46 protein-coding genes and 5 tRNA genes (1 of these 51 running past the window's edge) are annotated in these 55,649 nt (G+C 58.6%); 20 read left to right on the forward strand and 31 right to left on the reverse strand.

Annotated features, from left to right (window positions below; genetic code table 11):
- The 4 genes from sixA to JK232_RS15560 form a co-directional block, all read right to left on the reverse strand.
- Positions 1 to 65 carry the beginning of a phosphohistidine phosphatase SixA gene (sixA, locus tag JK232_RS15545; protein WP_072930649.1) on the reverse strand. 418 nt of this gene lie to the left of the window's left edge, so the window shows 65 of its 483 coding nt (coding positions 1–65); its start codon is at positions 63 to 65; its stop codon lies beyond the left edge, outside the window.
- A 445-nt stretch (positions 66 to 510) separates the two neighbouring features.
- Entirely contained in the window at positions 511 to 2,685 is a 2,175-nt protein-coding gene (gene fadJ, locus JK232_RS15550; RefSeq protein ID WP_212589377.1) for a fatty acid oxidation complex subunit alpha FadJ, read from the reverse strand.
- Complete coding sequence (gene fadI, locus JK232_RS15555; protein WP_072930653.1) at positions 2,682 to 3,995, reverse strand: acetyl-CoA C-acyltransferase FadI; 1,314 nt, start codon at positions 3,993 to 3,995, stop codon at positions 2,682 to 2,684. The genes fadJ and fadI overlap by 4 nt, the downstream gene beginning before the upstream one ends.
- 241 nt (positions 3,996 to 4,236) lie before the next feature.
- The gene (locus tag JK232_RS15560) at positions 4,237 to 4,533 is read right to left on the reverse strand and encodes a YfcZ/YiiS family protein (RefSeq protein ID WP_072930655.1); all 297 of its coding nucleotides are present in this window, start codon (positions 4,531 to 4,533) and stop codon (positions 4,237 to 4,239) included.
- Positions 4,534 to 4,902: 369 nt separating this feature from the next.
- Between JK232_RS15560 and fadL the strand changes: the two genes are divergently transcribed.
- On the forward strand, positions 4,903 to 6,180 hold the full coding sequence (gene fadL, locus JK232_RS15565) for a long-chain fatty acid transporter FadL (protein ID WP_072930657.1): 1,278 nt from the start codon (positions 4,903 to 4,905) through the stop codon (positions 6,178 to 6,180).
- A 70-nt stretch (positions 6,181 to 6,250) separates the two neighbouring features.
- On the opposite strand, the gene mlaA is transcribed toward fadL, so the two are convergent.
- From mlaA to ccmA, 10 genes are all read right to left on the reverse strand, one after another.
- A complete protein-coding gene (gene mlaA, locus JK232_RS15570) occupies positions 6,251 to 7,009 on the reverse strand; it encodes a phospholipid-binding lipoprotein MlaA (protein ID WP_072930659.1) in 759 nt (252 codons plus the stop codon).
- Between the two features lie 30 nt (positions 7,010 to 7,039).
- Complete coding sequence (ccmI, locus tag JK232_RS15575; protein ID WP_212589378.1) at positions 7,040 to 8,251, reverse strand: c-type cytochrome biogenesis protein CcmI; 1,212 nt, start codon at positions 8,249 to 8,251, stop codon at positions 7,040 to 7,042.
- A complete protein-coding gene (locus JK232_RS15580) occupies positions 8,251 to 8,709 on the reverse strand; it encodes a cytochrome c-type biogenesis protein (protein WP_072930663.1) in 459 nt (152 codons plus the stop codon). The genes ccmI and JK232_RS15580 overlap by 1 nt, the downstream gene beginning before the upstream one ends.
- Positions 8,706 to 9,260, reverse strand: coding sequence for a DsbE family thiol:disulfide interchange protein (locus tag JK232_RS15585; RefSeq protein ID WP_072930665.1), 555 nt, complete (start codon positions 9,258 to 9,260; stop codon positions 8,706 to 8,708). Before JK232_RS15585 ends, JK232_RS15580 begins: the two co-directional genes overlap by 4 nt.
- Positions 9,257 to 11,224, reverse strand: a complete 1,968-nt coding sequence (locus JK232_RS15590; RefSeq protein ID WP_212589379.1) for a heme lyase CcmF/NrfE family subunit — start codon at positions 11,222 to 11,224, stop codon at positions 9,257 to 9,259. Before JK232_RS15590 ends, JK232_RS15585 begins: the two co-directional genes overlap by 4 nt.
- A complete protein-coding gene (gene ccmE / locus JK232_RS15595) occupies positions 11,221 to 11,709 on the reverse strand; it encodes a cytochrome c maturation protein CcmE (protein WP_072930669.1) in 489 nt (162 codons plus the stop codon). The genes JK232_RS15590 and ccmE overlap by 4 nt, the downstream gene beginning before the upstream one ends.
- A complete protein-coding gene (gene ccmD / locus JK232_RS15600; protein WP_072930671.1) occupies positions 11,706 to 11,945 on the reverse strand; it encodes a heme exporter protein CcmD in 240 nt (79 codons plus the stop codon). The genes ccmE and ccmD overlap by 4 nt, the downstream gene beginning before the upstream one ends.
- Positions 11,942 to 12,679, reverse strand: coding sequence for a heme ABC transporter permease (locus tag JK232_RS15605; RefSeq protein WP_072930673.1), 738 nt, complete (start codon positions 12,677 to 12,679; stop codon positions 11,942 to 11,944). Before JK232_RS15605 ends, ccmD begins: the two co-directional genes overlap by 4 nt.
- Positions 12,680 to 12,827: 148 nt before the next feature.
- Positions 12,828 to 13,487: a heme exporter protein CcmB gene (gene ccmB, locus JK232_RS15610; RefSeq protein ID WP_072930675.1), complete on the reverse strand. Its 660-nt coding sequence runs from the start codon at positions 13,485 to 13,487 to the stop codon at positions 12,828 to 12,830.
- On the reverse strand, positions 13,487 to 14,113 hold the full coding sequence (ccmA, locus tag JK232_RS15615; protein WP_212589391.1) for a cytochrome c biogenesis heme-transporting ATPase CcmA: 627 nt from the start codon (positions 14,111 to 14,113) through the stop codon (positions 13,487 to 13,489). Before ccmA ends, ccmB begins: the two co-directional genes overlap by 1 nt.
- Before the next feature lie 294 nt (positions 14,114 to 14,407).
- Between ccmA and JK232_RS15620 the strand changes: the two genes are divergently transcribed.
- From JK232_RS15620 to JK232_RS15635, 4 genes are all read left to right on the forward strand, one after another.
- Positions 14,408 to 15,358 (forward strand): formate/nitrite transporter family protein, encoded by a 951-nt coding sequence (locus JK232_RS15620; protein ID WP_072930700.1) that lies wholly within the window; start codon positions 14,408 to 14,410, stop codon positions 15,356 to 15,358.
- Positions 15,359 to 15,473: 115 nt separating this feature from the next.
- A tRNA-Arg gene (locus JK232_RS15625) sits at positions 15,474 to 15,548 on the forward strand.
- Positions 15,549 to 15,698: 150 nt separating this feature from the next.
- Positions 15,699 to 16,853 carry a tyrosine-type recombinase/integrase gene (locus JK232_RS15630; RefSeq protein WP_212589380.1) on the forward strand — a complete coding sequence of 385 codons (1,155 nt, stop codon included), beginning with the start codon at positions 15,699 to 15,701 and terminating at the stop codon, positions 16,851 to 16,853.
- Positions 16,854 to 17,199: 346 nt separating this feature from the next.
- Positions 17,200 to 17,802, forward strand: coding sequence for an acyltransferase (locus JK232_RS15635; RefSeq protein WP_072933755.1), 603 nt, complete (start codon positions 17,200 to 17,202; stop codon positions 17,800 to 17,802).
- A gap of 44 nt (positions 17,803 to 17,846) precedes the next feature.
- On the opposite strand, the gene JK232_RS15640 is transcribed toward JK232_RS15635, so the two are convergent.
- Positions 17,847 to 20,300 carry a phage tailspike protein gene (locus JK232_RS15640; RefSeq protein WP_212589381.1) on the reverse strand — a complete coding sequence of 818 codons (2,454 nt, stop codon included), beginning with the start codon at positions 20,298 to 20,300 and terminating at the stop codon, positions 17,847 to 17,849.
- A gap of 300 nt (positions 20,301 to 20,600) precedes the next feature.
- On the opposite strand from JK232_RS15640, the gene JK232_RS15645 reads away from it, so the two are divergent.
- On the forward strand, positions 20,601 to 20,915 hold the full coding sequence (locus JK232_RS15645; RefSeq protein ID WP_212589382.1) for a hypothetical protein: 315 nt from the start codon (positions 20,601 to 20,603) through the stop codon (positions 20,913 to 20,915).
- A gap of 354 nt (positions 20,916 to 21,269) precedes the next feature.
- Positions 21,270 to 22,133 carry a MurR/RpiR family transcriptional regulator gene (locus JK232_RS15650; RefSeq protein WP_072933759.1) on the forward strand — a complete coding sequence of 288 codons (864 nt, stop codon included), beginning with the start codon at positions 21,270 to 21,272 and terminating at the stop codon, positions 22,131 to 22,133.
- Here JK232_RS15650 and JK232_RS15655 read toward each other — a convergent pair.
- The 5 genes from JK232_RS15655 to JK232_RS15675 all read right to left on the reverse strand — a co-directional run bounded on the left by JK232_RS15655 (position 22,130) and on the right by JK232_RS15675 (position 27,063).
- On the reverse strand, positions 22,130 to 22,747 hold the full coding sequence (locus tag JK232_RS15655; RefSeq protein WP_101828546.1) for a 2-dehydro-3-deoxy-6-phosphogalactonate aldolase: 618 nt from the start codon (positions 22,745 to 22,747) through the stop codon (positions 22,130 to 22,132). The two genes, JK232_RS15650 and JK232_RS15655, sit on opposite strands and share 4 nt — an antisense overlap.
- Positions 22,734 to 23,585: a 2-dehydro-3-deoxygalactonokinase gene (locus JK232_RS15660; protein ID WP_101857502.1), complete on the reverse strand. Its 852-nt coding sequence runs from the start codon at positions 23,583 to 23,585 to the stop codon at positions 22,734 to 22,736. Before JK232_RS15660 ends, JK232_RS15655 begins: the two co-directional genes overlap by 14 nt.
- A complete protein-coding gene (locus tag JK232_RS15665) occupies positions 23,578 to 25,071 on the reverse strand; it encodes a sodium:solute symporter family protein (protein WP_212589383.1) in 1,494 nt (497 codons plus the stop codon). Before JK232_RS15665 ends, JK232_RS15660 begins: the two co-directional genes overlap by 8 nt.
- A 149-nt stretch (positions 25,072 to 25,220) precedes the next feature.
- Positions 25,221 to 25,613: a RidA family protein gene (locus JK232_RS15670; protein WP_072933768.1), complete on the reverse strand. Its 393-nt coding sequence runs from the start codon at positions 25,611 to 25,613 to the stop codon at positions 25,221 to 25,223.
- Positions 25,603 to 27,063 carry an N-acyl-D-amino-acid deacylase family protein gene (locus JK232_RS15675; RefSeq protein WP_212589384.1) on the reverse strand — a complete coding sequence of 487 codons (1,461 nt, stop codon included), beginning with the start codon at positions 27,061 to 27,063 and terminating at the stop codon, positions 25,603 to 25,605. The genes JK232_RS15670 and JK232_RS15675 overlap by 11 nt, the downstream gene beginning before the upstream one ends.
- Positions 27,064 to 27,265: 202 nt before the next feature.
- Between JK232_RS15675 and JK232_RS15680 the strand changes: the two genes are divergently transcribed.
- Positions 27,266 to 28,486: an amino acid deaminase gene (locus JK232_RS15680; RefSeq protein ID WP_212589385.1), complete on the forward strand. Its 1,221-nt coding sequence runs from the start codon at positions 27,266 to 27,268 to the stop codon at positions 28,484 to 28,486.
- A 66-nt stretch (positions 28,487 to 28,552) separates the two neighbouring features.
- Here JK232_RS15680 and JK232_RS15685 read toward each other — a convergent pair whose 3' ends face one another.
- Complete coding sequence (locus tag JK232_RS15685; RefSeq protein ID WP_101828542.1) at positions 28,553 to 29,878, reverse strand: PTS sugar transporter subunit IIC; 1,326 nt, start codon at positions 29,876 to 29,878, stop codon at positions 28,553 to 28,555.
- On the reverse strand, positions 29,865 to 31,268 hold the full coding sequence (locus JK232_RS15690; protein WP_101834411.1) for a glycoside hydrolase family 1 protein: 1,404 nt from the start codon (positions 31,266 to 31,268) through the stop codon (positions 29,865 to 29,867). Before JK232_RS15690 ends, JK232_RS15685 begins: the two co-directional genes overlap by 14 nt.
- A gap of 546 nt (positions 31,269 to 31,814) precedes the next feature.
- Between JK232_RS15690 and JK232_RS15695 the strand changes: the two genes are divergently transcribed.
- A complete protein-coding gene (locus JK232_RS15695) occupies positions 31,815 to 33,371 on the forward strand; it encodes a methyl-accepting chemotaxis protein (RefSeq protein ID WP_072933176.1) in 1,557 nt (518 codons plus the stop codon).
- A 1,896-nt stretch (positions 33,372 to 35,267) separates the two neighbouring features.
- Here JK232_RS15695 and alaC read toward each other — a convergent pair.
- Positions 35,268 to 36,521, reverse strand: coding sequence for an alanine transaminase (gene alaC, locus JK232_RS15700; RefSeq protein WP_072933174.1), 1,254 nt, complete (start codon positions 36,519 to 36,521; stop codon positions 35,268 to 35,270).
- 211 nt (positions 36,522 to 36,732) lie between these two features.
- Positions 36,733 to 37,257, reverse strand: a complete 525-nt coding sequence (locus JK232_RS15705) for a GNAT family N-acetyltransferase (protein ID WP_072933172.1) — start codon at positions 37,255 to 37,257, stop codon at positions 36,733 to 36,735.
- A gap of 158 nt (positions 37,258 to 37,415) precedes the next feature.
- On the opposite strand from JK232_RS15705, the gene JK232_RS15710 reads away from it, so the two are divergent.
- The 4 genes from JK232_RS15710 (at position 37,416) to JK232_RS15725 (ending at position 42,661) form a co-directional block, all read left to right on the forward strand.
- On the forward strand, positions 37,416 to 38,663 hold the full coding sequence (locus JK232_RS15710; protein WP_212589386.1) for a DUF1479 domain-containing protein: 1,248 nt from the start codon (positions 37,416 to 37,418) through the stop codon (positions 38,661 to 38,663).
- Between the two features lie 111 nt (positions 38,664 to 38,774).
- On the forward strand, positions 38,775 to 40,466 hold the full coding sequence (locus tag JK232_RS15715) for a sensor histidine kinase (protein WP_101828566.1): 1,692 nt from the start codon (positions 38,775 to 38,777) through the stop codon (positions 40,464 to 40,466).
- 48 nt (positions 40,467 to 40,514) lie between these two features.
- Entirely contained in the window at positions 40,515 to 41,270 is a 756-nt protein-coding gene (locus tag JK232_RS15720) for a LytR/AlgR family response regulator transcription factor (protein WP_101828540.1), read from the forward strand.
- Positions 41,271 to 41,434: 164 nt separating this feature from the next.
- Positions 41,435 to 42,661: an L-lactate MFS transporter gene (locus JK232_RS15725; protein WP_072933162.1), complete on the forward strand. Its 1,227-nt coding sequence runs from the start codon at positions 41,435 to 41,437 to the stop codon at positions 42,659 to 42,661.
- A gap of 92 nt (positions 42,662 to 42,753) precedes the next feature.
- Here the strand turns inward: JK232_RS15725 and glk are convergent, their stop codons facing one another.
- From glk to JK232_RS15740, 3 genes are all read right to left on the reverse strand, one after another.
- The gene (gene glk, locus JK232_RS15730; protein ID WP_072933160.1) at positions 42,754 to 43,722 is read right to left on the reverse strand and encodes a glucokinase; all 969 of its coding nucleotides are present in this window, start codon (positions 43,720 to 43,722) and stop codon (positions 42,754 to 42,756) included.
- A gap of 345 nt (positions 43,723 to 44,067) precedes the next feature.
- Positions 44,068 to 44,760 (reverse strand): aspartate/glutamate racemase family protein, encoded by a 693-nt coding sequence (locus JK232_RS15735; RefSeq protein ID WP_212589387.1) that lies wholly within the window; start codon positions 44,758 to 44,760, stop codon positions 44,068 to 44,070.
- Between the two features lie 285 nt (positions 44,761 to 45,045).
- Positions 45,046 to 46,725 (reverse strand): alpha-keto acid decarboxylase family protein, encoded by a 1,680-nt coding sequence (locus JK232_RS15740; RefSeq protein WP_212589388.1) that lies wholly within the window; start codon positions 46,723 to 46,725, stop codon positions 45,046 to 45,048.
- Between the two features lie 273 nt (positions 46,726 to 46,998).
- Between JK232_RS15740 and mgrA the strand changes: the two genes are divergently transcribed.
- Together mgrA and JK232_RS15750 are read left to right on the forward strand one after the other, a co-directional pair.
- A complete protein-coding gene (gene mgrA, locus JK232_RS15745; protein WP_072933153.1) occupies positions 46,999 to 47,988 on the forward strand; it encodes an L-glyceraldehyde 3-phosphate reductase in 990 nt (329 codons plus the stop codon).
- A 219-nt stretch (positions 47,989 to 48,207) separates the two neighbouring features.
- Positions 48,208 to 48,567, forward strand: a complete 360-nt coding sequence (locus JK232_RS15750; protein WP_072933150.1) for a DUF2502 domain-containing protein — start codon at positions 48,208 to 48,210, stop codon at positions 48,565 to 48,567.
- A gap of 85 nt (positions 48,568 to 48,652) precedes the next feature.
- On the opposite strand, the gene JK232_RS15755 is transcribed toward JK232_RS15750, so the two are convergent.
- Complete coding sequence (locus tag JK232_RS15755) at positions 48,653 to 49,882, reverse strand: Nramp family divalent metal transporter (RefSeq protein WP_072933148.1); 1,230 nt, start codon at positions 49,880 to 49,882, stop codon at positions 48,653 to 48,655.
- A gap of 411 nt (positions 49,883 to 50,293) precedes the next feature.
- On the opposite strand from JK232_RS15755, the gene JK232_RS15760 reads away from it, so the two are divergent.
- Positions 50,294 to 51,481, forward strand: coding sequence for a NupC/NupG family nucleoside CNT transporter (locus tag JK232_RS15760; RefSeq protein ID WP_072933146.1), 1,188 nt, complete (start codon positions 50,294 to 50,296; stop codon positions 51,479 to 51,481).
- Positions 51,482 to 51,737: 256 nt separating this feature from the next.
- On the opposite strand, the gene JK232_RS15765 is transcribed toward JK232_RS15760, so the two are convergent.
- Together JK232_RS15765 and JK232_RS15770 are read right to left on the reverse strand one after the other, a co-directional pair.
- Positions 51,738 to 51,813: transfer RNA gene (locus tag JK232_RS15765), tRNA-Ala, on the reverse strand.
- Between the two features lie 66 nt (positions 51,814 to 51,879).
- Positions 51,880 to 51,955, reverse strand: a tRNA-Ala gene (locus JK232_RS15770).
- A gap of 378 nt (positions 51,956 to 52,333) precedes the next feature.
- On the opposite strand from JK232_RS15770, the gene JK232_RS15775 reads away from it, so the two are divergent.
- Together JK232_RS15775 and JK232_RS15780 are read left to right on the forward strand one after the other, a co-directional pair.
- Positions 52,334 to 53,122 carry a formate/nitrite transporter family protein gene (locus JK232_RS15775; protein WP_101828538.1) on the forward strand — a complete coding sequence of 263 codons (789 nt, stop codon included), beginning with the start codon at positions 52,334 to 52,336 and terminating at the stop codon, positions 53,120 to 53,122.
- A 158-nt stretch (positions 53,123 to 53,280) separates the two neighbouring features.
- Complete coding sequence (locus JK232_RS15780; protein ID WP_165698451.1) at positions 53,281 to 53,655, forward strand: YfeC-like transcriptional regulator; 375 nt, start codon at positions 53,281 to 53,283, stop codon at positions 53,653 to 53,655.
- Positions 53,656 to 53,742: 87 nt separating this feature from the next.
- Here JK232_RS15780 and gltX read toward each other — a convergent pair whose 3' ends face one another.
- Positions 53,743 to 55,158, reverse strand: coding sequence for a glutamate--tRNA ligase (gltX, locus tag JK232_RS15785; RefSeq protein WP_072933138.1), 1,416 nt, complete (start codon positions 55,156 to 55,158; stop codon positions 53,743 to 53,745).
- A 273-nt stretch (positions 55,159 to 55,431) separates the two neighbouring features.
- Here gltX and JK232_RS15790 point away from each other — a divergent pair.
- Both JK232_RS15790 and JK232_RS15795 read left to right on the forward strand, forming a co-directional pair.
- Positions 55,432 to 55,507 (forward strand) — tRNA-Val (locus tag JK232_RS15790).
- Positions 55,508 to 55,574: 67 nt separating this feature from the next.
- A tRNA-Val gene (locus JK232_RS15795) sits at positions 55,575 to 55,647 on the forward strand.
- The last annotated feature ends 2 nt before the right edge of the window (positions 55,648 to 55,649 follow it).

Consider the following 55,649-nt stretch of genomic DNA (forward strand, 5'->3'; position numbering starts at 1 on the left):
GGCCTTACCGAATCGCTGGCGGCCTCAAGGGCGGCCTCACCGTGACGCATAATCAAAACTTGCATATTGCACCGTTTTTGTTGACAAAATAACGCCATACAGAAACGCGTCGCGTGCTGTATCGCTGACTTCCCCCAGCCTCCCTGGGGCAACCTGATAACGATAACGCGCCGTCTCTCTCTTATGGCGGCCGGGCATTTTGCCTGAAAGTTCTCACAAAGAAAATGCTGTTTTTTAGAGCAAACCGGGCCAGCGCCCCGCAATACTGGTTACTTAACCAGCAATTCAATATCTTATTGAATGCCGTAACCTCTCGAAAAGTTTTGTAAAATTCCGCGCTGTTTTTCATCGCGCCTCTTTTTACGGTAGTCGGCTGCTCATAACGTGTACAGCCTGAGGCCAGCCGTCGCACCCAGTCAGTGATCTGCATCACGGAATGCGGTGAAATACCCGGTAAAACGCTGAATTTCCGTCACGGCGACCGCGCCGCCGTGACGTTTCCGGCCTCGTTTATCCCTCAACGGGATAGAAGCGCTGCTGCGCCTCTGCCATCGATACCAGCCGTTCACAGGGGGCGAAACGCTCACCGAAGCGCGCCTCCAGCGTCCGCAGGCGGCTCACGGCCTCCGCAGCCCCCAGCCGGTCAAGGTAGCGGAACGGGCCGCCGAGGAACGGCGGGAAACCGATGCCGAACACCGCGCCGACGTCGCCGTCACGCGCGCTGTGGATCACCTGCTCATCCAGGCAGCGCACCGCTTCGTTCAGCATCATCATCACGCAGCGCTCGGCCAGTTGCGGCTCGGTCAGCCCCGGCTTCGGCGTAATGCCCAACAGGGTATAGAGCGACGGATCGGGCTTTTTGCTTTTGCCCCGCCCGGCATAGAGGTAGAACCCGCGGCCGTTTTTGCGCCCTTTGCGGCCATCTTTCAGCACGGCATCAAACGCCTCCGGCGCGGCAAAGCGCGGCCCCAGTTCACGCACCAGCACCGGGATAATTTTGGTGCCGACATCGATCCCGACTTCGTCCAGCAGCATGATCGGCCCGACCGGGAAGCCATACTTCACCAGCGCCCGGTCAATGCGCTCCATCGGCTCGCCTTCCAGCAGGCAGCGCGCCGCTTCATTAATATAGGGCGCGAGGATGCGGTTAACGTAAAACCCGGCGCGGTCAGCCACCACAATTGCGGTTTTGCCCTGCTGTTGCGCCAGCCGCACCGTGGTGGCGAGCGTGCGCGCATCGGTGCCGGCGTGGGGGATCACCTCCACCAGCGGCATTTTCTCGACCGGGCTGAAGTAATGCAGCCCGATCACCTGATGCGGGCGCTGCGCCTGCGCGGCAATCTGCGCAATCGGCAGCGACGAAGTGTTGGAGGCGAAAATGGTGTGCGGCGCAGCGTGCTGCTCCACCTCGGCCACCATCTGCTGTTTCAGCGCCAGATCCTCAAACACCGCCTCGACAACCAGATCAACCTGGCCGAAGCCCTGATAGTCCGTGGTGCCGGTGATCAGCTGCATCTGCCGGTTACGTTGCGCGGCGGTGATCCGTTTGCGTTTCACCTGTTTGCCCAGCGTCTCCCAGGTGGTTCTCAGCGCGTGGCCGATCCCCTCCTGGCTGATGTCTTTTATCCGCACCGGCAGCCCGGCACGGGTGGCCGTGACGCAGGCGATGCCGCCGCCCATCAGCCCGCCGCCCAGCACCCCGACACGCGCCACCGGGGCCGGCTCCGCCTCGCTGCCGCGCGCTTTTTTCAGGGCAGTGGAGGCGAAAAACAGGCTGCGCAGCGCGGCGGACTCCGGCGTCATCGCCAGTTCACCAAACGCCCGCGCCTCGGCCGGATAACCGCTGCTGCTGCCCTCGTCCAGCCCTTTGCGCACCACCGCCAGCACCCGCTCCGGGGCCGGGTAGTTGCCGTGGGTTTTCGCCAGGGTTTTCTTGCGCACCAATGGGAACAGCACCGCCTTGCCGAGCGGGCCGCCCATCAGCCGCTCCTGCCACGGCAGCGGGCGCGAGGGCCGCCAGCCGCGTTTCACCAGCGCCGCTGCGCTCTCCAGCAGAATCGACACCGGCACTGCCTCATCCACCAGCCCCATTTTCAACGCCTGACGCGCCCGCAGGTGGCGACCGGTGAGGATCATATCCAAGGCCTTGCTGACGCCCACCAGCCGCGGCAGCCGCTGGGTGCCGCCTGAGCCGGGCAGCAGGCCGAGCTGCACTTCCGGCAGGCCGAGCCGGGTGTTGTCTTCCAGCGAACAGACGCGGTAATGGCACGCCAGCGCCAGCTCCAGCCCGCCGCCCAGACAGGCCCCGTTGATCGCGGCGGCCACCGGCACCGGGAACCCGGCCACCTGCGCCATGGCCATCTGCCCTTTTTTCGCCAGCCGGGTCGCTTCCCCGGCGGTGTGGCAGGCGGCGATCATGCTGATGTCCGCCCCGGCAATAAAGGAGTCAGGTTTGCCGGAGATGATCACCAGCCCCTGCAACCCCGGCTGGGCCTGCGCCTGTTTCAGCACCAGCGCCAGTTGTTCGGCAAACTCCGCCTTCAGGGTATTCATTTTTTCACCCGGCACATCCAGGGTGATCACCCCCACCCCATCGGGCCGTAATTCAAAGCGGAACGCCGCATCCGGCGGCAGGGCGGCAACCTGCTCTTCCGGCGGCCGGGCCGCTGCGTTGTCAAAACTCATGATGCCACCTCCAGGATCATCGCCGCGCCGAGGCCACCGGCGGCACAGGCGGTGGTCAGGCCAAACCGGCCGCCGCGGCGGCGCAGCTCATGCAATGTCTGGGTGATCATCCGCGCGCCGGTGGCGGCAAACGGGTGGCCGTAGGCAATTGAGCCGCCCAGCACGTTGAATTTTTGCGGGTCCACCTCGCCGATCGGCTGCGGCCGGTTCAGTTTGTCACGGGCAAAATCGGGGCTGGCGAACATCTTCAGGTTCGCCAGCGTCTGGGCGGCGAACGCCTCATGCATATCCACCAGATCCAGCTCGCCGAGCGTTAACCCGGCGCGTTCCAGCGCCAGCGGCGTGGCGTAGGCCGGGCCGAGCAGCATATCTTCCCAGACGTCGGTGGCGGTAAACGCATAGCTGCGCAGGTAGCCCAGCGGCACCATGCCCAGTTCCGCCGCGCGGGATTCCGTCATCATCAGCACGGCGGCGGCCCCGTCAGTGAGCGGCGTGCTGTTGGCGGCAGTGACGCTGCCGTGCCGCCGGTCAAACGCCGGGCGCAGTTTGGCGTAGTGCGCCAGCTGGGAATCCTGGCGGATGTTGTTGTCCTGCTCCAGCCGGGTGCGGTAGGGCGGCAGGTGCGCGGCCATCACCTGCTGTTGCAGGTGGCCCGCTTTCCAGGCTTGTGCCGCCAGCTGGTGCGACCGGTGCGCCAGCGCGTCCTGATCCTCACGGCTGATGTGGTGGCTTTTCGCCATCTGTTCGGCGGTGTCGCCCATACGCAGGCCGGTAGAATACTCCGCCACGGCAGGCGGCACCGGCAGCAGGTCACGCGGGCGCAGGCGGCTGAAGAGTTTCAGGCGCTGTGACAGGGTGCGCGCTTTGTTGGCATCCACCAGCGTGCGCGCCAGCGTTTTACTGACGCCAATCGGCAGCACCGAGGAGGAGTCTGCCCCACCGGCGATGCCGACGCGCACCGTGCCGGCCATGATGCTTTCCGCCACATTCGCCACGGCCTGGAAGCTGGTGGCGCAGGCGCGTGACACGCTGTAGGCATCGGTCTGCACATCCATCCCGGTGCCGAGCACGATTTCGCGGGCAATGTTGGGCGCTTCCGGCATCTGCACCACCTGGCCGAACACCAATTGGTCAATCACCTGCGGGTCCAGGCCGCTGCGCGCCAGCAGTTCGCTGACCACCATTTTGCCGAGATCCACCGCCGGGATGCCGTGGTACGCCGTGGCCTGTTTGGCAAATGGCGTGCGCAACCCATCCACAATCGCAATGCGATCGCCGCTGCGGGTGATAAGCGGTAACACCTTGTCCATAGCTGCTCCTGAAAGCGGGATAATACGCGTCTGCCGTTAACAGGTCAGACCTCACAGGGGTTATTTTTAACCAAATGTTTACACGCCGCAAACCGCAACCGGCTGAAAGTGGGAGCCTGAACACCTTTTGCCCTGAGAAAAGCGCCGTTTACCCGGCCGCAATCCCCGGCTGCGGGGCCTGGGCAACAGGCAAAAAAATCCCCCGCCGGGGCGAGGGAGAGGATGCAGCAAAACAGTGGGATCAGCGCAGGCCGAGCTGGAAGATCAGGGTTTCCGCCTGGCAGGCGAAGGTGAACTCCGCGTCGAGGCGCACGCCCTCACCTTCCGGCGTGATCTGGCTGCTGATTTGGCAGGGGTCAGACTCCACGTTGCGCGCCTTTTCAGTCAGCGTCGCCAGCATTGCCTCAGCGGCGGCGCGGTCAGCAAACGCCTGGCTGTAAGAGGCGGTGCAGTCGCTGTTATCCATGATGGTACCGACATCAACACAGCAGCAGGCAGCGGTTTCCTGGGCATTACACGTCTTAATAGCATCGGACATAGTGTGCTCCTTGGCAGGATATAAAAGGGAAAGTGACAAGATAGGTAAGATTTTACGCCTGCGGCGGTGGATGCACTAGCACTTACTTTTCGTAAGCCTTTTATGGCGCACATATCCCACAAGAACCGTAAAAAATCGCTGAAAAACGACAACAACGGGCAATGTCCAGGGCGATTTTGTTAAGGCAGTCTAATTTTTGTTATCAATGCAGCAATATTTGGAAAACATTATTGCAACAAAAAGCAAGGTCAGCTCTATAATTCGCTCACTGGTCTGATTTGTCGGCCGCTCCCCGGACCCTACAATCCGCGCTCCTTGTTACGTCATGTAACAATGCTAAAAATAAACAAATAACATGAGGTTTTGGTCATGAACCAGAAAAACCTGTTCAAAAGAACTGCACTGGCAGCAGCACTCACCGTCATTACCTCGCAGGCATCCGCCGCGGGCTTCCTGCTCAATGAATATTCGACGTCCGGGCTGGGCCGCTCCTTTTCAGGTGAAGGCGCGATAGCAGACAACGCTGCGTCCGGCAGCCGTAACCCGGCCACCATGACCATGTTTGACCGCCCGGCGTTCTCCGCAGGTGCCATTTATATCGACCCGGATGTCGACATCACCGGCAATTCACCGCTGACCGGTGCCAGCACCAGCGCCAGCAATATCGCGCCGTCCGAGTGGGTACCCAATCTGCACTTCATTCTGCCGCTGAATGACCAGTGGGCAGTGGGCGCGTCCGCCACCTCCAACTATGGCCTGGCCACCGACTTCAACAGCGGCTATGCGGCCGGCCCGATGGGCGGCAAAACCGAACTCAAAACCGGTAACTTTAACCTCAGCGCCGCCTACCGCGTGAACCAGCACTTCAGCGTGGGTGTGGGGTTTGACGCTGTCTACGCACGCGCCAAAATTGAACGCAATGCCGGTGAGGCGGGCGTGCTGTCAAGCCGCGGCCTGATCTCCGCCGATACCCAGATCGCCCACCTGAAAGGTGACGAATGGGGCTACGGCTGGAACGCCGGGCTGTTATATGAAGTCGATGACAACAACCGCTACAGCCTGACCTACCGCTCGAAAGTCGACATCGATTTTGACGGCGACTACCGCAACGAACTGCCGGCACAGCTCGGCGGCACCGGCGGCAGCACCATTCCGGGTGCGCTGACGCTGAACCTGCCGGAGATGTGGGAAGTGTCGGGTTATAACAAAGTGGCCCCGAAATGGGCGATCCACTACAGCCTGACGTACACCAGCTGGAGCCAGTTCCAGGAGCTGAAAGCCACCGGCACCAGCGGCCAGACGCTGTTTGAAAAACATGAAGGCTTCAAAGACGCTTACCGCCTGGCGCTCGGCACCACCTATTACTACGACGACAACTGGACGTTCCGCACCGGTATCGCGTTTGATGACAGCCCGGTGCCGGCGCAAAACCGCACCATCTCGATCCCGGATCAGGACCGCTTCTGGCTCAGCGCCGGGACGACCTACGCCTTCAACGAAGATGCCTCCGTGGATGTGGGTGTGTCGTACATGCATGGCCAGAAAGTGCACATCAGTGAAGCGATTTCGGCCAGCCTGCCGAACTACGAGTTTGACTCCGAAGGCAAGGCCTGGCTCTACGGCGTTAACTTCAACTACCTGTTCTGACAAAGACTTCCCCATAAAAAAAGCGCCCGTGGGCGCTTTTTTTTCGTCAGATATCGGGTGGCACCGGCGGTTACTGGGCGTCGATGTCGTCCAGGTCGCCTTCAATCGCGGCCGCGTTCGGGTTGGTGGCCGGGGTGAGTTTACCGCCGCGCGCCAGGAAATCGTGGCGCTGGAAGTAGGCCTCACGCACCATCACATACGGGTCGGAAGAGTTACGCAGCAGGCCGTCAGAGTCGAGCAGCTGGGCGCGGGTTTCAATCCCTTCCACCACCCATTTCCCGGCGGACATCCAGAAGGTCAGGTAGCTCAGCGGCGGGTAGAGTTTGTCCACCCACTCACCGCCATCCTCACGGAGAGTGAAGCTGCCGTAGCCCGGCAACTCCACATACGGGCCGTAACCCACGCCATAATAGCCCAGCGTGCTGCCGAAACGGTGCGACTCTTCGCGCGCCAGTTGCGGGTTCGCCATGCCGGCCACGTCAATCAGGCCGCCCATCCCCAGCAGGGTATTGAGGAAGAAGCGGGTAAAGTGCTTCATCGCATCGTAGGGTTTGCCTTCCAGGAAGTAGTTGACCATGGTGGCCGGTTCATCCAGGTTGCCGGTGAAGTTGCTCAGGCCGTTACGCGCCGGCATCGGCACGTAATCCCGCCAGGCGACCGCCGCAGGCCGCACGATGTACGGGTCCAGCACATCGTAGTTAAAACTGAACATCGCCCGGTTGAAGCCCTCGAGCGGATCAGACCGCCCCTGCTGCTGCTCATCCGGTGAACTGGCGCAACCGGCAAGCAGTACGCCGGCAAAGGCCAATCCCATCAGGCGGTAGTTCATTCTTTTCTCCCTATTTTTACGGCAGGCGCACTACGGCACCTGCTGATTAATCTCAATATTGACCTGTTGTCGCCCGGAAAATGGCTGGAGACTGCTCTCACCTGTCCACTCCCCGTGATGGGGGGTGGCCGATCCTTCCGGCGAAATGCGTACCTTGACTTTGACCTGATGTATTGAAGAAAGCAACCTTTCAGGCATCATTGCATTCGTGTCATCAATAGTCAGTGACAGCGGGAAGCGGCTGAGCGGCAGGCGTTTTACGGCGACCGGCACCGGGCTAACGCCGTCAGTGACAGAGATCAGCACCATGCCCTGCCCCGGCAGCCGGCGTGCCGCCTCGGGTGAGAGCGTGACCGCCACGCCGAGCCGCACATTATCCATACCCGCTTTGCTGCGCGCTTGTTGAATGCTGCGCCGCAGCATCTCCGCCCGCGGGTCACCCGCCGGCAGCACCCGCAGCATCAGGCTCCAGCCCTCAATCGCTTTCGGGTAGTTCCCCTGCTGGAAGGCGTTAAACGCCAGCAGGTTCAGCACCCGCAAATCTGTCGGGTCCGCATTGCCCAGCGCTTTCAGCATCGTTTCCGCCTGGCGCTGATCGGCCGGGTCAGCTGAGCGGGTCAGCACATCGGCATAGGCCAGTTGTACGTCGCGGTTGTCCGGTTGCAGCGCATAGGCGCGGCCAAACGCCTGGGTGGCGGTGGCGGCATTGTTCAGCGCCACGCCGACCCGCCCGAGCAGCAGCCAGTTCTCCACATTCTGCGGATCGTGCTGCAACGCGGTGCGCAGCCCCAGCCCGAGGCGCGCCACGTCGTCATCCGTCAGCGGAGAGGCGTGGGCGTCCGCCACCTGTGCGCGCAAGGCGGGCAGGTCACGCACCGCCTGTTGCCAGGCAGCCACCTGCACCAGCCCGCCGGTTTTCAGGTAGAACCCGACTGCAACCAGCACCAGCACCAGCACGCCGGGGATAAGCACCCAGCGGCCCAGCGGGCGCACCGGCGCAGCCGCCCGGCCGGGAATGTCGCTCAGCAGGTTTTCCTGCAACTCCTGCACCAGCAGCGGCCGCTCAGCGATGATCCCCTGCTGTTCGTCATGGGCCAGCTCAGCCAGCCGCTCATGGTAGAACGCCTTGTTCAGGCTGTCCCGGCTGGCCTCCGGCGCACGCGCAGTGCGGCGGAAGGTGGGCGCAACCAGCAGGGTCGCGGCGATCACCAGCAATAAAAACGCAATCAGCCAAAAAGCCATCAGTCATGTGTCCTGTCAGAATCATTCAGCAGTTGCGCCAGCCGCGCCTGCTCCTGCGGCGACAGCGTGGCCGCCCGCCCCTGTCGGCGCGCGCGCAGCACCACCACCAGCCCGCCGGCCAGCACAAACAGCGCCGGGCCGGCCCACAGAATCAGGGTCGAGGCGGTCACCGGCGGCTCATAGGTCACAAAATGGCCGTAACGCGCCACCATATAGTCGATGATCTGCTGGCGGGACTGCCCCTGCTCCATCAATTGATAGACTTTGGTGCGCATGTCCGCCGCGATCATGGAATTGGAATCCGCGATGCTGTTGTTCTGGCATTTCGGGCAGCGCAACTGTTCGGTGAGCTCGCGGTACTGCTGCTCCTGTTCAGTGCTCTTGAACTGATAGGTGTCAATCGCCGCCCAGAGGTTGGTGCTCAGCAGCAACCCGGCCAGCAAACAGAGCAGCCTCATGATGCGCCCCCGCCATATTTGCGGTAGAGCGGCGCCACCTCGCGCTGCCAGACTTCCGCGTTCAGGTCACCGGCATGGCGGTAGCGGATGATGCCCTGGCCGTCGATCAGGAAGGTTTCCGGCGCGCCATACACGCCGAGATCCAGCCCCAGCATCCCGTCGCCGTCATACAGGCTCAGCGCGTAGGGGTTGCCGAGGGTGTTCAGCCAGTTCACCGCTTTGGCGCGGTCATCTTTGTAGTTCAGCCCTACCACGCGCACGCCCTGCGCCGCCAGGCTGTTCAGGTACTGGTGTTCGGCGCGGCAGGTCGGGCACCAGGTGGCCCAGACATTCAGCAGCAGCGGTTTGCCGTCACGCAGCACGGCCTGGCTGTAGGTTTTGCCCGGCTCCGCCAGCGACGCGAGGGTAAACACCGGCACCGGTTTGCCAATCAGCGCCGACTCCAGCCGGGTCGGGTCATCGCCGTGGGCGTTGCGCTGCAACTGCACCACAAAAGCAGTGGCCAGCAGCAGGAACAGGATCAGGGGAATAAATAACAGCTTACGGTTCATACTTTCTCCACCGCAGGCCCGCGCGCCTGCTTTTTGCTCATCCGGTAGCGCGGGTCAAGGATGCAGAGCACCCCGCCCGCCGCCATCAGCAGGCCACCGAGCCAGATCCAGCGCACGAACGGTTTATAGTAGAGCCGCACCGCCCAGCTGCCGTCGTCCAGCTCCTCGCCAAGCGCAGCGTAGAGGTCACGCACCAGCCCGCCGTCAATCGCCGCTTCGGTCATCATGCTGCGCGCCACGCTGTAGTAACGCTTTTCGGCGCGCAGTTCGGCCACCGGTTTGCCCCCTTCGCTGACGTCAATAATGCCTGCGCCGCCGCTGTAGTTGGGGCCGGTGATGCTGTGCACCTCGCGGAACACAAAGTGGTAGCCGCGGATATCCACGCTGTCACCCGCCTTCATCCGCACGTCACGCTCGACGCTGTAGTTCTGGCTGAAGGCGATGCCGATCACCGTGACCGCCACGCCGAGGTGGCCCAGCACCATGCCCCAGTGGCTGCGCGTCAGGGTGGTCAGCCCGCGCCAGAAACTGTGGCGGTGGGTGGCGCGCTCATGCAGCTCCAGCAGGGTCAGGATCGTCACCCACAGCGCCATCATCAGCCCGAGCACCGTCATCCCGGCGATGCGGTCCTGCATCAGCCACGGCAGCAAGACGGACAGCAGCAGCGTCACTGCCAGCGAGGCCGCCAGCCGTTTCCGGAATTTCCCGGCGTCATCCCGCCGCCAGCGCACCAGTGGCCCGATGCCGAGCAGCAGCGCCAGCGGGGCCATCAGGAAAGTGAACATGGTGTTGAAGAAGGGTTCGCCAATCGAGATGCTGCCGAGGCCAAGCTGTTTGTGCACCAGCGGCAGCAGGGTGCCGAGCAGCACCACCAGCATTGCCGCAATCAGCAGCACGTTGTTGCCGAGCAAAAAACTCTCCCGTGAGAACAGCTCATGGCGGCCCGGGCTGCGCACCTGCGCGCCGCGCACCGCATACAGCAGCAGCGACCCGCCGATGACAATCACCAGATAAGCCAGGATGTAGAGGCCGCGCTCCGGGTCAGACGCGAATGAATGCACCGACACCAGCACGCCGGAGCGCACCAGGAAGGTGCCGAGCAGGCAGAGCGAGAACGCGGTGATCGCCAGCAGCACCGTCCAGGCTTTGAAGGTGCCGCGTTTTTCCGTCACCGCCAGGGAGTGGATAAGCGCCGTGCCCGCCAGCCACGGCATAAAGGAGGCGTTTTCCACCGGGTCCCAGAACCACCAGCCGCCCCAGCCCAGTTCGTAATAGGCCCAGGCGGAGCCGAGCACAATGCCGATGGTGAGGAACACCCAGGCCGCCGTGGTCCAGGGGCGTGACCAGCGCGCCCAGGCGGTGTCGAGCCGCCCGGCCATCAGCGAGGCGATGGCAAAGGCGAACGCCACCGAGAAGCCGACATAGCCCATGTAGAGCAGCGGCGGGTGGAAGATCAGGCCAATATCCTGCAACAGCGGGTTGAGGTCGCTGCCGTCAATCGGGAAGTCCGGCAGGGTACGGCTGAACGGGTTGGAGGTCAGGATAATAAACAGCAGGAAGCCGCCGGTGATCATGCCCAGCACCGACAGCACCCGCGCCACCGCGTCCTGCGGCATCCGGCGGCTCAGCAGTGCTACCGCCAACGTCCAGGTGCTCAGCAGCAGCACCCACAGCAGCAGTGACCCTTCATGCGCGCCCCAGGTCGCCGCCACCCGGTAGTAGACCGGCAGGTGGCTGTTGGAGTTGGTCGCCACATAGGCCACGGTAAAATCGTTGACCACAAAGGCGTGCACCAGAATCGCGAACGCCCCGGCGATGCAGGCGAACATGCCGTAGGTCAGCGGCCGCGCCACCGCCATCATCCGGGCGTCCTGGCGCGCTGCGCCCCACTGCGGGTAAATGCTCAGCAGCAGGGCGACGCCCAGCCCGAGGCAGAGCAGAAAACTGCCGATTTCCGGGATCATGATTTACCGCCCTCATTGGCGACATACGCCGCCGCCGGGCCGCGGTGGTTCTCTTTCATCGCGTCTGCCACCTCCGGCGGCACATATTTTTCATCATGCTTGGCCAGCACCTGTTTGGCATCGACCACGTTATCCGGCCCCAGCACGCCCTGCGCCACCACCCCCTGCCCTTCGCGGAACAGATCAGGCAGGATGCCGGTGTACGTTACCGCGATGGCCCCGCGCGCATCATAAATCTTAAAGCTGACCTGCAAACTCTTGCCGTCGCGCTTCACTGAGCCGGGCATCACCATGCCGCCGATACGCAGGTGGTCGCCCACTTCCGGCTTCTCATGGTTTTCGCCTTTGCCCTGTAAAATTTCACTGGGGGTATAGAACAGATCGATGTTGGAACGCAGGGCATAAAGCACCAGCGCAGCGGTCAGGCCCAGGCCGACCAGCACGGCCACCGCCAGATACAGGCGGCTTTTACGACGTGGATTCACTGTGAACTCTCCTGCGCTGACGCAGCGGCGGCAGGCGTAACGGTTTTGGATGCCCGGATGCGTGTTTCCCGCGCCTCACGGCGGCGGACGGCGGCAATCACCTGGCGGCGTTGCAGCACCGTGTGCAGCAGCAGCCCGGCCAGCGTCAGCAGCGTGACCCCTACCGACAGCCAGACATAAAAGGCGTAGCCGCCCATGGCAAAAAAGGCGGCCCAGGATGAAAAAGCAGGACTCATGGGCGGGGTCTCCGGCTGAACAGGGCCAGCACCCACGGGCGGTGGCTCTCCTGGATCAGGATCAGGTTGCGCAGGCGCATCAACGTCAGGGTCAGGAAGAAGAACAGGTAGCCCACAATCGCCCAGCGCAGCGGGTAGCGCATACTTGGGTCGATGGTTTGCTGCATATTGGTGGAACCCTGGTGCAGGGTGTTCCACCACTGCACCGAGTAGTGGATGATCGGGATGTTGACGATGCCGACCAGCACCAGGATGCCGGCCGCGCGGCCCGCCAGCCGCCGGTCTTCAAAGGCGTTATAGAGCGCGATGACGCCCAGGTAGAGGAACAGCAGCACCAGCTCGGAGGTGAGGCGCGCATCCCAGATCCACCAGGTGCCCCACATCGGTTTGCCCCAGGCCGCGCCGGTCACCAGCGCGATAAAGGTAAAGGCCGCGCCGACCGGGGCCATCGCGGCCACCACCAGGTTTGCCATCTTCATCTGCCAGACCAGCGCCGTAAACGCGGCGACCGCCATCGCGCTGTAGATGCCCATCGACCACATGGCAGCCGGCACATGGATGTACATAATCCGGTAGCTGTTGCCCTGCTGGTAGTCGGCCGGGGCGAAGCCAAAGCCCCAGACCCAGCCGAGTACCAGCGTCAGCGCACCCGCCAGCCCCAGCCAGGGCACAAACCGGCCGCACAGGTGGTAAAGCCGGTCCGGCTTACCGAGTTGGTGTAACCATTTCCACATTGTTCAGTGCTCGTTGTAAAAATTCACGGTGTGAACGCCTGCCCGTGGTGCGGGGCGGCAGCCTCCCGCAGGGGCCGCTCTTGTCAGGCGCAATGAGAACAGCGCGCCCGCCAAGGCGGCGCACGTCCCGGTCCATCAGTACAGTAAGTCAGTGCACACTTATGCGCAGCGCCGCGGCGGCCGCGAAGGGTGCCAGGGTAATGCTGCCTGCCAGCATCGCCCCGAGGATCGCCAGATAGCCGTCAATCGCCATGCCGTTGGCCGCGGCCTGAATCGCGCCGCTGGCGAAAATCAGCACCGGGATCGACAGCGGCAGCACCAGCAGGCTGAGCAGCACCCCACCCTTGCGCAGCCCAACCGTCAGCGCCGCGCCAATCGCGCCGATAAAGCTCAGGGTCGGCGTGCCCAGCAGCAGCGTGAACGCCACCGCCCGCCAGGTGGGGAAATCGAGTGACAGCAGCAGCGCCAGCAGCGGTGAGAGCAGCAACAACGGCAGCCCGGTCACCAGCCAGTGAGCACATACTTTGCCTGCCACCGTGATGGCCAGCGGGGTCGGCAACAGCAGCAGCTGTTCCAGCGAGCCGTCCAGCAGGTCATCGCGGAACAGCCGCTCCAGCGACAGCAGCGATGCCAGCAGCGCCGCCACCCAGACCACACCGGGCGCAATGCGCGCCAGCAGTTGCGGTTCCGGGCCAATGCCCAGCGGGAACAGCGTAATCACGATCAGGAAAAACCAGAGCGGATTGACGATCTCCGCCCGGTTGCGGAACGCGGTTTTCAGCTCTCGCCGGATCAGGGTCATAAACATCAGGACGGCTCCGGGTCGGTCAGGCGCAGGCGGCGAACCGCCCGGCCGGTGGCGGGCAACGGCTGGTGGGTGGTCAGCAACACCATGCCGCCGCGCGCGGCCTGCTGCTCAAACTGCGCCATCAGCAGGGCAATGCCCTCATGGTCAATCGCCGTCAGGGGTTCATCCAGCACCCAGAGCGGGGCGCGGCTCAGCCACAGGCGCGCCAGTGCCACGCGCCGCTGCTGCCCGGCGGAGAGTTGTCCTGCCGGCACCTCTTCATAGCCCAGCAGGCCCACCTGTGCCAGCGCCTGCCAGATGGCCTCATAATCCGGTTTACCGGCTGCCGATTGATAGAACGTCAGGTTTTCAAACGGCGTCAGCAGGGCTTTTACCCCTGGCTGGTGGCCAAGAAACAGCAACTGCGCGTGAAAGGTTTCCCGTACCCGCCCGACAGGCTGCCCCTGCCAGCGCACTTCACCGCTTTCCGGCTGCGCCAGCCCGGCCAGGATACGCAGCAAGGAGGTTTTGCCCGCCCCATTCTGCCCTTCCACCTGGACAATTTCGCCTGGCGTAATGTTAAAATTTAAGTCACTGAACAACACCCGCTCATCGCGGACGCAGCTCAGCCGCAAGGCTTCCAGCATCGGGAAACTCATCTCTTTTGTTGGGAGCGCGAATCATAACATAAGCCGCAAGCCGCACGCAGCCCGCCCTGGAAGGGTTTGCCTATCGTTAATACCGCTTCACCGGCATTCCCCCACACAATGCTGCATTTTTCCTCAAGGTTAAGATTCTGTTACTTTTTTCTTTATTTGGCGTAACAGTTTGTGCCACCCCTTCCGTGAATTGTGAAATCTTCTATGCTTAGCAGGGGGCCTGACGGCCCGCCATTTTCATTAGCCAAGATGGCTGATGGTTCACCACACTGGGAAATGACCATGAATCAACACACCGATAAAAAACGCCCACAGGGCAAGCAGGATCAGGATGAGCACGACGTTGACAGCCAGGAGAGCGATCGCGGTACTGACATTGAAGTGGATGAGGAGAAGTTGCCGTCCCGCGCGGCCGCGGTGCATGAACAAATCCGCATGGAGGGCGAGAAGGAGCTGGAGCGTGACGGCATGGCGCTGCTGTGGTCCGCGATTGCGGCCGGGCTGTCGATTGGCGCGTCATTGATGGCAAAGGGGATTCTGCACGCCCACCTGCCGGACACCCCGGCGCGCTTCTTTATTGAGAACCTCGGTTACACCTTTGGTTTTATCATCGTCATTATGGCGCGCCAGCAGTTGTTCACCGAGAACACCGTGACCGCCGTGCTGCCTATCATGCATAAACCCACGCTGAAAAATTTTGGCCTGCTGTTCCGGCTGTGGGGCTGGGTGCTGCTCGGCAACGTGATTGGCGCGGCCTGTGCCGCCCTCGCCTTCCTTTATATGCCGATTTTCGATGAATCCGTCCGTCACGCTTTTGTCAGCATCAGCGAGAAGATCATGGAAAACACGCCGACGGAGATGTTCGCCAACGGCATTATCTCCGGCTGGCTTATCGCGACGATGGTCTGGATGTTCCCGTCCGCCGGCGCCGCCAAACTCTGGGTGATTGTGCTGATGACTTACCTGGTGGGCATCGGAGACCTGACGCACATCGTGGTGGGGTCGGTTGAGATCCTCTACCTGGTGTTTGCCGGGGTTATCCCGTGGCAGGAGTTTATTTACCCGTTCGCCCTGCCGACGCTGGCCGGCAATATCATTGGCGGCACCTTTATCTTCGCGCTGATAAGCCACGCGCAGATCCGCAATGACATGAGCAACGAAGCCAAAGCGCGGCTGGAAGCCGAACAGAAAAAGGCGCGCAAAGCAGAGGAAAAGGAGCAGGAGAGCCGTTAAGGCGCGGCCGTCACGCCACGGATTGGCGAGGGAATAGGCAAACGGTCAGCCGGGCGCTTATTCTCAGAGCAAAAATGGGTATAATGCCCGGCGGACGGCACCACGCCGTCCGGTTGTCCCCTTAGTTAAATGGATATAACGAGCCCCTCCTAAGGGCTAGTTGCAGGTTCGATTCCTGCAGGGGACACCATGTAACAGTTCGCCACCCTCCGTAGCAGTTCGCAAATCCTCAGTAAAACCCATATCTAGCACTAATAGTCGTTCGCTGTGGTTCGTGACAGCCGCTATCTTGTCTGGGTAAATACTGGGTAATTATTTTTACCCAAAGAAATTTTACCCAATGCTCACGATAAAACAGATTGAGGCCGCAAAGCCTAAGGAAAAGCCCTACCGCCTGCTGGATAGCAACGGCCTCTATTTATATGTGCCGGCATCAGGTAAGAAGGTGTGGCAGCTTCGCTATCAGTTCGATGGCAAAGAGAAAGTGCTCACCGTGGGTAAGTACCCCATCACCTCCCTGGCGGAAGCGCGTGACAAAGCATTCGAAGCAAAGAAGCAGATAGCTGCAGGTGATGATCCGTCTCAGTCAAAGAAGAGAGAAGTAAAGGAAGATAACTTCGAGTCGATATTCCGGGAATGGTACGACCATAAGCGGCAGGTGTGGTCGGAAGGATATGCTGATGAGTTGCTCAGGATGTTCGAGACCGACATTTTACCCGACCTGGGTAAATTCGCGATGGATGAGATTGAGCCGATGACCCTGCTCAAGGTGCTGCGGAAGTTTGAAGAGCGCGGTGCCATGGAAAGAGCCAACAAGGCGCGACGTCGCTGTGGGGAGGTATTCAGGTATGCGGTTGTGACTGGCCGGGCAAAGTACAACCCTGCCCCAGACCTGGCTGATGCGATGAAGGGTTACCGGAAGAAGAACTACCCTTTCCTGCCGGCCGACCAGATACCTGCCTTCAACAAAGCTTTATCCGGCTTCTCTGGCAGTGTCGTTTCCAAGGTTGCGACTCAGGTTCTGCAGTACACAGCCATGCGAACGAAAGAACTCCGAAGTACGCAATGGGCGAACGTCGATTTCGAGAACAGGATGATCACGATTGACGCTGAAGTGATGAAAAGCCGCAAGACTCACCTGGTGCCGATGTCCCAACAGGTGTATGACCTGCTCCAGTTCCTTAAGCCGATCACATCCATATCATCTTTCGTGTTTATGGGAAGAAATGATAAGAAGAAGTCGCTCAGTGAGAATGCTGTGCTCCTGGTGATCCGGCAGATTGGCTATGAAGGGTTAGCCAGTGGTCATGGCTTCAGACACCAGTTCAGCACTATCCTGAACGAGCATGGATGGCCGCATGATGCTATTGAGCGCCAACTAGCACATGTGGACAGGAACAACATTCGTGGCATCTACAACCACGCCCAGTACATGGAGAAACGCCGGGAGCTGATGCAGTGGTGGGCTGACTATATAGATGGGCAGACTACCTAACCGCGCTCTCACGTCCCACGATGCCAAAACATGCAAAGGCTTGGGAAAGGTCACAAACCTTTGCATGTCCCAAATCCGTCCCATCCCCATTATCATGCTGGGGCGAACTACTGCTCCATCTTCTTATCGCCTGATTACGCAGGTGATTTATCCTCAATTCGTATGAATGAAGCTAGCGCGAATAATAAGTTACTGATAATTAATAAATAATTTATGATCATCAGTAGCGTTATTCCTAATGCCAACCATTAACAATTTGTGTGCTGTGTACCTTTAAGATAGGCTTTCACAAATATTTACTTTTACGTTTCTTGAAACGGACACGAAGACTTTAGGAGTTCAAATTTTGGACAAAGATGCTTTCCAGATTTTTGGTGATAACAACGATATTGAAGTTTACTCCGCAGATAGCATTGGCGAGAACGTAAAAATAAATATCAAAGGTCATGGACACACAATAAAAATTGAAGAAGGTGTTATTCTTCGCAATTTAATAATTAATATTTCCGGCCAGCAAAGCGTTCTCCACATTGGAAGGAATGCCAATATTCGTGGTTCAATTCATATTAGGCACTTTGGTTCCAAAGTATTAATAGAAAAAGACTTCACGGCAGTTGGTGTTCAGCTCTTTGCACTGGAAGGAAAAACAATTAGCATTGGTGAAGACTCTATGTTCTCTAGTGGCATCATTGTCAGGACTTCTGATGAGCATCCTATTCTGGATTTGAATACTGGAGAACGCATAAACCACGCTAAAGATGTAGTGGTAGGGAAGCACGTATGGGTGGGGGAAGGTGTCACCTTAAACAAGGGCGCTGACATTCCTGATGGTTGCATCATTGGAGCGAAGTCTTTTGTTTCTAAGAAACTAAGCACTCCATCTTCTGCTTATGTGGGCGCTCCAGCAAAACTTTCTCGCGAAAATGTTTTATGGAAAAGAAAACTCTAAATAAAGGTATACCAGCTAAGAATCTTAACTGATATACCCCTTTTTTATCTAACGAGGCAAAGGGCTACAGCGTAACCTTTGCTTTCGTTATACGGCGTTCGAATTTCCATACACCGCATTCGAGTTTCATTTTCTGACGCTGTCCCAAGCCCTGGGGTTTTGGATGGGCTCACATAGCCATCAACAATCACGGAAGCATCAACGCGGACGTGCACCTCGCCAAGCAGAGCAACAGGCGTCCATTCATCTCGCCTTTCTGAGCGTTTGACCTGCTCTTTGCTGATATCGAATTTAGGGTTCTCCATTGGAGAATCGATGTATGCGCCTTTATAACCTCCGGCACCCTCATTCAGGGAATCATCCCACCCGCCCGCTTCTTCATCCCAAACTTGACCGGTAATGATTTCACCAAATTCATCTCGCTGATAACGATCAGCCCAGGTAAATGACGTATCTCCGAGTAGCATTGCAAAAGTCCTGGAGTGCGCGCTAAATTCCTTATCTCCTTCCTTTGCCAGGCGGACTTTCCTCCCCTCCCAAGCGACCATTGAACCAACCGGAATCGCTGTATATTCGATATTTTCAAACATCTTGGCAATGTCGGTAAATGTCACGTTCTGTGATAAGGTGCCGGCAATATTTACATTGCCGTTAGAAAGCACTTGGAATTTAGTATTTGCTGTGCTGGCTGAACCAGAACCGCTATCACCAAAAGCAATGCTCCTGAGAGTCGCATTAATAGTTCTCCGGCCAAGTGTTACTGCACCAGATGCGGTTGCTTGACTATTATTACCAGCTAATACAGCGGAAAGGTCTCCGCTCGCAATATTAGCCCCGCCACCTAATACAATAGCCTGTGCCCCGCTAGCTGTACTGCTTGTTGCTCCAATATTTCCTGCGTTACTCCCTGTAGCATTGCATGTGGCAGCGCCAATATTAAAGGAGTAAGTAGCAGAGGCAGCGCAACTTGTGGAACCGATATTTACAGAATATTGACCGGATGCGCTGCAAGCGTTTACTGCAATATTCCCTGAGCGACTGGCCTTAGCGCTTGAGTTGTTTGCTCCAAGGTTAAAGCTGAGTTCACCATAAGTTGCACAGTTATTTGCAGTAGCGATATTGGCCGAGTAATTACCCGCTTCCAAAATAGTAGCCTGCACTACCTCAAACAAAGATTCAGTTTTGGTGCTGTATCCAGCGCCGGCGTTTGTCAGGGTAACGCTGGTGATCGCGCCATTGGCATCAACTGTGTATGTTGCTGCAGCCGTAGTGGTTGGCGCAGACAGGCGATCATAAAATGCTACAGAGCCATTGGCGCTGTAGCCGGTTCCCGCTGACACCACAGCAATTGACGCAATGGTGCCATTGCTGTTCACATTAACCTTGAGCACAGCTCCACGCCCGCCGCCCGCGTAGGCATCCACAGAGGCAATGTTTACGGCATGTAACCCCGTCGCCCAGCCCCGGCGGGATCCAATGTTTACACCGGTTTCACCAGTCACGTGAGACGTGATAGAGCTGATATTAGAGCCTCGGAAGCCGCCATCAACCCGGCAGTCTTCTGAACCGATATTGACTGACTGTGGCACCGTGGCGCGACATTGACGGGCAGAGTAGTTTCCGGAGACGTTCCCCATCGAGTAGCTATAGATTGACCCTACGTTTACTGCGCGAGACGGGCCACCTGAGCGGCTGTTCTGCGATGCAATCAGCGCGTACAGGTCACGCGTACTACGACCTGAGGGCTGGTAGTCGCCTGTGAGAGGGTTTTGATACTTGGCTTCATATTCTCCCGTATCAGTAGTGCTGGAGATCAGGGCACCACCTGAGGGCATTTGCAGCGTTACGTTGTTGCCCGTGTCCACTGATGGAGAGATGAAGTTACCGTTGATATACGTGTTGGCAGCTGGTGGTGCATCAACCAGATAAGACTGGCCGGCAAGATTTACAACCCTACCAGTAAGCACCGCCTCAAGCGCAGCGAACCGTGCCGTATCATTGGTCGTACCATCACCGGCAATGTCAGCAATATCCATAGCAGAGATAGTGTCTGCATTCTTACTATGCTGAGTTCTTGAACCTGCGAAAGAATAAGGCTGCTTGACCGCAATCAGGGCATCACCATACCCATCACCAGTATCATTTAACTGCTGTCGAAGCTGATCGGGGTCGTAACGCAACACGTTCGGGAAGTAAAACTGCTGTACGCCGAATAAGTCGTATACGGCCATTGAGTGGCCTTCAACCGTGACGATTTTCGCTACCTGGCCGTTATATACCGGGAAGCCGCCAAGGTTGATTAAAATAGGCTGAGGAATGGGGATGTGACTGCCATCCTCATTCTCCACATAAGCCTGGATTCGGTTAGCGGCAATAGTCGGGTCGGTATCAATCTTGCCAAGGTAAATGCGACCGCCGGCAAGCGCCTTAAATGCTCGCGCCGCGGTGAACAGCTGTGACGGCATGGATACAACAACATTTGGCGTGATATCGGCCATTGGTTCTCTCCTGAGGCCAACCCCAGAGGCAGAAGGAATTACACTACCGCTCACAGCTGTGAGGGCTATGTTTTTGAAGAATGTCCTTCTTTGCATGTCTGTACTCCATCGTATTGAAAGGATGAATGAGACACGGTTTATCTGAGGATTGGAAGAATTATGATGTGCGATGATTGTAAGGAGGCTAGCAACATACCGGGAGACAGTTAGCGCTATAAAAGTACCGGTATGCATAGAGACCGTTAAAGGCCATATCTTTTCTAAATTTAATTAAGAATTACTTAACAAATGGAGTTTGAAATGAAATATTTCGTTGGCGTCCTTCTTTCTATATTTGTTATCCCAGCATACGCGATTGATGCAAGCGACTTTAGCGAGCTTGAGGGTTACTCGGTCGCTGCCGTTACTCGTATCGAAGGTGATTTCGAGGGTTGTGAATACGATAAGGTGTTGAAGTTACAGAATGGTTGGTTCCTAACCTGTCAAACTTATCGATATCATTACGCATATTCACCACAGGTCGCAATATTGGTTAACGATATTGGTCGTGGGTATGCAGTAAAAGCTGTCATAGGTAATGATATTTATGACATGCAAGCTATTACAAAAAATTGATAGGCCAAGTCATTCTGGTGGCTTATCTCCTTGAGAAATGGCCATTATAGTTTTGTTCAAAGCATTTATATTTTGTTCAAACTTACTAGTGCCTTTGAGTGTGTTCGCCAAGCGTAGCGTGGCATTCTTCACTGGCTTGCTCTCATAAATGCGAGCCAGTGCACCATAACTCAAGAAAGCCGCTGTCCCTGCCCCACCCGCACCTCCCACATATCTTCTGCCATGCTCCGGCACGCCCGATATTCAATAGCTCGTCTCCCTGCACCTATGGTACAAAATACCCTTCTTTTTGTGTGCCGGGCGCCGGACACGCTGGCTGCGCTTTTCCCGGTTGCTCACTTTCAGGGACACGCTATGGGCTACTCCATCGACATCATCTCTTGTATCACTGACCGCTTCGTGGAACTTACCGCCACCGAAAAACGTATCGCGCAATTTATCCTCGATGACGTGCAGACTGCCGCGGCACTGCCGATTGCGGAAATGGCGCGCCTGACAGAGACCAGCCAGGCGTCGATTACCCGCTTTGCCCGCGCCATCGGCTGCAAAGATGTGCGCGAGCTGAAGGTCAAGCTGGCGCAGTCGCTCGCCGTGGGGCAGCGTTTTATCATTGATGTGCCGGATCTGGAGGGCGTGCAGGGGATTTACGGCGCGATCATCAACGTGCTGGACATCAACCGCCGGGCGCTGAACCCGGACGCGCTGAAAAAAGCAGTGGGCTGGCTGAGCGGGGCGCGGCAAATTCTGGCCTTCGGCATGGGCGGCGGCTCCACGGTCTGCGCGCAGGAGTTGCAGTTCCGGCTGTTCCGCCTCGGCCTGCCGGTGGTGAGCCAGAGCGATGGGCTGCTGGTGCGGATGATGGCGGCATCGGTCGCGCCCAATGATGTGGCGATCGCGCTGTCGCTGGGCGGTTTTACGCCGGACGTGGTGGAGAGCGCCGCCATCGCCAGACAGTACGGCGCAAAAGTGATCGCCATTACCCCGGACGGGACGCCGCTGGCGCAGCAGGCGGATCTGGTGCTGCCGCTGATGGTGCGCGAAAACGACTACATCTTTAAGCCGAGCACGTCGCGCTACGCCATGCTGGCGATGGTGGATGTGCTGGCCACCGAGCTGGCGATGGCCAACAAAAGCCAGGCGAAAGACCGGTTACGGCGGATTAAGCTGGCGCTGGACAGCCACCGCGGCGGCGCAGACCGCCAGCCGCTGGGGGACTAATCCGGCACCACGGGGTGGCCCAGCGCCGCCATAAACCGTCGCGCCTGCCGCCGGGTGACCTCAACGCCCTGCCCGGCGCGGTACAGCTCACTGCCCAACCCGGCCCCCCGGCAGCCTGCGTTCAGGTAATCCCGTAGGTTCTCCGGCGTCACGCCGCCCACCGCCAGCACCGGGACAGCCGGCGGCAGCACGGCTCTCAGGGCGGAAATATAGGCCGGCCCAAACGCCGAGGCAGGGAAAATTTTCAGCCACTGCGCGCCCGCCTCCAGCGCGGCAAAGGCTTCCGTCACTGTGGCGCACCCGGCGCACACCCGCATCCCCTGCGCGGCGGCGCGGCGGATCACCGGCGGATGGGTATTGGGCGTGACGACCAGCGTCGCCCCGGCCTGTGCCAGCACCTCCACCTGATCCACGTTCAGCACCGTCCCGCCGCCGATCACAGCCCGGTCGCCAAAGCGGCGGACCATCTGCGGGATGCTGCGCTGCCAGTCTGGTGAGTTGAGCGGGATCTCCAGGTAGCGGAAGCCCTCGTCTATCAGCGCGCCGAGGTGGCCTTCGGCCTCAGCGGGTGTAATGCCGCGTAAAATGGCGACTAACGGGTTAGCATCGTGCATCAAGAAGACTCCTTATCCCTTGCAGAAAGGCGCGGTCGCCGCAGAGGCTGCGGGTATCCACCCCGGCGCAGGCGAACGCCTGCTGATAGCGGCAGCACAGCGCCGCGCTGCCCACCAGCGTGATAGTGTGTAGCGGGCGTGCGGTGAGCATGGCGCGGACTTCCGCGCCAATCAGCACCCCGGAGAGCGCCTCGCCTACTGAGGCCGCAGGCAACCCGCCCAGCACGCGCGCCGCCCGGTGCCGGAACAGTTCACTGACCAGCGACGGGGCAGCCAGGCCGCGTTCCAGCCCCTGGCAAAACCGGGCGTTGTCCTCCGCCTGCGCCGGCAGCCCGTTGCCGATCAGCGAGTGCGTCATCAGCAGGTGGTGAAGCTCACCGGTCATGGCGGTGGAGAAGCCGGTGACGCCGCCGTCCTCCACCTGCACCCATTTGCTGTGGGTGCCCGGCATCACGTAACAGCCCGCCGGGGCCAGTTGCGTCGCGCCCAGCAGTTGCGTCTCCTCACCGCGCATCACTTCTTCGCGCCCGGCCCTCAGCCCCGGCACAATCCAGACGTTGTCCGCCACCTCGCACAGCCGGGCGGCCAATGCCCGTAGCGGCACCGGGCACGGCAGGTAAGGCACCGGCTGCCAGCCCGCGTCACTGCCGATCATCCCGGCCATCAGCACCGGCGTGGCCGCGCTTTCACGCCACGGCGCGATGTGTTGCTCAAAGACCTCGCGGGGGGAGAGGCCGTTCAGGCGGCTGATGCCCAGCGGGAGGGCCAGCGTTTTATCGCCCTGCCACGCCCGCAACTGGCTGGAGCCCCAGTCAACCGCTATCACGTTGTCACTCATTGGCGGCCCCCTGTGGCGCACTGGCCGGCTGAACCGGCACGGCCTGCGGCCGGCTTTCCCGTTCGCGGGTGATCATCGCCAGCGCCTCCTCGCGGCTCATGGTGTTCGCCGGGGTCACCAGTGTGACCACCACGGCGCACGCCAGGCTCGCCAGCACCGACGGGATGCACGGGTTGCCCCAGGTCGCCATCCAGCCGCTGTTGGCCAGCATCAGCAGGGCGGTACCTGCCCCACCCGCCAGCGCGGCCAGCGCGCCCTGCCAGTTAAAGCGCGTCCAAAAACGGCCGAGCAGGGAGCAGATGAACATGCCGGACATAATCATGGAGATCATTTTGGTGATGTAGCCGATGATGTCGTCAGAGGTCAGCGCGAACAGCAGCGCCAGGCCAATCACCAGCACCAGGAACAGGCGTGACAGGCGGATGGCCCGCTCCGGCGCGGGCATATGGCCGGTAATCAGGGTATAGAGGTCGCGCAGCATAATAGAAACCGCCGCGATGGCGTCTGAGCTGCCGGAGGACATGTTGGCCGACATCCCCGCGATCAGCACCGCCATCGCCAGCACCGGCGGCAAGACCTGGGTCGCGAACAGGAAGGCGAAGCCGCTGTTCTCCAACGCAGGGTTCATGGTGTAGGCGGCCATGCCGATGATCGCCGGCAGGAACGAGAAGCCGAGGTACAGCATGCCGGTGATGATAAAGGATTTACGCAGGGTGGAGACGGACTTCGCCGAATAGATGCGCTGGCGGTATGAGGGGGTCGCCAGCACGCCGACGCCGATCACCACCGCCAGGGAGAGCGCAGGCAGGACGCCGAGTTTGTCGACGGCAAACAGGCTTTGTGCCGCCGGGTCCACCGCCTGCCGGATGGGCTGCCAGCCGCCGACGTGATCCACCGCCAGCCACGCCATGAGAATAAACCCGATAAACAGCACCAGTGACTGCACGGTATCAATCCAGACTACCGCGGAATACCCGCCAATACCGACATAAACAATAAAGGCCGCGGCAATGATTATTTTTGCCGTCGTAATATCGATGCCGCTCGCCCAGGCCAGATATAATCCGCCCCCTAAAATATGCGCACCGAGCCAGCCAATTGACGCGATAAAAATTAATATCGCCACGCTGTTTTTCACGATTTTACTGCCGCCGGTATAATACGATATTTCTTCGCTCATGGTCATAAAACGCAAATTACGCACCGGGGCAAATAACCAGGCCACCAGCAGAATACCCACCGCGCCGCCCAGGCCGTACAGCATCCCGGCCCAGCCGTTGAGGTAGCCAAACCCCACGGCACCAACGCTTGAGCCGGTGCCGACCATCGTGCCGACGGTGGAGCCGAGCGTCAGGAATAACGGCAGGGAACGCCCGCCCAATAAAAAGTCATCACCGTTTTTTTGCTGCCGTGATACATACCAGCCGAGAAAACTCATCGCGCAGGCATAAAGGCCAAACCAAATAAGGAAAGAGAGATTATTCATGGCTCACATCCAGACTTTACGTTAAGGCTCACATTAATGGCTCGCCCTGAAAAAAAGCACAGGAAACCCGTTGGCCTGTAAAAACAGGCCGGCATCATCTTTAATTATTTTCGCCCTCTCCCGGCGGGAGAGGGTGCCTTACAGAAACGTCAGCCCCGGTCAGCCCGGTAGCAGGTCACATCCACTTCCACTTTGCAATCCACCACCAGATCCGCCACGCAGCAGACGCGGGCCGGTGGGTGCTCGCCGAAAAATTCACGGAAGACTTTATTAAACGAGGCGAAATAGCGGGCATCCGTCAGGTACACCTTCACGTGCACCACGTCCGCCAGGGTGTAACCGGCGTCAGCCATGATGTCCACGCAGTTCTGAATCGCCAGGCGGGACTGCTCAATAATGCCGCCCTCCACCACTTCGCCCTCTTTCATCGGCGTTTGCCCGGAGACGTAAAGCCACCCCGCCGCCTCAACGGCTTTAGCGAACGGCAGCGCCTGCCCGCCGGTGCCGGTGCTGCCACCGACGCCATAACGTTTAATGCTCATGTATGCTCCTTATTGCCTTTTCCCGGCGCAGAAAACGCCCTGCGCGCCCTGTTACCTGTTGGCTCTGACCATAACTCATTACCCCGTTCACCATCACGGCCTCAATGCCCGCCGCAGGCTGTTTCGGATCACTGAAACTGGCCGCATCGCGTACCGTGGCCGGGTCAAACAGCACCAGATCGGCATAATAACCGCGCTTCACCAGCCCGCGTTCAGGCAGGCGGAAACGGGCCGCCGACAGCCCGGTCATTTTGTGGACGGCAACCGTGAGCGGGAACAGCTTTTCGTCCCGGCTGTAGTGGCCCAGCACACGCGGGAACGCCCCCCACAGGCGCGGGTGCGGCATCGGGTCGTTCGGCAGGCCGTCAGAGCCTATCATCGTCACCGGGTAGCGCAGCACACGCCGCACGTCCTGCTCGTCCATGTTGTAGTAAATGGCCCCGGCGGGCATCAGCGCCGCGGCGGCCTCATGCAGTGACACTGACCAGCGCGCCGCGATCTGCTTAAGCGTCTGCCCTGCCACTTCCGGGTGCGGCTCCGACCAGGTGATAACGATGTCGAAGTCGTCGGTGACTTGTTTCATGTCCAGCGTGGAGGAGCTGGCAGAATAGGGATAGCAGTCACAGGCGACGTCCTGCTGCGCCCGCACGCGGTCGAACAGCGCTAGGGTCTCCACGGTACGGCCCCAGTTTTTCGCCCCGGCGCATTTATGGTGCGAGACCACCACCGGCACCCGGCTGTGGCGGCCGATGCGGAACGCCTCGTCCAGCGCCTCCAGGATAGGCTCAAATTCTGAACGCAGATGGGTGGTATACAGGCCCTCTTCCGCGGTCAGTGCCTCAGCCAGCGCCATCACTTCCTCGGTGGTGGACTGGAACGCGCTGGCGTAGGCCAGGCCGGTGCTCAGCCCCAGCGCGCCCTGGCGCAGCGCCTGTTCCAGTTCGGCGCGCATTGCCGCAATCTCCTCCACGGTCGCTGCGCGGAACAGCGACGCCATCTGGTTGTTGCGCAGCGTGGTGTGGCCGACCAGCGTGCCCACGTTTATTGCCGGGCGCGCCTGCGCCACCGCCTGCGCGTAGGCCTCCACCGTGGGGTAGGCAAACTGGGGCGCGTCGCCGAGCAGGTTCATCGGGTCCGGCACCTCGCCTTTTATCGTCGCGCACGCCGCGCTGATGCCGCAGTTGCCGACGATCACCGTGGTCACGCCCTGGCTGATCTTGGGTAAATAGTCGGGCATCCGGATAATGTTGATGTCGTCATGGGTGTGGACGTCGATAAATCCCGGTGCCAGCACGCGCCCGCGGCCCTCGATCTCGTGCACGGCCCCGCCCGCGACAGAGGGCGCAATCTCAGCGATGCGATCGCCCTGCACTGCCACATCCGCCCGGTATTCCGCGCCGCCGGAGCCATCAATGACCGTGACATTCCTGAACAGATAGTCGAACTTCATGTGTTCCTTACCCCCTTTATAGCCTGCGCTGAAGTTAACCATTTACAATGGGTGAAAACAGTGGAAAATTACGCAAAACGCTGACGAATTACTGATACTTTTATTCATTAAACGCCACGCCATAACTATTTATTTAATAATTACAAAAACTTAAAAAAGATACCCACCCTGAAAGAAAGTACCCACCCGGAGGAAGTGTGTTATGAAATATCAGGAAGAGCCTCTCGTTTCCCACAAGTCTGCCCTTATCACCACCCCGGCCAATGTGCTGCGGGAAGAGGTGTGCCTGCCTGCGGCACTGATTAAGAAAACCGCGCTGGAAAACAATATTCAGTGGATGCAACGTTACGCTGACGCGCGCGGCGTCTCCCTGGCACCGCACGGCAAAACCACCATGACACCGTGGATTTTTCAGCAACAGCAACGCGCCGGCGCCTGGGCGATCGGCGTCGGCACGGCGTGGCAGGCCAGCGTGGCGATGCAGAGCGGCATTTCGCGCGTGCTGATGGTGAACCAGCTGCTGGGCAAGGCGAACATGACGCTGATCTCGCAACTGAAAGCCCGTTACCCGGCGATGGATTTCCTCTGCTGTGTCGACAGCGCGGCCAACGCACGCACCCTCTCCGCGTTTTTCGCCGCACAACACCAGACGCTGGACGTGCTGATTGAGCTGGGCGTGCCGGGCGGCCGCTGCGGTTGCCGTTCCGCCGATGAGGCGCTGGCGCTGGCAGAGACGCTGGCTGCCCTGCCGGGCCTGCGGCTGCGCGGGCTGGAGCTCTACGAAGGCGTGGTGCACGGCGAACAGGCGCAGCCGAAGGTGGAAGCGCTGTTGCGTGACGCCGCCGCGCTGGCCTGCCGGCTCGCGCCCCATGCCGACGGGGAGTTCCTGCTCACCGGCGCGGGGTCGGTGTGGTATGACGTGGTGTGCAATGTCTGGCTGGAGGCGGAGAAACCGGCCAATTGCCGCATCGCCATCCGCCCCGGCTGCTACATCACCCATGACGGCGGCATTTACCAGGACGCACAGGACGCGCTGATGGCGCGGGACAACGTCGCCTGCGATCTGGGCGGCAGTTTAACCTCGGCCATGGAGCTGGCAGCGCTGGTGCAATCCGTGCCGGAAGCGGGCCGGGCCATCGCTAATTTCGGCAAGCGTGACAGCGCATTTGATGCCGGGCTGCCGCAGCCGATCGCGCATTACCGCCGGGGCGTCGCGCTGCCGCACCCGGCACTGACGATGGAAACCACCGGCATGATGGACCAGCACGCCATGCTGACCCTGAAGCCGGGCGCGGAGGTGCAGGTGGGCGATATCCTGCTGTTTTGCACCTCGCACCCGTGCCTGACGTTCGATAAATGGAAAACGCTGCTGCTGGTGGATGACGAGTACAACGTGCTGGAAGAGCTGGACACTGCATTCTGATCTGCCCTCCCCGCGCCCGGCCGGGCGCGGGCTTTGCAGGCGGCGGGGTTGACAGGCGAGAGAGCGTCAGCGCGTCGCCTGCGCCACCTCCCTGGCTTTTTCTTCCTGCTGGCGGCGTTCGGTTTCCAGCATCTTTTTCTCGTAGACCTTAAAGAACGGGTAGTAGATGGCGAGCGAGATAAAGAAGCAGATAAACACCAGCCCGCAGGCGATCAGGTTCCAGTTGGTGGTGATCAGCGCCCCGAGCGGGGCCGGGACGGTAAACGGCGGCTTCACCATCATGCGCGGGATTAACCCGCTGACGGTAAACAGGTACACCACCAGCGTGTTGGCCATCGGCGCCAGGACAAACGGGATCGCCAGCAGCGGGTTCATCACAATCGGCGCACCGAAAATCATCGGCTCATTGATGTTAAACAGCCCAGGGATAAACGACAGTTTCCCCAGTTGTTTCAGGTACACCACCCTGGAACGGATGAACAGCACCACCAGCGCCAGCGTCGAGCCGGTGCCCCCCATCTGCGCGTACCACTGGAAAAATTGCTCGGTGAAAATGTTGGGCAGCTCATAGGCGCTGACGCCGGACTGGAACAGCTCCATGTTCTGCATAATCGCCTGATCCCAGAGCGGGCGGATCAGCGGCCCCATCACCGCATGGCCATGAATGCCCAGTACCCAGAACAGGTCGATCATGAACTGCGTCACCATGCCGCCAAACAGGTTGGTGCCGGTCATAAAGCCTTTCAGCGGCATGATGAGGGTGCTTATCAGCGCATTGATATCGATATTCAGGAAGTGCCGCGGGATCCAGAACACCAGCACCACCGCCAGTGTCGGGAACAGCGCGGAAAACGAGCTTGCCACCACCGGCGGCACCCCGGCCGGCATGGTGATGTCGATATTGCGCGTCTTGATAAAGCGGAAAATCTCAATCGCCACCAGCGAGGAGATGATGGCCCCGAACAGCCCCTGCGAGCTGAGCGACGTCAACGGGATATAACGCCCGGCCACCGCCTCCCCCGTCACCGTCACGCCCTGGGTAATATTTACCGGCACCACCATCAGGAGGGTTGCCAGCATCGCCAGCAGGCCGCTGGTCATCTCATTGAGCTTATAACTTTTGCCGAGGAAAGAGCCGATGGTAAACGCGGCATAGAGCGACATCAGCCCGACGGTGAAACGAAACGGGACGTCGAGGATATCGCGCCAGGGCGCAATAAAGGCCATATAGCCTTTAATCGGGATATTCAGCAAAATCACAAAAAATGACCCGACAATCGTGAGCGGTAAAATAGAGATAAGCCCATTGCGGACCGCCTGCATATGGCGCTGGTTGCCGATGGCATTGGCCACCGGCAATAATTTTTCCACCAGTGTTTCAAAGCCCGGCATGGTCGTTCTCCTCAAAGCCATTATTTTCAATCACGCGGCGGAACCAGCGGCCGGATTTTTTCAGTGAACGTTGTTGGGTGGCGAGGTCAAGACGATAAAAGCCGTACCGGTTTTTATAGGCGTTCTGCCACGACCAGCAATCAATAAATGTCCACATGTGGTAACCCAGACACCGGCTGCCGTCGGCTATGGCGTGATGCAGCCAGGCTAAATGCTCCTGTAAAAACACAATCCGGTAGTCATCCTGCACTTCGCCCTCGACCATAAACTGCTCTTCGTCCATGATGCCGATGCCATTTTCCGACACGAACCAGGGGATATTGCCGTAACGGTTTTTAATCAGCATGGCGATGTCATAAATCGCGGGCGGATATATTTCGATACCGCGTGAGGTATTCATCCGGCGGCCCGGCATCACATACTCTTCAAAGAAATACTCCGGCAAAAAACCCTCGGATGCGTCAAAGGGCGTTTCACGCGCTTTGACCCGCCGCGGGCGGTAATAATTAATGCCGAGCAGGTCAATCTGCGTCGCCGCCAGTAATTCGGTGTCGCCCGGTAACACGTCAGGCAGTTGGTGATGTTCTTTCAGTAAGGCGATGAGTTCCGCCGGGTAGCGGCCGCACAATATCGGCTCATTGATGCTGCGGGTGTAAAACAGGTCGGCCATCGCCGCCGCCTGGGTGTCTTCCGGGCTGTCACTGCGGGGATACACCGGGATCACATCCATAATGATGCCGATTTTCCCCGGCAGCGCCCGTTTGCGCCAGGCGGCAACTGCTTTGCAGTGCGCCATCACGATATGGTGCAGCACCTGGGCGGCGCGGCGGAAATCGCTGACGTAAGGGTAATGGCGCGGGTGCAGGTAGCCCGCCTCTGCCGGAATAAGGGGTTCATTAAAGGTAAACCAGTAGCGCACGCGGTCGCCGAACAATTGATAGCATCTATCGGCATACCGCGCGAAGGCGTCCACCACGTCGCGATGTTCAAAGCCGCCTTTTTCCTGGAGCGCCATCGGCATATCGAAATGGTAGAGATTAATAAAAGGCTCAATGCCCTGGGCAAGCAATTCATCAATGACATTATTATAAAATTCGACTGCCTTCGGGTTAATCTCGCCGTCGCCGTCCGGAATTAAACGTGACCAGGAGATCGAGGTGCGAAAAGAGTTCAGGCCAAGGGCTTTGGCACGCTGAATATCCTCCCGCCAGTGGCGGTAAAACGTGGAGGTATTCTCCGTGGTGACGCCCTGATAAAAGCGTTCATTAAAATGGTGCGAGGCGTAATCCCAAATATTGTCGCCTTTGCCGTCGCCGGGGAGCCGGCCTTCGGATTGCGTGGCGCTGGTCGCCGTGCCCCACCAGAATGTCTCAGGAAAGCAGTATTTCATCGGCTGCCCTTATTGTGTGGTGTTTCATTTCCCCTGGCCGGCTGATAACCGCGCAGCCCAACATAAAGTGATCTTTTTCGTTACGTTTCTCTTAATACAAAGAGACCGGCGTCAGGGATCACGCCGGAATAAGGCCGTGATGCCGGGATCGGCAACGCGCGGAATACGCTATTCTGGGTAGCGGCTAATAAAACAACAAGAGAGGGGGAACACAGAATGGCGGTGAATACCTGATACTTTTAGGGGATTTCCGGCGTAAATAATCCGGCGTGATTTAAAAACAGCGTGATAGGGGTGTTACTCCCCTGCCGCCACTCACCGGAAAGCCTGCGGCGGGTGTGGCCTGGATCCATAATTCCCTGAACCTTAACCCTGCGTTTTACGTGCGTAATTATCACCCTGCTTTAGCATTTAGGGCGGTTCTGCCCTGCCTGCCCATTAAATATGTTTGCCGCGCTAAAGAATTGCCGACGCCGGCCGATTTGTTGTCTGCCCTTTTCCCTGATAACCGACTCAATACACGTTTAACGCGTGGGTAAATGAATCATGCTAAAGAATTTCAGTATTCGTCAAAAATTTATCGCTGCCTTTGGTGCCGTGGTAGCGGTTCTTATCATTATCTGCGCATCGTTTTATATGAACTTCTCCCGGATTGTCAGTGCCAATGACTGGAACGTCCACACTTACCAGGTGATCGACGAAAGCCGTGCGCTGGTGGAAAGCCTGGTCAATATGGAAACCGGCTTGCGGGGCTTTGCACTCAGCGGCGATGACGCCATGTTGCAGCCTTACACCACGGGCCAGGCGGCGTTTATCGAACACCTCAATAAAGCGAAAGCGTTAACCCCAGACAACCCGGCCCAGCAGGATCGCCTGGATCAGTTGCTGAAACAGCAACAGCAGTGGACCACCTCTTTCGCCCAGGTATTGCTGGATAACCGCCGTGCGCAGACGACCGGCGCGATGACGCCGGAGGCCTTCCTCGCGGCCTTCCGCGCCAACACCGGCAAAGCGCAGATGGACAGCATGCGCGCGGTGATTATGGAGGTTTCAGGTGAGGAGCAGTCGCTGCTTGGCGCACGCCAGATTGCCGTGCAATCCACCCGCACACACACCACCCTGACCCTGGCGTTTGGCGCACTGTTTGGGCTGGGCATCGCGATCACGCTGGGTTACCTGCTGGCCCGCTCCATCACCGCCCCGCTGCACCGGGCCGTGGCTGCGGCGCAAGCCATCGCCAAAGGGGATCTGACCTCGGTACTGGTGGCGGACTCCCGCGATGAAACCGGGATGTTGCTGGATGCCCTGGCCACAATGCAGTCGCAACTGATCCGCGTGGTGTCTGATATCCAGACGGCCGCCTCCATGATTGATAATGCCGCCAAAGAGGTCTCCAGCGGCAATACTGACCTCTCCAGCCGTACCGAACAGCAGGCGGCCTCGCTTGAGGAGACATCAGCCAGCATGGAACAGCTCACTGCCACGGTGCGCCAGAACACTGCCAACGCCCAACATGCCAGCTCACTGGCCACCGATGCCTCGCAGGTGGCGGTGCGCGGCGGTGATGTGGTGGAACAGGTGGTCACCACCATGTCTGCCATCGCGGAAAGCTCCAGACATGTGGTGGATATTATCGGCACCATCGAAAGCATCGCCTTCCAGACCAATATCCTGGCGCTGAACGCCGCGGTGGAAGCCGCCCGTGCCGGTGAGCAAGGCCGCGGGTTCGCCGTGGTGGCCAGTGAAGTGCGCGCCCTGGCGCAGCGCAGCGCCAACGCCGCCAAAGAGATCAAGCAACTGATCGGTGCCTCGAACACCCGCGTCACCCAGGGTTCCGAGCTGGTGGCGGATGCCGGCGCCACCATGGGCGAAATTGTCAGCGCCATCCGCCGTGTGTCAGACATCATGGCCGAAATCTTTACGGCGTCTGATGAGCAGGCCAACGGCATCGAACATGTCAGCATTGCGGTAGCGCAGATGGATGAAGTCACGCAACAGAACGCCGCTCTGGTTGAGCAGGCGGCTGCGGCGGCGGTGTCACTGGAAGAACAGGCCGACCATCTGGCCAGGACAGTGTCGGTGTTCAAAACCTCCGCTGTCTGATCATGTCACGAAGCCGGCCCGGCACCCATGACCTGGCCGGTTTCCTGATTGATAAAAATCGTTTACGGAAAGGGTTTACAGAACCTGTTGGCGGATGCCGGTGTTCTTTAACGGATAAGTGACGTCAGCAGGTTCTGGCCTTCTGCAAAGCCAACTGGCCGGATAGCGGTTTTCATCACATTTCGCGACGTATTTACTCACTCCGCCCCTTAGGAACCGGTTCCATTACGACTTCACGGCCATCGGTAAATGGCAGGATTATTCTCACTCTGCGCCATTTTTGTTTTTTTGCCGGTTTTATTTATTGATAGATTTATTTGCAGCGATCAATCCGGTAATAAAGCCCTTAATCCGGCGTTTATTTGCGGCTTTAAAAAAATAAGCCTTATGCACTGCACTAAGCGACCTTAAAATAACTGGGGGTAAAGCGTTACCGGACATCCCTGTCACGGTGATGTTTGAAAACAGGAAGGGCCAGAGGGCTATACAAGGCAGGCAGAGCCTTTTGATAACCCTCACGGAGATAAAGGAAATTTCAGAGAAGTGAAAAGAGCAGAAGATATAACCGGAGAAAAGAAAAGGGATTACTGAATACAGGCGATGCGCTATAAACACCCACTTTTTTTACCGATCAGTGCGGCTATTCGACCAGCCAGCTAATACTTTCATCTTTGATAAGATAATGAAACCTATGGATATCCTCTTGATTTACTTGGTGACCGCAGTCACAACACAGATAAACAGGAGATGTACCGGAAACTTCAGATTGGTCCAAAGACTCAAAATCTTCACCTCCACAATGCTGACAGATGAAGTAAAAATTATTCATGTACCTCACTCATAAAAAAGTGTCACGCGGTAATAACTGCAACTGACGTTGCCGCCGGTGACCATAGTGTTGACATTGCTACCCTAATCAGCGACCACACGTTATCAATTTTTTCAGGGTGGTGACCCGGCTATTGATTTTATCGGTGTTGCTGCCTTCATTCGGTACTGCCTCACTGAATTGCTGCCTTTCCATGGTGAAGTGTCGACACTTATTCAAAGCACACCGCAAAATGATAACCGCGGCGGTAATGTTATAAGCGTAAACAGAAACTGGGAATTTTGCCTGCCGGCCATGCCAATGCCGCTTTTTCTTGCAGCGCAAGGATTAAAAAATTTCATCAAGATTTCAGCAAATGCGGTTAAATCTGCCGTAAATCGTCAGGAAATTCTGTTCCTGGGCAGTGCTCCACCACTAAGCCCCCTATTTTATACACAGACATCGCGTTAGTTTTAATTAAAATTCATAATACTTTTAACACCGCGTTACTGCACTTTCAGGGTGAACAGGTTGCATTACAACAAGTAGACGCTTAATCCAAATGTTAAAAGCATTAAACCATCTTATAAATCACTTCTACAATTATATTTTTTCTATATATAAAACTGGGCTTAAGCGGCACTTTAACCACAAAAGAGGGAATGGCACCACAATTTGCTGCCGGGCAGCTAAAGTTTTCCCGGCCGGGGCCGATATCCGGGATATCTGCTCTCAGCGAGGCAACCACTATGATGAGCCGCCGCATAACCTGGCTTGGCATTTTTACCTTTTGTGTTCTGTTCTGGGCATTGGTGTTTTCCCTGTTCTAACCGGGTTATCGGGCAGCCGGGTAAACGCCTGGGGCTGCCCCCACCATTTTTCGCCGCGGCCATCGCAAGGGTTGCTGACGGCATCTGTATTCTGGGGAAAGAGACGTGAAATATTTCGTGATGGGTGTGTCGTTTATGATGGCCGTCTGGCTGGGTGCCTTCACCATGCTGATGCGGTAAGGCCACAGAGACGTTACCCAACAAAAAGGGCGCATTTGCGCCCTTTTTTCTTTGTCCGGTAAGGTTAGCCCGGCAGGTTTAGCCCGCCGCCTCATTGCTGCCGGCGGGCTCGTTGCTTTTGGCAGGGGCCGCCAGCAGGCCATCGGCCCGGAACATCGCTTTGATGCCGCGTACCGCCTGGCGGATGCGGTCCTGGTTTTCAATCAGGGCAAAGCGCACATGGGTATCCCCGTAGTCACCAAAGCCGATGCCGGGCGACACACAGACTTTCGCCTCGGCCAGCAGCTTTTTGGCAAACTCCAGCGAGCCAAGGTGGGCGTAAGCCGCCGGGATTTTCGCCCAGACATACATCGAGGCTTTCGGGTTCTCAACCATCCAGCCCGCCTCATGCAGCCCTTTCACCAGCACATTGCGCCGCTGGCGGTACTGCTCGGCGATATCACGCACGCACTGCTGATCCCCTTCCAGTGCGGCAATCGCCGCCACCTGCAATGGGGTGAAGGTGCCGTAGTCATGGTAGCTTTTAATCCGCGCCAGCGCGCTGACCAGCTCCGGGTTGCCGACCATGAAGCCGATGCGCCAGCCCGCCATGTTGTAGCTTTTGGAGAGCGTGAAGAACTCCACCGCAATCTCTTTCGCGCCCGGCACCTGCATGATGGACGGCGCTTTCCAGCCGTCATAGACGATGTCGGCATAAGCCAGGTCATGCACCACCAGCACGTCATACTGCTTCGCCAGCGCCACCACCCGCTCAAAGAAATCCAGTTCCACGCACTGCGCGGTCGGGTTGGAAGGGAAACCCAGGATCATCATTTTCGGCCGCGGAATCGACTCACGGATCGCTTTCTCCAGCTCACCGAAGAAATCGACGCCCTCGGCCAGCGGCACGGAGCGCACCTGCGCCCCGGCGATCACTGCGCCGTAGATATGGATCGGGTAGCTGGGGTTCGGCACCAGCACGGTGTCGCCGTGGTCCAGCGTTGCCAGCATCAGGTGCGCCAACCCCTCTTTCGAGCCGATGGTCACGATCGCCTCGCTTTCCGGGTCAATCTCCACCTGGTAGCGGTCCGCGTACCAGCGGGAAATGGCCCGGCGCAGGCGCGGGATGCCGCGGGACGTGGAGTAGCCGTGGGTATCCTCACGCTGTGCCACGGTGCAGAGTTTTTCCACAATATGCGGCGGCGTCGGGCCGTCCGGGTTGCCCATGCTGAAGTCGATGATGTCTTCACCACGGCGGCGGGCCGCCATTTTCAGCTCGGCGGTAATGTTGAACACATAGGGAGGGAGACGTTCAATGCGGGTAAAGCGGCGTAATGCACGGGGTTCAGCCATGATGTCCTCAATGTCACGTTAGCGCCCGGACCGTCCGAGCGACGTTGACCGCGTTGCGGTCGAAAGATGACCTTATCGCAGCGGAAAAAGGCTGTCGAGCCGACTGCAACTTATTTTTTACATTTACATCACTTATCTATAAAAATTTTTTATCGATGTTTTTCCGTCTGCGCCGCGGTAACCCCTTTTACCTGCCGGTAAAAAGCGTCCGTTATCCACGGTTTATCCGCGCCATCAGCCAGTCGCTTTCCCATTCGCCGTCCAGCTGGTAGTTATCCCGTAAGGTGCCTTCCCACTCAAAGCCGCACTTTTCCAGCACCCGGCGTGAGGCGCGGTTGCCTTCGACCACCAGCGCTTTCAACCGGTGGAAGCCGCAACTGTCGAACGCAAAGTCGCACACGGCGGCCAGTGCCTCGCTGGCGTATCCGCGCCCCTGCGCGTCCGGCAGCATCATGAACCCTATTTCAGCCTGGCGGAACGGCTCCCACTCCGGCAGAAAACCGGTCACGCCCAGCGCCGCCCCACTCTCTTTTTCCCGGATCACCAGGCAGAGCCAGTGGTGGCTGGTTTTCTCCCACGCCGGCAGCCGGGCCTCAAACTGGGCGCGGATTGCCGCCTCACTGCGCGGGTCTGCCACAAATGCCATGACACGCGGGTCCTGTTGCAGTTGCAGAAACAGCGGCCAGTCCGCTTCCGTCATGGTCTGTAAGGTAAGCCTTGCGGTGCTCAGGTGCATATCCGACGCCTCCGGGGTGTTATCTTCATACGTAAAAGAGGATGTTTCATTTGAAAGTTAATCCCTTTTCTTTCGCATTAATACAGCCCATAATGATTAACAGTTGTACAACACAAACAAAACAACTTTGCCTGTTACCCCTACCCTGGAGATGCATTATGGCCGCTCTGACCCTTGATAACATTCCCGATGCCATCCGAAAAGTCAAACAGCAGCTCCGCCGCGATCTGCCTGATTATAAAAACGTTTTTCAGGACGTTGAACAGGCGATCCGCCAGCAGGTGACGACGATCCGCAGTGAGCTGGCACGCGGTGAAAACCCGGTGCCGCAACTGGACGCCGAAGATATTTTGCAGGGCCGCGTGAGCGAGCAGCAGAAAGCGCTGATCCGCCAGCGCGGTGCCTGTGCCATCCGCGGGGTGTTCCCACGGGAAAAGGCGCAGCGCTGGAACCAGATGATTGGCGACTATCTGGAAGGCAATAACTTTGTCGAGCGGCTGAAAAACGCGGCAGAAGACAACTATTTCGGCACGCTGGCCGCCAGTAAGCCGCAGATTTACGGCATTTACTGGTCACAGCCGCAGGTTGAGGCGCGCCAGGATGCGCGGATGAAAGCGGTGCAGGTGTTCCTCAACCGTTTGTGGGACGCTGACAGCAACGGCAAACAGCATTTCGACCCGGAGCGGGTGGTGAGTTACGCCGACCGTACCCGCCGCCGCCCGCCGCGCTCCTCGTCGCTGGGGCTGTCGCCGCACGTGGACGGCGGCTCACTGGAGCGCTGGCTGGATGAGAATTTCCGCCACGTTTACCGCCATGTGTTCGCCGGGAACTGGCGCGACTATAACCCGTTCGCCGCAGAGGGGCGGCCGGAGGCGCGTGAGTTCCCTTCCCCGGCGGTCTGCTCGATGTTCCGCACGTTCCAGGGCTGGACGGCGCTGACGCCGCAACGCACCCACGCCGGGACGCTGAACCTGATCCCGATTGCCAATGCGATGGCCTATGTGCTGTTGCGGGCGTTGCAGGACGATGTGCCGGAGGATGACCTGTGTGACGCCGCGCCGGGCCGCGCGCTGTCGATTTCCGAAAAGTGGCACCCGCTGCTGCTGGAGGCGGTGTCGCCCATCCCTGATCTGGAGCCGGGCGACACCGTGTTCTGGCACTGCGATGTGATCCACGCCGTGGAGAATGAGCATAACGGCGAATTTGACAGTAACGTGATGTACATCGCCGCCGCGCCGTGGTGCGAGAAAAATGCCGCCTACCTGCCGAAGCAGGCCGCGAGTTTCCTGGACGGCCGCTCGCCGCCCGATTTCGCCGCGGATGATTTCGAGGTGGATTTCACCGGCCGTGCCACGCTTGACGACCTCACCCCGGCCGGGCGGCAACAGATGGGCATCGATGCCTGACCCTGTGGTTACGCCCCTGTAAAACCCAAAGCCACCGGCGCTGGTGCCCCCGGTGGCTTTTCTTTATAGTGAAAGCCCGTGATATGGCACAGGATGCCTGTTGTGCATGTGATGTTCGAAAATTCGGTCTTTGAGATGTTGCTGGCGGTGTTTGACCGCGCCGCGCTGATGCTTATCTGCCTGTTCTTCCTGACCCGTACCCGCCCCTTCCGCCAGCTGTTGCAAAAAGAGCAGCACACGCCGCGTGAACTGGCCGCGGTGACCGCCATCTTCTCCCTGTTTGCGCTGTTCAGCACCTATTCCGGCATTAATGTGGAAGGCTCGCTGGTCAATGTGCGGGTGATCGCCGTGATGTCCGGCGGTATCCTGTTCGGGCCGTGGGTCGGCATCGTGACCGGGGTGATTGCCGGGGTGCACCGCTATGCGATCGACATGCACGGCATTACCGCCATTCCCTGCCTTATCACCAGCGTGATCGCCGGGGTGCTGTCCGGCGTTATCCACCAGCGGGTGCTGAAGGAGAAACGCTGGTCGGTGGGCATCGCGGCCGGGATGGCCTGTGAATCGCTCACCATGCTGCTGGTGGTGGTGTGGGCACAGCCGCTGTCGCTGGGGCTGGAGATTGTCTCGAAAATCGCGGTGCCGATGATCCTCGGCGCGACCTGCATCGGCCTGATTGTGCTGCTGGTGCAGAGCGTGGAGGATGAAAAAGAGGTGATCGCCGCCCGCCAGGCCCGGCTGGCGCTGGACATCGCCAACAAGACCCTGCCCTATTTCCGCAATATCAACCACGCCTCGCTGACCACCATCTGCGACATTATCCGCCGTGATATCAAGGCCGACGCGGTCGCCATCACTGACACCAAAACCATTCTGGCCTACGTCGGCACCGGTGCGGAGCAGTACAACATCGGCCATGAGATCATCAGCGAGATGACCAAAGAGACGCTGCGGCGCGGCAAAATCACCATCAAGAACAACGATGAGATGCACCGTACGCCGCAGATCCACTCGCTTATCATCATTCCCTTGTGGGAAAAAGGGGAAGTGACCGGCTCGCTGAAGATCTACTACTGCCGCGCGCACAAGATTACCTATTCGCTGAAGGTGATGGCGGTCGGGCTGTCGCAGATGATTTCCACCCAGATGGAAGTCTCGCGTACCGAGCAACTGCGGGAGATGGCCAATAAAGCGGAGATGCGCGCGCTGCAAAGCAAAATTAACCCGCACTTCCTGTTTAATGCGCTGAACGCCATCTCCTCCTCTATCCGCATTAATCCGGACACCGCCCGCCAGCTGATCATCAACCTGTCGCGCTACCTGCGTTACAACCTGGAGCTGAATGACGAGCTGATCGACCTGCGCAAAGAGCTGCATCAGGTGCAGGATTACATCGCCATTGAACAGGCGCGCTTCGGCAGCAAGCTCACGGTGCTGTATGACGTTGACGAAGAGATCGCGGTGCCGATCCCCAGCCTGTTGATCCAACCGCTGGTGGAGAATGCGATTGTGCACGGCATCCAGCCCTGCCGCGGCAAAGGGGTGGTGTCAATAAGCGTGAAACACGTGGGTGACCGCATCCGCGTCGCGGTGCAGGACACCGGCCACGGCATCAACCAGGAGACCATCGACCGGGTGGCGCGCAATGAGATGCCGGGCAATAAAATCGGCCTGCTGAACGTCCATCACCGCGTGTCGCTGCTGTATGGCGAAGGGTTGCAGATCCGCCGGTTGTCGCCGGGCACCGAGATTGCGTTCTTTATTACCAAAGAAGGCGGCAAGCACCACGCCGCGCTGGCCTGATGCCGGGCGTTATGGCCGGTGAGCGGGCGTTATGACCGGGGAGAGTATGTGAAAGCCATTATTGTTGAGGACGAATTCCTGGCTCAGGAGGAGCTGAAATACCTGATCAATGCCCACAGCAGCATCCAACTGGAGGGCAGCTTCGACGACGGGCTGGATGTGCTGAAATACCTGCAACACCACCAGGTAGACGCCATTTTCCTCGACATCAATATCCCGTCGCTGGACGGGGTGCTGCTGGCGCAGAACATCAGCAAATTTGCCCACCGGCCCTATATTATTTTCATCACCGCCTATAAGGAACACGCCGCCGAGGCGTTTGAGATTGAGGCGTTTGACTACATCCTCAAGCCTTACCATGAGGCGCGCATCGTCACTATGCTGCAAAAGCTGGAGGCGCATTTCCGCCGCGACCGGCAGGCCGCCAGTGAGCTGCCGGTGGCAGGCGGTGAGCAGCCGGTGGCGGCGCGCCACAGCCACAGCATCAACCTTATCAAGGATGAGCGCATCATCGTCACTGACATCAACGACATCTACTACGCCGCCGCGCAGGAGAAGGTGACGCTGGTCTACACCCGGCGCGAGGCGTTCACCATGCCGATGAACATCACCGAGTTTTGCAGCCGCCTGCCGGACGAATTCTTTTTCCGCTGCCACCGCTCCTACTGTGTAAACCTGTCAAAAATCCGCGAAATTGTGCCGTGGTTCAATAACACCTACATCCTGCGGCTGAGCGATTTACCCTTTGAAGTGCCGGTGAGCCGCAGCAAGGTCAAAGAATTCCGGCAACTGATGCGCATCTGAATGCATTTCATTCCGCGCTGACGGCATCTCATTCCCGATCCGATCGCGGGCTTGAAACCCGCCCGTATACTGGCTCCAGTGGGCGGGCCGGATCCCCGTTGTTGCACATCTCCGGCCTGTAAAGTTTGGCCCAACGGGCCATGTTTGCGTATCAGGAGGCCGGCATGAACAGCAGTAAACCGGTAAGTCGCGGGTTGATCGTTATGGGTACCATCATCGTGCAGATGGGGCTGGGCACTATTTACACCTGGAGCCTGTTTAACCAGCCGCTGGTGGAGAAATTCCACTGGGCGCTGGGCGATGTGGCCACCACCTTTTCCATCACCAGTTTCTCACTCGCCATCGCCACGCTGTTCGCCGGGCGGCTCCAGGAGCGCCTCGGCATCCGCCGCCTGACGCTGCTGGCCGGGCTGCTGCTGGGCTGCGGGCTTATCGCCAGCGCCTACGCCACCTCGCTGACCCAGTTCTACCTGCTGGCCGGGTTCGTGGTCGGTTTCGCCGACGGCACCGCCTACATCACCACCCTCTCTAACCTGATTAAGTGGTTCCCGGAACGCAAAGGGCTGATTTCCGGCGTGTCGGTCGGGGCCTTCGGCACCGGCAGCCTGTTGTTTAAGTATGTGAATGCGGAACTGATTGCGCAGGCAGGGGTATCGCAGGCGTTCCTCTATTGGGGCGTGATTGTGATGGCGCTGATCGCTGCCGGTTCCCTGCTGCTGAAAGAGAAAAAAGTGCCGGCGCAGCCTGCTGCCCAGCACACCCAGGCCGGGAAACCCGATTTCAGCGTGGCAGAGATGCTGAAAACCAAAGAAGCCTATCTGTTGTTCCTGATCTTCTTTACCGCCTGTATGAGCGGCCTGTACCTGATTGGGATTGTGAAAGATATCGGAGTGCAACTGGCGGGGATGGATCTGGCCACGGCCGCCAACACCGTGTCAGCGATTGCCATCTTCAACACCGCAGGAAGGATCATCCTCGGGGCGCTGTCAGATAAAGTCGGCCGGATGCGGGTGATCAGTTTCACCCTGCTGGTGACCACGCTGGCGGTGGCGACGCTGAGCTTTATCCCGCTGACCTCGTCACTGTTCTTCCTCTGCGTCGGTGCCATCGCGTTCTGCTTCGGCGGCAATATCACCGTGTTCCCGGCGATTGTCGGTGACTTCTTCGGCTTGCGTAACCACAGCAAAAACTACGGGCTGGTGTATCAGGGCTTTGGCCTCGGCGCGCTGGCCGGCTCCTTTGTGGCGGCGCACTTCGGCGGTTTCCATACCACCTTCCTGGTGATTGGGGTGATGTCGGTGCTGTCTCTGCTGATTACCCTGATGATCAAACCACCGGTGGGCGACACCTCCCATGCCACCGCCCCCCTGCGCAACCGGCAACATGCCTGAGCGCAGCCCCGGCGAACCACGCCCTGAACCCAACCCCCAGGCGTAAAAAAAGCAGAGCCACCCGGCTCTGCTTTTTTATGCGCGGTGTCCGCTTACAGGATGACGCCCAGCGACTGGCGCAGGTGCGCGCCGGCACCCAACAGGCCCGGTTGCTCGTGGGTGATCATGTAAACCGGGATGTCCACCAGGTAATCTTTGAAACGCCCTTTGTCTTCAAACGCGGCACGGAAGCCGGACGCCTTAAAGAACTCCAGGAAACGCGGCACGATGCCGCCGGCGATATACACGCCGCCAAAGGTGCCGAGGTTCAGCGCCAGGTTGCCGCCAAAGCGGCCCATGATCACGCAGAACAGCGACAGGGCGCGGCGGCAGTCGATGCAGCTGTCTTCCAGGGCGCGCTCGGTGACGTCTTTCGGTTGCAGGTTTTCCGGCAGGCGCTCGTCCGCTTTCACAATCGCCCGGTAGAGGTTTACCAGCCCCGGCCCGGAGAGCACCCGCTCAGCAGAGACGTGGCCCAGCTCGGTGCGCAGCTGCTCAAGGATAATGTCTTCTTCCACGCTGTTCGGCGCGAAATCCACATGGCCGCCTTCGCCCGGCAGGCTCAGCCAGCGGTTGCCGGCATGAACCAGGTGCGCCACGCCCAGGCCGGTGCCGGCGCCGTAGATGGCGATCGGTTTACCGGGCTGTGCTTTTTTACCGCCGAATTGCAGGACATCCTGCTCGCCGAGCATCGGGATGGCCATTGATACTGCGGTAAAATCATTGATGATTTCGAGGTGGCTGAACCCCAGGTTCTGTTTCATCTCAGCAATGGAGAATGCCCAGGTGTGGTTGGTCATCGCGACCCAGTCACCGGTAATCGGACAGGCGATGGCGATGCAGCCATCCACGACCACCGCTTCCGGATGCTCTGCCAGATAATGGCGGACCACGGCCTCCAGGCTCTCGAACTCCAGGCCGGAGAAGGTCTTGGCCTGTGAGATCTCACCCGTTTCCAGTGCGCATAGCGCCAGACGGGCATTGGTGCCTCCCACATCGCCCACCAGGGAATATTTGTTCATTGAGGATGCTTCTCCACGAAAAGGAATGTTATTAGCTGCGCACACTGTAAATTTACCCCTGCAAAACAACAATGCCGGGCGGTTAAGCCCTGGCTTTTTAGTGATCTTGATCACAAAAATAAGTTTCTACTTTCGTTTGGTGGTGAAAGTGTCATCACTCTGTTGGCACGCTGCCCGCCCTTTTTGCAGGTTGTGGCACGCGCACAGGGGCTGCTCCAGCCCATTGACCGCCTATCCTATACTGCTTCGGTGACAATGGATCAGGCTTGTGGCGATTGCAGCGATAATTAGGAATTTGCGACATCCTTTCCGGTGCAGAACCCGGATGCCGCCTGCCCCCGGTTGTCAGGCCAGCGCAAAACGGGCAGCGGCGGCGGCGTGCAGGGCCGTGGTGTCAAAAACCGGCACCTGGGCGTCTTGTGCGCCCACCAGCAGCGCAATTTCGGTACACCCAAGGATGATGCCGCCCGCCCCGCGGCTTTCCAGCCGGTGCATGATGCGGCGGTAAGCGTCGCGCGACTCGTCACGGAGTATGCCGAGGCAGAGTTCGTCATAGATGATGTGGTGCACGGTGTCGCGGTCAGCCTCGTCCGGCACGATGACCTCCAGGCCAGCCTGCTGCGTAAGCCGCCCGGTGTAGAAATCCTGTTCCATGGTAAAACGGGTGCCGAGCAGCGCCACGCGGCGGATGCCCTGCTGTTGTACCGCCTGCGCGGTGGCATCCGCAATATGCAGCAGCGGCAGACCGCCGATGCGCTCAATATCGTCCGCCACCTTATGCATGGTGTTGGTACAGAGCACGACAACCTCCGCCCCGGCGCGGCGCAGGGCGGCGGCGGCCTCCCCCAGCAACTGCCCCGCCTCCTGCCAGGCACCCTGCCTCTGTAACTGCTCAATGCGGTCGAAATCCACGCTGTAGAGCACCAGTTGCGCGGAGTGCAGGCCGCCAAGTTGCTGCTTCACCTGCTCATTGATCATGCGGTAATACGGTACGGTGGATTCCCAGCTCATGCCGCCAATCAGCCCCAGTGTTTTCATTGCCGCTCTCCAGAATGCCCCACTTCGCAGGGCGGGAAGGAAAAGAGGCCCTACCGGCCTCCCGTTTGCAGCCGGACGCCCCTTTCCATTAAACAGGGGATCATGCGCGGCGTGTCCTGTGCAAATAGCCTGCCCTGACCTTAACGCAGTTTTTATCACGCAGCGAGAGGCAGGCACCGGTGTGGCGCATCCGCTTAAAAGTATGTTGTAACTATCAACGGCTGGGGTGAAGGGTTCATCGTCTGGCCCGGCGGGGAAAGCGATCCCCACCGGGCCGGGCAGCCCCTACTCTGCGGCCGGCGTTTTCCCGGCATTACGCTGCTCCAGTGCCTGCGTCACGGCTTGCAGCAGTTCCGGTACATCCATTTTCGGCAGGATGACCTCGATCAGCGCCAACTGCTCCGCAATCGCCACCTGGGCCAGGGCGTCATGCAGTTGCGCGGTATCTGCTGCTTGCAGCGCCACCACCTGCCCGTCGCGGCTGCCCAATGCCCGCGGCAGGTGCGTCCAGTCCCATTGCGCGATATCGTTGTAGCGCTGCCGGGCGCCGTGGATGGCCCGCTCCACCGTATACCCCTGATTATTGAGGATAATAATTACCGGGTTCAGGCCATCCCGGATCATCGATCCCAGCTCTTGCGCGGTCAGCTGGGCCGATCCGTCACCGATCAGTAACACCACCCGACGATCGGGCCGGGCGATCTGTGCGCCAAACGCGGCCGGCAGGGTATAGCCAATCGAGCCCCACAGCGGCTGAACCAGCATCCGGCACCCTTCAGGCAGTGTGAGGGCCGCCGCGCCAAAACAGGCGGTGCCCTGCTCGGCCACCAGAATATCGCCCGGCCGCAGGAAAGCCTGCATCGCCTGCCAGAATGCCGGCTGGTCAAGCCTGCCGGACTCCGCAGGCGGCAGTGCGGGCCGCGTCACCGGGTTGCCCTGCCAACGCGGCAGGTGCCGGGCCACAACCTGTTGCAAGGCGGTGAGCGCCTCAGCCATCGGCAGCTGATTAAACACCTGCGCACCCACCCGTGCCTGGAACGGTTGCAGATCGATGGTTTTTTCCGGCGGCAACTGCTGGCTGAAGCCGGCGGTAATGGTGTCGGTGAATTTTACCCCCACTGTGATCATCACGTCCGCCCCTTCCAGCGTATGGCGTACCTGTTCATCACTGGCGGCCCCGGCGTAGGTGCCGGTAAAGGCCGGGTTTTGCTCATTCAGCACACTTTTGCCCAGCAACAGCGTGCTGTGCGGCAACCCGCATTCCGCCAGCCAGCGGTTTAACGCGTCACCCACGCCAAAACGGTCGGCCAGGAAATCGGCCAGCACCGCCGCCCCGCCCGCCCGGCTCAGCAGCGCATCGGCTGCAGCAGTAAACGCCGCCAGCGCCTCCGGCGAACACTCCTCTTTACGCCGTACCAGCGGCAGCGGCAATGCCGGCAGTGGGGCGGCGGCCACGTCGCTCGGCAGCAGCAGGTAGCCGGGGCGGCGTGTATGCAGCACGGTGGTGATCACCCGGTCGATCTCAGACTGCGCGTTGTCCACTGTCAGGCGCGCCTGTGCCACAGTGACCTCCTGCGCCATGCGGGCAAAATGGCCGAAATCGCCGTCGCCCAGCGAGTGATGCAACCATTCCCCACGCTGTTGCGACGCGAGCGGCGGCGCACCGACCACATGCACCACCGGGACATACTCCGCATAACTGCCGGCGGTGCCGTTAATCGCGCTCAGCTCACCGACGCCAAAGGTGGTCAGCAGCGCCCCTGCGCCCCGGCAGCGTGCGTAACCGTCTGCCGCGTAAGCCGCATTCAGCTCATTGGCACAGCCGACCCAGGTGATCCCTGGGTTATCAATCACATGATCGAGAAATTGCAGATTGTAGTCGCCCGGCACGCCAAACAGGTGCTCAATCCCCACTTCCGCCAGCCGTGCCAAGAGATAATCACCCACCGTAACCTTTTCGCTCATTGCTCCCCCTGCCGTTTCAGGTTTATCCAGCATTAAGTATTGCTGAGCGGGGGAAACGGGCGAATCTTATCCGGCATGTCGCCTGGCAAGCGGGCGTTACAGCGTTGCACCGTCAGCGTGCCGCAGCCGGGCCGGATAAGCTGGATTCATCGGCCACGGCGATCATTGCGTTAACGCGCGTATGCTCAATAAGTTGTGATCCTGCCGACGGCATCCGGTGGTGTAACCGTCTACACTACAGTGCAACTTTTCTTTCACTGATAAGGGAATACTATGGTGTACCACGCCAGCCCGGCACGTTATGAAAGTATGGAGTATCGCCGTTGCGGCCGCAGTGGCCTGAAGCTGCCCGCCATCTCCCTCGGCCTGTGGCACAATTTTGGTGATACCACGCTGGTTGAGAACAGCCGCCAGCTGTTGCGCCGGGCGTTTGATCTCGGCATCACGCATTTTGATCTGGCCAATAACTACGGCCCGCCGCCCGGCTCCGCTGAGCTGAATTTCGGCCGCATTCTGAAAGAAGATTTCCTGCCCTACCGGGATGAGCTGATCATCTCCTCCAAAGCCGGGTACACCATGTGGGACGGCCCTTACGGTGACTGGGGGTCGAAAAAGTATCTGGTTGCCAGCCTTAACCAGAGCCTGCGCCGCATGGGGCTGGAGTACGTCGACATTTTCTACCATCATCGCCCCGATCCTGACACGCCGCTGGAGGAGACGATGGCCGCGCTGGATCTGCTGGTGCGCCAGGGCAAGGCGCTCTATATCGGCCTGTCAAACTACCCGGCGGAACGCGCGCGCCAGGCGTTTGAGATCCTGACTCAACTCGGTACGCCCTGCCTGATCCACCAGCCGAAATATTCGATGTATGAACGCGGGATCGAGGCGCAATTGCTGGATACGCTGGCTGAGCACGGTGTCGGCTCTATTGCGTTTTCACCATTGGCCGGCGGCCAGCTCACTGACCGTTACCTGCACGGTATCCCGGAGGACTCGCGCGCTGCCAGCGGCAGCCGGTTCCTCAAGCCGGAGCAACTCACTGACGAGAAACTGGCGCGGGTGCGGGCGCTGAATGCGCTGGCGCAACGGCGCGGGCAGAAGCTTTCACAGATGGCGCTGGCCTGGGTGTTGCGCGGCGATCGCGTGACGTCAGTGCTGATCGGTGCCAGTAAAACCAGCCAGATTGATGATGCCGTCGGCATGCTGCAAAACCGGACATTCAGCCCACAGGAGCTGGATGAGATTGACCATATCCTGATGTAACCGCTTACCCTGCCCGCCGCCTTTCCGGGGCGGCGGGCCTGTTCTCCCGCTGCGTTCCCCATGTTACTTTTCCTCCACAATTGCTCCATTTTGATGCCATTTGTCAGTAAACTGTTAAGACGGGTAAATGATTCAAAATCGCCTGTTATCCGATAGTGATTAGCGGTGATTGGTCGTATATCTATGTCACCCACTGAGGTGGTCTGGAGGATAATAAGAATGGTTAAACTAAAAACACTTTTGCTGAGCGCACTTTTCATTACCTTGTTACCCGCTGTATTACCTGCCAAGGCAGATAATCTGAGCGTGCGGATGCCCGGCTTCTCGCTGTCTATCGGTGACCGCGACCGCCACGGTAACTACTGGGACGGCGGCCGCTGGCGTGACCGCGGCTGGTGGGAACGCCACCACCGCCCTTACCGTCACCACGGCCCACGTTTTTATGGCCCGCCGCATGGCCATGCCTATGGGCATGACCGCCGCCGGGGGTACGAGCGCGGTTTTGAGCGTGGCTATGAACGGGGCTATGAGCGCGGCGGACGCGACCGCCATCATGACCGCGGCCGTCACTGGCACTAGTTAACAGAATAAAAACACACAGCAATAAAAAAGGCAGGCCATTTGGCCTGCCTCTCTTTTTCATCAGCACACGGCATGATTTACGCTACATCATCATGCTGAGCAGCAGGTAGCCGTTCAGGCCAATCACCACCAGCACAATGATCCGCCCCAGGTTTTGCATCAGCGGGGTGTTGGTCATCTCGCCCATCAGCTCCCGGTTGCCGGTAAAGGAGAGCAGCGGCAGCAGCGCCAGCGCGATGCCGAAACTCAGCAGCACCTGGCTCATCACCAGAATTTTGGTCGCATCCATCCCCATCATGATCACAATAAAGGACGGCAGCATGGTGACCACGCGACGCACCCACAGCGGAATATAGAAGCGGACGAAGCCCTGCATCACCACCTGCCCTGCCAGCGTGCCGACCACCGTGGAGGAGAGGCCGGCGGCCACCAGGCTCAGGCCGAAGATGGTCGCGGCCGCATGGCCGAGCAGCGGCTCCAGCGTCAGGTAGGCCTGATCCAGCTCACTGATGCCGCTGTGGCCGCTGAAGTGGAACGCGGCGGCGGCGGTGGCCATCATCGCCAGGTTCACAAAACCGGCAATGGTCATGGCGATGGCCACATCCAGTTTGGTTGACGAGTAACGATCGGCTTTGGAGCTGGAACCGGAACGCTGCGTCAGTGAAGAGTGCAGGTAAATCACGTGCGGCATAATGGTCGCCCCCAGCACCCCGGCCGCCAGGTACACCGCATCGGCCCCCGGCAAAGAGGGCAACGCCATGCCTTTCACCAGCTCGCCCATTTTGGGTTGCGAGAAGAAGAGTTCCACAATGTATGCCGCTGCCACAAACAGCAGCAATCCGCCAATCACCCACTCCAGCGGTTTCTGGCCGCGGCGCTGGACAGCCAGGATAATAAAGGTGGCGATGCCGGTAAGCACGGCCCCCTGCAACAGCGACACGCCAAGCAGCAGTTTAAAGCCGATCGCCGCCCCGATAAATTCCGCCAGGTCGGTCGCCATCGCGATAATTTCCGCCTGCACCCAATAGGCCCAGACTGCCGGGCGCGGGAAACGATCGCGGATATGTTCCGCCAGGTTTTTGCCGGTTGCGATGCCAAGTTTGGCAGAGAGCAGCTGAATCAGCATGGCCATCAGGTTGGCCCACACCACGACCCAGAGTAATTTATAGCCGAACGAGGCCCCTGCCTGGATGTTGGTGGCAAAGTTACCCGGATCGATATAGCCAATGGCGGCGATAAATGCCGGCCCCATTAAGGAGAGTTTAATTTTTCTGGACGTGCGGCTGCTTGCATCAGCGCGACTGTTCAGCATAGCGTGTAACCCTTAATCATTGTGTGCTTACCTGTTATCTTCAGGTAAATGAGAATCGTTATCAAGCGCATCCCTGTTACTTTTACGTATTTCTATGATAGGCCGCAGTGATACAGAAAGGCTCAGCGGGCTGTCAACCGCCACAGAGTCCCCTGTTTTTTGAGGGTTTTACCGATGTAAAATCAGTCAATCCGGCAAAATTCAGCGCGTATTACCGCAATTAATAAAACTAGCATAGATATTCACCTGACACATGGATTTCTTAACATCTTGATTTTTCTTAGCGAAATACGCAATTTGATTGATTTCACGGAGATGAATTTTTATATTTGCAAGGGATGTCTCGTTTTTAATGTCGCCGTTACATAAAATGTCCCCCGAAATATTGCCTGCCTCAAATTTGGAGCACACATGTCCCGAATACTGCACTTTGTGTTAGCGTTGGCTGTGGTCGCCGTCCTGGCCATGCTGGCCAGCCGCGATCGCAAGAACATCCGCTTACGTTTTATCGCACAGTTACTGGTTCTTGAAGTCCTGCTTGCCTATTTCTTCCTGAATTCCGAAATTGGTTTAGGGTTTATTCAGGGTTTCGCTAACTTCTTTGATAAGTTGCTTGGTTTTGCCGCTCAGGGCACCGATTTTGTCTTTGGTGGTATGGGGGACAAAGGCCTGGCCTTCTTCTTCCTGAAAGTGCTTTGCCCGATCGTCTTTATTTCTGCTCTGATTGGTATTCTGCAACACATCCGCGTGTTGCCGATCGTTATCCGCTGGATCGGTACCGTGCTGTCTAAAGTCAACGGCATGGGGAAACTGGAATCCTTCAACGCCGTCAGCTCGCTGATCCTGGGCCAGTCCGAAAACTTTATTGCCTACAAAGATATTCTCGGCAAGATGTCTGAAAAACGCATGTACACCATGGCCGCCACTGCGATGTCCACGGTGTCGATGTCGATTGTCGGCGCGTACATGACGATGCTGGAACCCAAGTATGTGGTCGCCGCGCTGGTGCTGAACATGTTCAGTACCTTTATCGTGTTGTCGCTGATTAACCCCTATAAAGTGGAAGGCGAGCAGGATCTGCAACTCGGTGAGCTGCACAAAGGGCAGAGCTTCTTTGAGATGCTGGGCGAATACATCCTGGCCGGCTTTAAAGTGGCGATTATCGTGGCCGCCATGCTGATCGGCTTTATCGCGCTGATCTCCGCCATCAACGCCCTGTTCAGCACCCTGTTTGGCCATAGCTTCCAGGAATTGCTGGGCTATGTCTTCTACCCGTTTGCCTGGGTGATGGGCGTGCCTTCCCATGAAGCGTTGCAGGTCGGCAGTATTATGGCCACCAAAATGGTGTCCAATGAGTTCGTGGCCATGATGGATCTGCAAAAGATTGCCGATACCCTCTCCCCGCGCTCAGAAGGCATCCTGTCGGTGTTCCTGGTCTCCTTCGCCAACTTTTCCTCTATCGGGATTGTGGCCGGTGCAATCAAAGGCCTGAACGAGCATCAGGGGAATGTGGTGTCCCGCTTCGGCCTGAAGCTGCTGTACGGCTCCACGCTGGTGAGTGTGCTGTCCGCCTCTATTGCTGGTCTGGTGCTCGGCTAAGGCATGACCCCAGGTTAAAAAGGCGCTGCGGCGCCTTTTTTTATGCCTGCTCCCCGGCGCATGACGCATAACGTTGTACGGCAAACAGAACGGGAAAAGAGAGTGGAAAACGCAATGGGTGGGTAGACGGCATGATTAACGAAGGCGCGCCACGGGTGACAATGCAGCGATGCTAAGGACGACGCAGGGAGCGAAAACAACGCGGGATGAGGAACGCCAGAAAGCAAAAAACCGGCCTGAGCCGGTTTCTTAAATTTGGTGGAGCTAGACGGGATCGAACCGTCGACCTCTTGCATGCCATGCAAGCGCTCTCCCAGCTGAGCTATAGCCCCACAGATGTGGTCACACATTTTTCAGGACGGTGTGGCGTCCTTAACCAACCTTTCTGGGAAGAAAGTTGGTGGAGCTAGACGGGATCGAACCGTCGACCTCTTGCATGCCATGCAAGCGCTCTCCCAGCTGAGCTATAGCCCCGTATCAACACAACATGTCGTGTGGACGGGGCGCATAATATGAAACCCACCAGATCCTGTCAACGGCTAAATATCATAATTAATTCAAGCGTTGAAAAAGCAGCCAACCGGGCGCAACCAGAGTGATTTCTTCTTCTGGAAACCGCCCTGTTGCCGCGTTTCTGCGCCGGGCAAGCGCATTGCTGTGCTCAGCATTCCCCTTTGTCCCCCTGTTATTCCGCATGTAAAAGGCAACCGCACATATTGCAACATATTAAGATCATGAAGTTAGAGGCAGTTTAAAAAAATGTTAGCACGCATAGGAAACGCGCTTGTTTTGAGATAATTCTCATACTAGACTGCCCGCGCCTTTATCATAACTTTTACATCCGGGTTACACATGTCATTGCACACACCAAAAGAAATTGCCGCAATTGCTGTTCAGGCAGGCGTGGTGAAAAGCCGTGCCTCAATCATGAATCTGCTGATTCTGGGCTTTATGGCCGGGGCCTTTATTGCTACCGGTTTCCTGCTTGATCTGCACGTTATCGGTACGCTGCCGCCGCAGTGGGGCTCCTTCGGCGGCCTGCTGGGCGCGGCTGTTTTCCCGGTCGGGCTGATTCTGACTGTGCTGGCCGGTGGTGAACTGCTGACCGGTAACATGATGACACTGCCGATCGCCTGGTTCTCACGCCAGATTAACGGGCTGGCTATTCTGCGTAACTGGTTCTGGGTGACCATTGCCAACCTGCTGGGCAGCCTGGCTGTCGCGTTCTTCTTCGGCCATATGCTGGGGATGACAGAAGGTGCGTTCCTGGCAAAAACCGTGTCTATTGCCCAGGCTAAAGTCAACGCTGACTTCCTGCACGCCTTTATCTCCGGTATCGGCTGTAACTGGCTGGTCTGCCTGGCCGTGTGGCTCTCCTTTGCCAGCAAAGAGATGGGCGGGAAAGTGATTGGCATGTGGTTCCCGGTGATGGCATTTGTGGCCATCGGCTTCCAGCACGTGGTGGCGAATATGTTCATCATTCCGGCGGCGATTTTTGCCGGTGCACTGAGCTGGGCGGATTACTTCCCAAACTTCGTGGCGGTATTCCTGGGCAACGCCGTGGGCGGCGCAGGGTTTGTCGGCCTGATCTACTTCCTGGCTTATCGTCCTGGCAACGAAGTGAAACAGCTGCAAAGCTGATCTTCCGCCCTGCTTACCCCCTTCTTTTACTGCCCGCTTTTGCGGGCAGTTTTCTTGTGATCCAGATCGCGCCTTTTTTTAATGCCCTCAATCCCGTTAGTGAATCATGTAAAATGATCTACTTACGACAACCGTTAATTTCACCTCATCAGGGAAGCATGATGAACGACGAGTGGATCACTCCAAAAGAGCTGGCACAGAAGACCGGCTATACCGAGCAAAGCATTAATCAACGGGCGGCGAAAGAGAACTGGGAAAAGCGCCTGCGCCCCGGTGTGCAAGGCGGCCGGGCCCATGAATTCTCCCTGGCCAGCGCAGCGCCTTTCCTCGCCAAGAGTCGCTCAGTGCATGAAGATCCTGCCCCTTACCTCGCTTCCTCCAGCCAGCCGCGGGACATCTGGTTTGCGACGTTTGCCCGTCTTAACCGTCGTGAAAAACATCTGATTACTCAATTTATTCTGCGTGAAGGCATCTCTGGAATGATGGAAAAACTGGGCCTGAACGATGATCCGGACAGCAAGCCGCCGAAATAACCGCCTGTCGCAGCGGTTCAGCGCTATCACGCCGATAAAAAAAGGCCGGTAAGTCTCCTTACCGGCCTTGCTGTTTCTGGCGCTGCCTTATTGCTGTGCTTCACGCTCTGCAATGTAGGCCAGGGCCTGGTCGATGCGTGCCAGCGTGCGGCGCTGACCAATGGCATGCACCGTGACATCCATGCCCGGCGACTGGCCGGCACCGGTCACGGCCACACGCAGCGGCATCCCGACTTTGCCCATCCCGACGCCCAGCTCATCTGCCGTGCCCTGAATCGCGTCATGCACGGTGGCCGGCGTCCATTCAGTCAGGGCAGCCAGTTTCGCTTTAACGGCTTCCAGCGGCTGGCGGGCAACCGGGCGCAGGTGTTTTTTCGCAGCGTCTGCATCGAACTCGCTGAAATCTTCGTAGAAGTAACGGCAGGCTTCTGCCATCTCTTTCAGCGTCTTGCAGCGCTCGCCCAACAGGGTCACGATTTCAAACAGCTGCGGGCCGTTACGGGTATCCAGGCCCAGCTGCTCTACATGCCACAGCAGGTGGGTGGCCACATACTCCGGCGGCATGGTGTTGATGTAGTGATGGTTCAGCCACTGCAATTTTTCAGTGTTGAACGCACTGGCGGATTTATTGATCGCTTCCAGGGTAAACAGCGATTTCATCTCTTCAATAGAGAAGATCTCCTGATCACCGTGGGACCAGCCCAGGCGCACCAGGTAGTTCAGCAGGGCTTCCGGCAGGTAACCGTCATCACGGTACTGCATCACCCCTACCGCGCCGTGGCGTTTGGAGAGCTTTTTGCCGTCATCACCCAGGATCATCGACACGTGGGCGTATTCCGGCACCGGCGCGCCCAGCGCTTTCAAAATGTTGATCTGGCGCGGGGTGTTGTTGATGTGGTCTTCACCGCGGATAACGTGGGTGATTTCCATGTCCCAGTCATCTACGACAACGCAGAAGTTGTACGTCGGCGAGCCGTCGGTGCGGCGGATGATCAGGTCATCCAGCTCAAGGTTGCTGAACTCAATCGGGCCACGGATCTTGTCATCAAAGATAACCGATCCATCCTGCGGGTTACAAAAACGCACCACGCACGGTTCATCCGCGGCATGGTGTTCATGGCTGTGGCGGCAACGGCCGTCGTAACGCGGCTTTTCGCCGTTGGCCATCTGGGTTTCACGCAGTGCCTCAAGGCGCTCTTTCGAGCAGTAACATTTATAGGCGGTGCCCTGCTCCAGCATCTGGTCAATCACCGCGTTATAGCGGTCAAAGCGTTTGGTCTGGAAATACGGGCCTTCGTCCCAGTCCAGATTCAGCCAGTTCATACCGTCCATGATTGCGTCGATGGCCTCCTGGGTAGAGCGCTCCAGATCGGTATCTTCAATACGCAGCACAAACTCGCCGCCCAGGTGGCGGGTAAACAGCCAGGAGTAAAGGGCAGTACGGGCGCCGCCAACGTGCAGGTAGCCGGTCGGGCTGGGGGCAAAACGGGTTTTGATTTTCATGGGGAACACAGCCTTATTACGCAATGCAGCCGACGCGGGCCACAGCTTGCTCGGAAAGAACCAAAAAGTGGGCAACATTCTACCACTCCATGTCGATTCCTCAACGCTGAACGCCCCCGCCTTTTGCTCATTCATCAAAGATATGCACAAAATTGCCGCAGCGCTGCTGATAAATGTTGCATCCTGATTACTTTTGCGGCGAACGATTATTTTCTCCGGAAAAAGCGTTGACTCACTTTGAACTATCCCTATAATGCGACTCCATCACGACGGGGGCGATTAGCTCAGTTGGTAGAGCATCTCCTTTACACGGAGGGGGTCGGCGGTTCGAGCCCGTCATCGCCCACCATCTTACAGGTGGCCTTGTTGTGATAAAGCGTTTGATAAGCAGTAAAAAGTAAACAGCAGTGACAGATGGGCGATTAGCTCAGTTGGTAGAGCATCTCCTTTACACGGAGGGGGTCGGCGGTTCGAGCCCGTCATCGCCCACC

Source organism: Nissabacter archeti (assembly GCF_018257325.1).
In the GTDB taxonomy this organism is placed as follows: domain Bacteria; phylum Pseudomonadota; class Gammaproteobacteria; order Enterobacterales; family Enterobacteriaceae; genus Chimaeribacter; species Chimaeribacter arupi.

Coding starts and splice junctions, on each gene's coding strand:
- JK232_RS15755 (WP_072933148.1), bottom strand. CDS start 49,882: ATGCTGAACAGTCGCGCTGATGCAAGCAGCCGCACGTCCAGAAAAATT.
- JK232_RS15760 (WP_072933146.1), top strand. CDS start 50,294: ATGTCCCGAATACTGCACTTTGTGTTAGCGTTGGCTGTGGTCGCCGTC.
- mgrA (WP_072933153.1), top strand. CDS start 46,999: ATGGTGTACCACGCCAGCCCGGCACGTTATGAAAGTATGGAGTATCGC.
- JK232_RS15710 (WP_212589386.1), top strand. CDS start 37,416: ATGGCCGCTCTGACCCTTGATAACATTCCCGATGCCATCCGAAAAGTC.
- JK232_RS15680 (WP_212589385.1), top strand. CDS start 27,266: ATGAAATATCAGGAAGAGCCTCTCGTTTCCCACAAGTCTGCCCTTATC.
- mlaA (WP_072930659.1), bottom strand. CDS start 7,009: ATGAACTACCGCCTGATGGGATTGGCCTTTGCCGGCGTACTGCTTGCC.
- JK232_RS15750 (WP_072933150.1), top strand. CDS start 48,208: ATGGTTAAACTAAAAACACTTTTGCTGAGCGCACTTTTCATTACCTTG.
- alaC (WP_072933174.1), bottom strand. CDS start 36,521: ATGGCTGAACCCCGTGCATTACGCCGCTTTACCCGCATTGAACGTCTC.
- JK232_RS15655 (WP_101828546.1), bottom strand. CDS start 22,747: ATGCACGATGCTAACCCGTTAGTCGCCATTTTACGCGGCATTACACCC.
- JK232_RS15605 (WP_072930673.1), bottom strand. CDS start 12,679: ATGTGGAAATGGTTACACCAACTCGGTAAGCCGGACCGGCTTTACCAC.
- JK232_RS15715 (WP_101828566.1), top strand. CDS start 38,775: ATGTTCGAAAATTCGGTCTTTGAGATGTTGCTGGCGGTGTTTGACCGC.
- JK232_RS15560 (WP_072930655.1), bottom strand. CDS start 4,533: ATGTCCGATGCTATTAAGACGTGTAATGCCCAGGAAACCGCTGCCTGC.
- JK232_RS15650 (WP_072933759.1), top strand. CDS start 21,270: ATGGGCTACTCCATCGACATCATCTCTTGTATCACTGACCGCTTCGTG.
- fadI (WP_072930653.1), bottom strand. CDS start 3,995: ATGGACAAGGTGTTACCGCTTATCACCCGCAGCGGCGATCGCATTGCG.
- JK232_RS15675 (WP_212589384.1), bottom strand. CDS start 27,063: ATGAAGTTCGACTATCTGTTCAGGAATGTCACGGTCATTGATGGCTCC.
- fadL (WP_072930657.1), top strand. CDS start 4,903: ATGAACCAGAAAAACCTGTTCAAAAGAACTGCACTGGCAGCAGCACTC.
- JK232_RS15665 (WP_212589383.1), bottom strand. CDS start 25,071: ATGAATAATCTCTCTTTCCTTATTTGGTTTGGCCTTTATGCCTGCGCG.
- ccmA (WP_212589391.1), bottom strand. CDS start 14,113: ATGCTGGAAGCCTTGCGGCTGAGCTGCGTCCGCGATGAGCGGGTGTTG.
- JK232_RS15660 (WP_101857502.1), bottom strand. CDS start 23,585: ATGAGTGACAACGTGATAGCGGTTGACTGGGGCTCCAGCCAGTTGCGG.
- JK232_RS15590 (WP_212589379.1), bottom strand. CDS start 11,224: ATGATCCCGGAAATCGGCAGTTTTCTGCTCTGCCTCGGGCTGGGCGTC.
- fadJ (WP_212589377.1), bottom strand. CDS start 2,685: ATGAGTTTTGACAACGCAGCGGCCCGGCCGCCGGAAGAGCAGGTTGCC.
- JK232_RS15735 (WP_212589387.1), bottom strand. CDS start 44,760: ATGAAAACACTGGGGCTGATTGGCGGCATGAGCTGGGAATCCACCGTA.
- JK232_RS15740 (WP_212589388.1), bottom strand. CDS start 46,725: ATGAGCGAAAAGGTTACGGTGGGTGATTATCTCTTGGCACGGCTGGCG.
- JK232_RS15640 (WP_212589381.1), bottom strand. CDS start 20,300: ATGGCCGATATCACGCCAAATGTTGTTGTATCCATGCCGTCACAGCTG.
- JK232_RS15585 (WP_072930665.1), bottom strand. CDS start 9,260: ATGAACCGTAAGCTGTTATTTATTCCCCTGATCCTGTTCCTGCTGCTG.
- JK232_RS15645 (WP_212589382.1), top strand. CDS start 20,601: ATGAAATATTTCGTTGGCGTCCTTCTTTCTATATTTGTTATCCCAGCA.
- JK232_RS15685 (WP_101828542.1), bottom strand. CDS start 29,878: ATGCCGGGCTTTGAAACACTGGTGGAAAAATTATTGCCGGTGGCCAAT.
- JK232_RS15695 (WP_072933176.1), top strand. CDS start 31,815: ATGCTAAAGAATTTCAGTATTCGTCAAAAATTTATCGCTGCCTTTGGT.
- JK232_RS15620 (WP_072930700.1), top strand. CDS start 14,408: ATGAATCAACACACCGATAAAAAACGCCCACAGGGCAAGCAGGATCAG.
- ccmB (WP_072930675.1), bottom strand. CDS start 13,487: ATGTTTATGACCCTGATCCGGCGAGAGCTGAAAACCGCGTTCCGCAAC.
- JK232_RS15725 (WP_072933162.1), top strand. CDS start 41,435: ATGAACAGCAGTAAACCGGTAAGTCGCGGGTTGATCGTTATGGGTACC.
- JK232_RS15780 (WP_165698451.1), top strand. CDS start 53,281: ATGATGAACGACGAGTGGATCACTCCAAAAGAGCTGGCACAGAAGACC.
- JK232_RS15670 (WP_072933768.1), bottom strand. CDS start 25,613: ATGAGCATTAAACGTTATGGCGTCGGTGGCAGCACCGGCACCGGCGGG.
- JK232_RS15580 (WP_072930663.1), bottom strand. CDS start 8,709: ATGAGGCTGCTCTGTTTGCTGGCCGGGTTGCTGCTGAGCACCAACCTC.
- JK232_RS15690 (WP_101834411.1), bottom strand. CDS start 31,268: ATGAAATACTGCTTTCCTGAGACATTCTGGTGGGGCACGGCGACCAGC.
- gltX (WP_072933138.1), bottom strand. CDS start 55,158: ATGAAAATCAAAACCCGTTTTGCCCCCAGCCCGACCGGCTACCTGCAC.
- glk (WP_072933160.1), bottom strand. CDS start 43,722: ATGAACAAATATTCCCTGGTGGGCGATGTGGGAGGCACCAATGCCCGT.
- ccmI (WP_212589378.1), bottom strand. CDS start 8,251: ATGGCTTTTTGGCTGATTGCGTTTTTATTGCTGGTGATCGCCGCGACC.
- JK232_RS15775 (WP_101828538.1), top strand. CDS start 52,334: ATGTCATTGCACACACCAAAAGAAATTGCCGCAATTGCTGTTCAGGCA.
- JK232_RS15705 (WP_072933172.1), bottom strand. CDS start 37,257: ATGCACCTGAGCACCGCAAGGCTTACCTTACAGACCATGACGGAAGCG.
- ccmD (WP_072930671.1), bottom strand. CDS start 11,945: ATGAGTCCTGCTTTTTCATCCTGGGCCGCCTTTTTTGCCATGGGCGGC.
- JK232_RS15630 (WP_212589380.1), top strand. CDS start 15,699: ATGCTCACGATAAAACAGATTGAGGCCGCAAAGCCTAAGGAAAAGCCC.